The following is a 56,935-nucleotide window of genomic DNA, read 5'->3' as shown; positions in this document are numbered from 1 at the left end:
TCAGTGACTCTGTCCATGATCTCCCTTTATGGACACAGTGACATTTGTGCCCAACGAAAGCATGGGGTGCGATGCGACCAGAATCTAGACGGTCAAGATCGGACGCTTACCGTTCGCGTACGTGGCTGCCAGACTCAGCGGCCCTCCCTTGTACTGGACAAAGAAAGAGTAGTTCCTGCTCTCGCTGAAATTGCCGGCCACATTCCCAAATGCGAATTCCGCCCCCGAGGAGAACCCGCCAAGGGTCGGGCTCACATACTTCACTGCATTGTTGAACTGGAAGAAGTTGGCAATTTCATCCAGATTGCCTTGATGAAGCGTGAGAATGTTGCCGAGGAGGAAGGGCGTTTGATAGTTGGACAGAATGTCATACATGAAGCTGGGCTGGTGACCGAGCGTCAACGTGCCATAGCTGTCCGATTGCAGTCCAACATAGGACTTTCTGTTGAATAAGGTCCCTGGAACAAGTGCCCGGCCATTGTTTAGCAGGTACTCGTTCTGAAGGTCGAAGATGGTACGTAGCCCGCCGCCGAGGTCCTCAACTCCCTTCAAGCCGAAAATGTCGGGTGCGTGCGTGTTTCCCTCCTGGAATAGCGCATGTCCTCCGACGTTGCTGATGTACTGCACTGCAGTGTCCGCAATTCCATATAAGGTAACGCTGGATTGCGCGTTGGCTGCACTGATCACAGAAAGTGCGGCGATCGCACCGAGCATCGTACGTCCAAAAATTGCCATGCCTTGTCTCCGAACCGGTTGTTACTTATCTGAAGAAGTTATTTGAATAAAGGGGAGCGTATGAAATCTGTACTACTGATGAAATGAGATGCTAAAGAGTCAAGTATTTGTTCCGACTGCGCGCCTGCCTCTGATCGCCCTAACTTGCCGGTGTTGCATTCAACAATAATGAATGACATAATCTATGTTGAACACTATAGGGGCCGCCCCCTAAGCGTGTCAACATGACGGCCGTCCGTGGAAACCCGGGGCGGCGATTTTTATCACTTCCATACGGTTGAGAAATGACCAATGTGATTGCGAGGCGCGGCATTCAGTCTGTCGAGATTGCGTTCCGAATCCTTTCGGCGTTGCAGACGAGTGAGCGAGCACTCCCTCTGAAGGAGATTGCTGCGCTGTCCGAACTGTCGCCAAGCGCGACGAGCAACTACATGATCAGTCTGGTGCGGACCGGGCTTGCGTCGCCAGACGAAAAACCAGGGTGCTACAAGCTCGGGCCGGCCTCGCTCGCTTTGGGTATGAGCGCGATCAACCAACTGGACGGATTCGATATCGTTCGTCGGGAGGTGATCGCCTTGCGGGAAGCAACACTGAGCGGCGCGGCTGTCACGGCATGGACCGAAGATGGACCGGTTAGTCTCTTCAAGCAGGAGGGGCAGACGCGCAGTATTCTCGAGCTGAGAACAGGCCTGATTCCGCTCGTCACAACGGCTGCGGGAAAGCTGTTCATTGCCTGCCTTCAGCCCGCACGCACCGACGATCTCATCAGCCGCGAACTGTCTGCGGATCAGAAATGGAGTCCGGCTTCCTTGCGGGAAGAAGCGATTGCTGAATTGCGCAACTGTGGCTTCACAACGGTTCATCGCGGGGATATGGGTTACGTGTCTGTCGCGGCCCCTATCTGGGACAGGGACGGAGATCTCCGATTTGCCATCAGTCTGATCGGATCGCCTGCAACACTGAACACGGAAATTGAAGGTAAAGAGATCAAGGCGCTACTCGATAGCGCGGTTCGAGCTACGGCTGCACTGGGCGGCAGGGTCCCCAGAAAAATCGGGTAGAAGCCGGGCGCGCAATACCAGTGCGCGCCATCTGTCCCGGCGGGCGATTGCAACGGACACGCTAGCGCGAGGGCCACGGCTTGTGCCGCGGCCTCCTCATTGCATTTATCCTTCCGTCAGTCTGTCCCGGCGGCGGCAGCCGCCAACACGATAGAACTGAACTCCCCCGGCGCTTCAAGCTTCGGCATGTGGCCGATCCCATCGAGCACGTGAAGTGTCGAACCGAGAGCAACCTCGTGAATCGGCCGGGCATGGTCGTCAATTGGAGCGAGGCGGTCCAGGTTTCCGACAATGACGGAGATCGGTGCCTGAATCGAAGGAACGACGGATGGCGTATACGCAGAGAAGAGCATGCCTACGGCATGTTCCCAGCCAGTAGGAGTCACTGCGTCTCTCAGCCGGGATACGACCGCGCGAACCAGGGGGCCGGCGCTCGGAGCGATCAGCGCATTGACCACGGCGGCGCGTGCCTCGGGCGATTGTGCTGCCGCGCTTCGCATCAGAACTTCTCGTGCCGCGTCGCGTTCCGCACCGGATAGATGTCCTCGTGCAATGTTGGGCGCGCTCAATATGAGAGCGTGCGTAGCCGACGGGTACCGTGCAGCAAACGTTGCGGCGATGACGCTACCCCATGAACTGCCTACGACGGTTGCACGCGATATGCCGAGCGCAGACAGCAAGGCCATGAGTACATCGGCGTAATCCGTGGCGGCCGGCGTGCTGATCGCAAAAGGGCTGCTTTGTCCATAGCCGGGAGCGTCCCAGGCAATCACTCGATGGTTCCTGCTCAGTGCGGCGAGTTGCGCGCGGTATCCCGCCGAACTCGAACCAATACCATGCAGCAGCACGATCGCGCGCGCGCGCTCGTCACCGGCCGTGCGATACGTGATGACCCGTTTTTCGCCGAGCGTGGGGAGATTCACTCGTGCCTCTTCGAGGGCGGGCAACGAGGATTCAAGTAGATGGCTATCTGTGTCAGTCATGATTGAAGTCTGGCCGATATATCAGTCGCTTTAACTTAGGCAAATGCCAATTCACGCTTCTCTCAATGCAGCGGAGATCTCATGCGCGGCGGCTCTGAGGGCTTCTGCACAAGGTCCATCGGCCGCAGCATCGAAATGCTCGGCTGGCCCGATCGCCGTCAGTGCCAGCACGGCCATTCCACTTGGGGAAAGAATGGGCACGCTGATAGCGTTGGCGAGCATGCGGTCGTCATAAAACGGGGCGGGGCGTCTCGTCGCGACATACGAGACCCTGACGGACTCAAGTACGGGTGCAAGCGATTCCGCCGTGGGGAGGACTTCGCCAGACGCTTGTCGTGCGTTGTCGCGGAGTTCCGCCGTCACAAATCGATCGACTGCTTCGGGCGGAAGGAACGCCGCCAGCGCCAAACCCGAAGCGGAGGACGTCACCGGCAGCACGAGTCCCAGTGGCAGATCGGCGGCCACAGGTGTTGTTGCGGCTTGCCACGCGATCACGGTGGGACCGTGATTTCCCCACGCCACCAGCGCAAGTGTCTTGTCCAATGTACGCGCGAGTCGCAACATGGCGCGGCTGGCCAGTCGGACAGCATGCGGCTGCGATTTCATCGCGCCCTCCGTTCCGACAGGCGCGAGGCCCAGGTCGTGCGGGTCGGCGACCAGATACTGGCCGCCACCAAATACCAGCGGCCGTTGCGTGCTCTGGCGAATGGACTCCACCGACCCGACATAGATCACATGGTCTCCGCCTGGATAGCGGGAGACCACCTTGCACTCCAACCATGCGCTGCAATCGCGTAGTAGCGGCAGCCCGTCGACCCCAAGGTCATAGTCGATGCCGGAGAATTTGTCCGGCGACCGCGTCGCAAAGTGATTGGCGAGATCGTATTGGTGCTCGGCCAGGATGTTGATGGTGAATCGCCCGGCATCCCTGAACGCGGTATGGCTTCCTGCAGAGGTCGCCTGGCTCCATAGGACGAGAGGCGGATCCAGCGAGACCGAGGAAAACGAATTGGCGGTGAGGCCATGCATTTTCCCCTCGCCATCGAGCGTGGTGACCACGGTGACGCCGGTAACGAAAGAGCCGAGCACGTCTCTCAACTGACGCTTTTCGAACGTCCTGATAGCAGGACGCTCCTCGTCTATCGAAGTACTTCCGGTCATGACAGAACCTTTTGCGACTCGCTGAACGCCGGCATGATGGACTCGTGAAACAGGCCGATAGATGTCTTCGCTTCGGAAACGGACATGTCCCCGAACATGAACGTTCCAATGAGGTAGTTGAAAGCACCATCGTGCGCCTGCTGCAGCAGCTTTTCACGCACGGTTTCCGGCCGGCCCACTACAGCGAGGCCCGATTCCACGAGCGGCTCGATCGTCGGCGGAAGCTTTTGATTGACTGGTTCCGTCCCGTGCTTCTTCCAGAGCTTGAAAAAGTTCGGATGGAAGATCGACCATGCCCGCGAGGCAATTTTCATCGCCTCCTGGTCCGTTTCCGCTACAACGATGTAGCGATTCACGCCGATTAGCGGCTCAGGGGCCGACGAATGCCGTTTGGCGAATTCTTCGCGATATCGATCGGCGATGGCTCTGACTCGCTGGACCGGGCCGCCGCACACGATGTTCATCTTCTCCTGGGCCGGCCATACCGTCGACTCCGGCGACGCCAGCGCGTACCAGGTCGGAGGGGGTGTCTGCAGCGGTTTGAGTTCGATCGGCATGTCGTTGAATTGCCAGAACGTCCCTTTATAGTCGAGCGTATCCGAACTCAAATACCGCTTGATGATTTCATACGCCTCGACGTACCTGGCCTGCGCTGTGGCCGGGTCGATACCGAGTGCCTCGATTTCGTGGGGCGAGGCGCCGCGACCCACGCCATACTCCAGGCGGCCCCCGCTCAGATTGTCGAGCATGCAGATTTCTTCAGCAAGACGGACCGGGTGGTGGATCGGGAGAATGTAGACGAGCGGCGACAGACGCAGTCTCCTCGTGCGCTGCGCAGCAGCGGCAAGAAACACGCTTTGCGATGGGCAGGCGCTCAGCGTGGTCGCGTGGTGTTCCGACATGTGATAGGCATGGAAACCGAGCTTGTCGTAAAGCTCGATAATGTGCATTCTGTCTTCGTACTGCTTATGAATAGGCAGTCCATTGCGATCGTTTTGGTCGAATATACCGAATTTCATGGCTTTTCCAGTAAGTGCGAAATGGGGATCTTCTGACTTAACAGGTCGAAGATTTGCTGAATACCTGAAAGATGTTCTCTTCCGGATCCTTGTAGGTGGTAACGACGCCGTGTGTGCCCATGTCGCGCTGCGCGAGTTGCTGGCCGCCCGCAGACAGGATTTTCTGCCGAACCTCGTCCTGGGCCTCTCCGGCGACCTGGAAAACGGGGACGGCCCCGACGGCGCCTTCCGCTGCTTCCTCCGCCGAACTCAGTGCAAATGCGCTGCGCTGCAGACGGAATTGAGTCCACTTGCTCTCGTCGCGAAACTGGACAGGCATCCCCAGCGCCGATACGTAGAAATCTTCTAGCCGGCCAATATCCTTCGCGACTAAATAGACGGTTTGCATGTCAACTTCTGCCATCGCAGCACTCCGGTAAATTGTTATAGCGAGATTGATGTGACCCGATGCGAACTCGTCGCCGGGCAGCGTCACGCTGTGTGTTGTTCTTTCAGTCCAAGTTCGTCGCTCATGATTTGCCGAATCACGTACTTCTGGATTTTTCCCGTCACGGTGGTCGGAAACGAGTCGACAAAGCGGATGTATTTGGGAACCTTGTAATGCGCTATCCGGCCCTTGCAAAAATCGCGGACTGCAGCGTCGTCGAGAACCGTCTCCGGCCTGACGACGATCCATGCGCATAGTTCTTCGCCGAAGTGCTTATCCGGTATGCCGACCACCTGCACATCGAGAACGCCCGGGCAGGTGTACAGAAACTCTTCGATTTCGCGTGGGTAAAGATTCTCACCACCGCGGATGACCATATCCTTGATGCGCCCGACGATGTTGACGTAGCTGTCCGAATCCATCGTGGCGAGATCGCCCGAGTGCATCCAGCCTTCGGCGTCGATTGCCTCGCGCGTGCGCTCAGGCTGGTTCCAGTAACCCAGCATGACCGAGTAGCCGCGGGTGCAGAGTTCGCCGGTCTGACCGCGCTCCACAGTCTGGCCGCTCAGCGGGTCGACAATCTTTATTTCGAGGTGGGGTAGCACCTGTCCGACCGTGGATACCCGCTTCTCGACCGGGGTATCCGTCATGCTTTGGCAGCTCACGGGACTCGTTTCCGTCATGCCGTAAGCGATCGTGATTTCAGGCAGATGCATTTCGCCGACAACCCGCTTCATGATCTCAATAGGGCAAGGCGAACCGGCCATGATGCCGGTGCGCAGGCTGCTCATATCGAACTGCGCAAAGCGCGGGTGATTGAGCGCAGCGATGAACATGGTCGGCACGCCATACAGCGCCGTGCATTTTTCCGCGTGTACGGTCTCCAGAACGGCTTCGGCGTCGAAGCGCTCGGCGGGGTAGACGATCGTCGAACCGTGAGTCAAGCAAGCCAGATTGCCCATGACCATGCCGAAGCAGTGGTACATCGGGACCGGGACGCATACTCGATCCACCTGGGTGAGCTTCATGCACTCGCCCACGAAGAAGCCGTTGTTCAGGATGTTGCGATGACTCAGCGTAGCGGCCTTGGGAAGCCCCGTCGTGCCGCTGGTGAACTGGATGTTGACGGCGTCGTCCGGGCGCACGGTACGGCGTGCATCCTGAAGCAATGCGCTGTCTGCAACGCCTGAGCGGAGCAGGTCGGAGAAGCGTTGCGCACCGGCTTCATCCGGGCAGTCCGCCTCGTCTATCCACCAGATCGTCTCAAGGCTCGGCAGCCGGGTTTTTCCGAGCTCCCGCAACATGTTCAGATACTCGCTCGAGCGGTATCGGACCATCGTCACAATGGCCTTGCACCCCACGAGGTTGAGCGCATGCTCCAGTTCCGAGGTCCGATAGGCCGGGTTGATGTTGACGAGTATCAACCCGGCCTTCGCCGTGGCCAACTGCAGCAGCAGCCATGCGATGTTCGTGTGGGACCAGATTCCGATCCGGTCGCCCGGCTTGAGCCCTGACTCGAGCAGCGCGGCCGCAAGCCGGTCCGACTTTTCGCGAAGTTCGCCGTAGCTTAGCTGGACCCCTTCATGCCGGCTGACTACCGCAACGTGCTCACCGAGCTTGCTGGCGATCTCGTCGAATGAATCGCCAATGGTTTTGTCGATCAGCTCTGGGAAACGTGTTCCGCGCCGATATGAAAGTGTGTTCATCGGTATCTTCCGCGCAAGTGGCTTGTCTGAAGGCTTATTTGCCGAGGAAAACGACCGGAGCCGGTTCTTCGCCACGAGCGAAGGCTTCTGCACGTGCAGTTCGCCCTTTCCGGGCGTCTTCTGTCGTGTGGAGTCCCATGGTGAGGTCGAGGATCAGCGAGTCGGCACCGGGCACACCGCCGCCCGACCATGCCTTGAGGAGGGCGCGAATGGCGCCATACGAGCGTGTAGGGCCGTTGGCAAGCTTGATGGCGAGATCTTCGGCGACATTCTCGACCTGATCCTCGCCGACCACGAAGGCGGCAACGCCGAGTTGACCCGCGGTCGTGCCGGACATGGGTTCGCTCAGCATCGCGTAGCGCGCTGCATACGCACGACCCGCTCTTTCCGCCAGGCGCTGCACACCGCCCGCGACCGGCGCCGAGCCAACGGACGCTTCAATGCACCGGAAGGTGGCGTTCTCCGCTGCGACCATGAAGTCGCAAGCGAGAGCCAGTTCGAATGCGCCACCGAATGCCGCGCCACGCACGGCGGCAATCGTCGGAATCTGGAGGGATTCGATCGACCGATAGGTATGGTGAATCTGCGATATGAACGTCCGCCAATCGTCGAAATCTTTGTCGATGAAATCGAGGACGTCGCCGCCTTTGCTGAAATCGGAGCCCTGTGCGCGGATCAGAAGCGACCGGATGTCAGCCTTGCTGGCTTCCCGGACGGCTTTCTCAAGGCAGTCGGCGAAATCAGCTGCGATGAGATTCGAGGGAGGATTGGCTAATACGATATGGCCTACGTTCTGACGACGTTCGAAATAGATGCTTTTCATTGAAAGGAATCCTTAATAAATGATGACGATCCTGAAAATCTCTTGTCTCCTGCCAGGCGCTGTGCTGCATACATTCAACAATAGTGAACGCGTGCAGCATTGTTGTATATTAGGATGCCGACGGTGGCGTGTCAACCCATTCGCCGATGACGGCATGCAGTTCTACCGCGCGCAACGGTGCTTTGCGATTCAGGACACGTGCGCGCGATCGTTGTGGAGGTAGCATTCCCAACGGGTCATGCAGTCTTCGACGCTGTCCGAAGTGGCGCTGGCCAGGAAAATTCGGCGTAAGCGACATGGGAGAATGTAATGAAGGCGATTGGCTATAAAGCAAAGGGCGGTGTTGAGGTTTTGACCGACTTTGAACTTCCGATGCCGGAACCTGGCCCGCGCGATTTGCGGATCGCGGTGAGGGCAGTGTCGGTGAATCCTGTCGATGTGAAGCGCCGCCGCTGGGAAGATCCTTCGGAGAGCCCGCTTCCCAGAGTGTTGGGCTACGACGCGGCAGGCGTGGTCGTTGCGGTTGGAAGCGAGGTCACTCTCTTCAGCCCGGGCGACGAGGTTTTCTATGCGGGGGCGATGGACCGCCCCGGGACAAACGCGGAGTTTCATCTCGTCGACGAGCGGATCGTCGGGCCCAAGCCCACCTCATTGTCGTTCGCCGAGGCGGCGGCCTTGCCGCTCACATCGATAACTGCATGGGAAATGCTCTTCGACCGCATGAAGGTGCCGCGCGGCTTGCGCACACCCTGCGGCACGCTGCTCGTTCTGAACGGAGCAGGGGGCGTCGGCTCCATGTTGATCCAGCTGGCGAACTGCCTCACGGGCCTCACCGTCATCGCCACTGCGTCCCGGCCCGAAAGTATCGAATGGGTACGCAAGCTCGGCGCGAAGCACGTCGCCGACCACAGCAAGCCTATCGACGAAGCGCTGCACGCAATCGGCTTCAGTGGCGTGGACTATATCGGGGCGATCACCTCGATGCCCGGCAGCGCCCCCAGTCTCGCCCGTGCGCTGAACCCCCAAGGCCATATCACGCTGATCGACAACTTCGACGACAGCATTGCGCCGTTCAAGCCGAAGAGCATCACTGTTTCGTGGGAGATGATGTTTACCCGGTCGCTGTTCCAGACAGCGGACATGGATGCCCAGCACCGCCTGCTGAAAGAAGTGTCGACTATGGTTGATGCCGGCGTGCTGCGAACGACACTCACGCACGTGGAGGGACCCTTGACGGCAGAAAATCTTCGCCGCGCCCACGAACGGATCGAAACAGGAAGGGCTATCGGGAAGACGGTGCTGGAAGGCTTCCAATGACGACTGTCGCCTCCGTGTAGCGTGGTCGGCGCCGCTTCTTGATGCCGGACTTAACCGGCACGGTTTCGCGGACTGTGAATGAGCCTTGACTTTATATTTTCCAATCGTATAGTAATGCGATGAGGCATGCCCGGACCGACTCGACTTACGAGGCGGCGCTTCCCGGGCCGACCACGCGAGATTCGCAAAAATGCTTTGTTACAAGAACCGCTACTGCGGTCTTTGAATCCGGTTTGGCTGCTGACACAAAGGATGGCTGAACGATGTGGAAAGCAATGGTGGATGAACTTGCTCAGCAAGATGAACGTGAGCCGGACTCGTTGCGGGGTGCGCGGTCCGTGATCCGTCGAAAGAACGGGAGGCATTCGCAAGCTGCAACGGGCGATCTCCGGAACATCATTCTTGAAGCCGCCGTTGCGCTTTTTTATCGCGAGCCGATCGAGTCGTTGAATCTCGATCGGCTCGCCGATCAGACGGGGTTCAGTAAAAGCCGTATCTATCGAATTTTCGGGTCGCGCAAGGCGTTTCTAGAGGCATATGCTGACTTGCTTTGTGATCGTGAGCGTGCGCGATGGCGGGAAGCCGGACATCGATCGGGCGAGGAGCCTGTCCAACACTTGCTCGAACTCTTTATCGACGTCGCCGTCGAACTGGCTTCCTATGATTATCAGCCCGGGCAACCTCAATTGCCGGCGGGGCAGTTCGCCGACGAGGATCATCCTCTCAGGCTATCGCGTACCAGGCTTGGCCGGGAGTTTCGAGCACTATTGATACGACTGGCTATTGCCGCAAATGCAGTGGATGCCGAAGCGTTGGCGGATACGTTGATGATGCTTTGGGAGAATGCAACAGGCAACTTCAAATCAGGCAGTGATTCCCGGCGAGTCGCTCAGCGTCTGCCGAGCCTGGTCGACCACATAATCAAGAGCTACGTGATGCTGTAGGCAAGTTCATTTCAACAATAAACACGGAGTAGCCAATGCGTTCATCCGCGAGCAAGATGACTTTCGCTGCTGTAGCGTTACTGCTGGGTCAGGTCGTTCCGGCGCTTGCACAAACCGCTGCCAGCGCAGCCGTTGTCGATCAGGCCGCCTCAGGCGCCAAACCCGCTGACAAGGCTGCGCAGAAGAAGCAGCTCAAAGCTCAACGCAAGGCGGAACGCAAGGAGGCGCATGCGAAAAATGCGGCCGAACTGAAGAAGCTCGAGGCACAGGGCTACCGTCCCGGAATGAACGATCCTAACTACCCGCAGAGCTTGCAGGACGCACAGAAAAAAGCCGCTGCCAGTGGCGCAAGCCAGTAAAGACGAATGGCAGGTGCGCGCTGCGGCAACTGAACTGATTTCGATATGCGAAATGCGGGATGCCCTCCACTAATTCGCAATCGATCGAAAATTCAGAACAAGTGGCGAATACCGATGGCGGTACCCAAGGTCGTTCCCGCCGGCCCGAAGAGCGCCCCATTGGTTGATACACCGGTGTTCATCTTCCCATGGTTGTCGACGACTCCAAACTGGCTGTAGAGCAACGTTCTAGCCGAGAGGCTGTATGTCAGGCCAATGGCTGCCAAAATCGAATGGTTGTTCGTGTCGTTACCGTCGCTCGTGTACCAGACACCGGCGTCAACGTTTGTCGCGGGCGTGAACTGGTAGCTTAATCCGCCGCCGTAGACGCGGCTGTCGAACGAACCCGAGACCTTGTAGTTGACGTACACGGCCTTGACGGTCAAATTGTCGAAATGGTAACTGGCGCCAATCGTGCGTCCGGAGAATGGAACGGTGCTCGGCACGGGTGTCGTTGCGGCCGTGCCGCCCGCGTTGCCGCTATACATCGCAGCCGAAACCAGCAACTGGCCGTACGTGTAGTTCAGGCTGGCCGAATACTGGCGCCCCGCCTGGAAATTGCCGGCGACGCCGCCGAGCGCGAGTAACGCGTTACCCTGGAAACCGGCAATCGTGGGACTCGCATACGAAATCGCATTCGAGTTGAAGGCACCCGTGACGAAGACATTGTCGGTGTAAAGCGGTACACCGCTTCCGAAGTATGACGCGCCGCGCGGGTCTGTCGAGATGAGCGAGAGGACGAACGGTGATAATTGAACGCCCGCCTTGACGGTGCCGAAGTTACCCGCGATGCCGACCCAAGCCTGACGACCGAAAAAATTCCCGTTCGAATCGTTGAGGCCGCCGTTGGTCGTGTCGATGCCGCTTTCAAGCGCGAAGATCGCTGTCATCCCGCCGCCGAGATCCTCGGAGCCTTTCAATCCGAACAGCGATGGCGTCAGGCCGCCGGTGAGCAGAGAGAATTGGTGACCGGCGCCTTGTCCGGTGGTGGGATTGAGCGTTCTGCTCGTATAAAGTACGCCTGCGTCGACAATGCCATATAAGGTCACGCTGCTTTGAGCGTGGGCGGACAATCCGAAGCTGCCGAGCAGAACGCAGGCCGGGACAGTCAAAAGGTTACGGCGATTTTCAGTCATCACTAAGGCATCCTAATTTCAGTTGAATTGATGAATGTCGATAGATTGTCGAATCGCAGGACGACAACTTTCATCAAAGTGTGACGCAGTCGTTATTCGACCGAGTACTTGCTGCTTTGGAGCTTTATGTTCGGCCGACGCTGATCCGGTTTGGCACAAAACCGGGCAGTTAAAGGTCCCGGCGATGGCCAACGCCATCGCGCACTGGAACGGCTCGTTGAGGAAAACGTACTTTGAGGTTACGTCCGGCTTCTTTCTAACTCTGACACCGCTGTAGCATCGGCATCATGTTCCAATATCCAGCGAACTTCTTTCATCCAGGTGCCCATCGTTGCATCGCGTTCCCGTGGGTCGGGGAACTCGGTGCGGTAGAACTGTCCGGCTTGTCGGGCGACCGTCTGAACACGAGCGGTGTGGTCGCGCCGCAGGCGTTCATAGCTGGCGAGGCGTTCGGCAAGGGTATCCTTCGAGGCGCCCTTGAGCAGAACGCCAAGCGTGTAGGCATCTTCGATAGCTTGACCGGCGCCTTGACCGAGATGAGGGACCATGGGATGGGCGGCATCTCCGATCAAAGTCGTGTGCCCGCTCGTCCAGCGCTGCAGCGCCGGACGATCGTAGATGCCCCATATATATGTTTCACTGAGCGCGGCGATTGTTTGTCCAACACGCTCGTCCCAACCTCGATATTCGGCTGCAAGCGCCGAAAGGTCGCCCAAAGCGGACCATGATTCGGCAGAGTCCCGATCGGTTGGCACAAAGGCCACCATGTTGATCATCGTTCCCGCGGACACGGGATAGCATAGGACGCTGCGACCGGCACCCATCCAGAGGTACAGGCCTTGTGCATCCTTGGCCCACGGTAGCTTTTCAACGGGCACCATACCCCGGTAGGCCATGACACCCTCGCTCGTGGCTGGGGCATTCAGACCGAGCTTTTGACGTACCACAGAGCGGATACCGTCGGCTCCGATAACCAGGTCGCTCGTCACACTCGCGCCATTTTCGAAGGTGAGGGCGATACGGTCTTTTTCAGCGACAAGATCAGCGCAACGCTGACCCAGCCTGAAACTGGACGAGGGCAGGGCGTTGACCAGGATGTCGAGGAATTCCGCCCGATGGACGTTGTATCCCTGTCCCGCGTCTGAAAGCGGGGCGCCGCCGCGTGGCGCTCCGGTTTCGATCGGATTTCCGGCTGCGGTCATCAGCCTGACGCCCATGGTCGGTGACCCGATTTTCCGCAAAGCGTGACCCAAGCCAAGCTTCTCAAGAAGTCGCGTCGCATTCGGGTGAAGCGTCACGCCCGCGCCGATTTCCCGGAACTGCTCAGCTTGTTCATAGACACAGATTTCGTGCCCGGAATCTCGTAAGGCCGCGGCCGTCACCAGGCCGCCGATTCCACCACCTATGATTGCAATTTTTAGCTTGTCTGCCATGTCATATCCAATCTTTCGTTGCCGGCGACACCTCGCAGGCTGGTGCCGTCCGGGAATGAAGTGTGTTGTCGGGTCACAAAGCGGAGGGCGGCGGCGCGAACAACCCGATGGGGCCTTCCTGAAAATTGATAACAACGCTCTTTAGTTGCGTGTAATGCGACAGCGCTTCGTGAGTATTTTCTCGTCCGAAGCCGCTTTGTTTGTTACCCCCCAGCGCCATACCTGGTCGGGTGTTGTAGTAGCGATTGACCCACACCGTGCCCGTATCGAGCGAACGGGCGATGTGGTGGGCTTTAGTGAGGTTGCGCGTCCATACGCCTCCGGCGAGGCCATAGATGCTATCGTTGGCCGCCGCGATCATGTCCGCTTCATCATCCCAATCGATCACCGAAGTGACCGGTCCAAAGATTTCTTCGCGGAAGATAGTCATGTCTCGTTGTACGCCGGTGAACAGAGTCGGCTGGATAAACAGACCGTCGGCGAGATCCGGAACGACTGCTCGACTTCCACCAAAGGCAACCTGCGCGCCTTCGCGTTTGCCACTCTCGATGTAGTTCATTACGCGGTCAAACTGAACCTGCGACGATACGGCGCCGATCTGCGTGGCCGGGTCCAACGGATTGCCGTAACGAATGTGCCCAAGAAGTTGGGTCACTTTTTCCAGGAATAGATCACGGACATGGCGATGCACGAAGACACGGCTGCCAGCGAGACAGACTTCGCCTTTGTTGATGACCGTTGACATCACGACGGACTCTGCGGCAGCGTCCAGATCGGCATCTTCGCAGATGATATTCGCGGATTTGCCTCCCAGTTCCATGGTCTGTGGAATGATCGAGCGGCTCGCGTAGGAGATTATTTTTTGGGCAGTCGCGCGGGACCCCGTGAATGAGACCTTGCGGACGTCTGGATGAGTGACCAGTCGTTCACCTACGTCGCTTCCATAACCGGTTACCACGTTGACAACGCCTTTCGGCAAAATGTCCGCCAGCTCCCCGGCAAGGGCCAACACGGACAGGCAGACCGTCTCGGCGGGCTTAAGTACGACGGTGCAACCCGCCGCTAATGCAGGCCCCAGTTTGATCGCTGCCATCAGGAGTGGAACATTCCACGGAATGATTTGCGCCACGACACCAATCGGTTCGCGATGGGTCAGCGCCATGGTATTGGGAAAGTCGAGAACCTCACCCTTGAGATGGGTGTGGCCGGCATAATATTCGAATTGCTCGATGGCGTTCTGGACATCAAGAAAGCCTTCGACGAATGTCTTTCCGTTGTTTAGCGACTCCATCACAGCGAATTCCGCGTGCCGTTTTCGGAGTCGAGCCGCTATTTCGAGTAATATCCGTTGCCGCTCCAGTGCGTCGGTACGCGCCCAGCCTGGAAAAGCATCGCGCGCGGCACGGACCGCCCGATCGACGTCGTAAGCGTTACCCGCTTGAATTTTACCGACGATCCCCCGTGTCGCAGGATTCATCAGTTCGATCACAACGCCGCTTTCGCCGTCAACCCACTCGTTGGCAATCAGATGGCCGTAGATGCGGTTGCAGTCGATTTGTGCAGCAATTTGCTTGATTTGCTCAAAAGACGGTGGGGTGAACAATTTCTTATCCTCCAGTAAATATTAGGCCTATCGCGAACCGGAAATTCCCGAAGACGCGCGGTAGCCGAAACCAGGTTGAACTCGTGCAGAATCGAAGCTCGATAGCGAATTTCGATTTGATCTGATTAGGCATACTAAAGGTGTGAAACAAATGGCGTGCCTATGCTGTCACCCTGCCTCAGTGATTGAACTGAATGACTGGCTTGATCGTTTCCCCGCGTGCAGCGTCAGAAAACGCCTTGTCGATTTCTTCCGGTTCGTAGAAGCGAACCAACTTGTCAAACGGAAAGTTTCCCTCGCGATAGAACTCGATCAGCTGGGGAATGAAGCTTTTGGGGGTGGCGTCCCCCTGGATAATGCCCTGCAGGCTCTGTCCTGCACTCAGGCGAGAGGCGTCGAGAACTGCGCCTGCTGCGGGACTGAAAGCCACGAAGCCAAATTTCCCCAGGAACGCCAGTGCCGCCAGGCCAGCTTCCAGGCTCTCCTTTCGGCCGCTTGTATCGAGAACAAAATCTACGCCACGAGGCAAAATCTCCCGGATCATGGCGGACGCATCGGACCTGCTCACGTTGATCGTGTGATGAGCTCCCAGTTTTTGGGCGAGGCTCAACCTTTCGTCGTTGACGTCGATCGCTATGATCGTTTCAGCGCGCGCGATCCTGCTTGCCATGATTGCTGCGAGCCCAACGGCTCCAACACCGAAAATCGCAATGGACGCCTTGGGAGGTACCTTGAGCGCATTGAGCACGGCGGCCGCGCCGGTCTGGAAGCCGCATCCCAGGGGCGCGAGCATGGCGAGAGGCAAGTCGCTCGCGACCTTCACCACGTTGCGTTCGTTAGCCAGACTGAAGGTCGCGAGAGAGGATTGACCAAAGAAGCGACCGCGAACCGGTGTTCCATTCGTGTCCGCCAGACCCGACGTTCCGTCGGCGCGAACGCCTGCAAAGTTCAACAGCATCAGTTCATCGCAGTAGGCGGGGTGGCCGTTGCCGCAGGAAGCGCAGTGACCGCATGAATTGAACGAGAGCACGACATGATCGCCAGGCTTCACGGACGTCACCGCGCTCCCGATGCGTTCAACCACGCCGGCACCCTCATGGCCGAGTACAGCCGGTAATTCGATGGGCATGTGCTGATCGCGGAAATGCGCGTCGGTTTGGCAGATTCCGCAAGCGACAATCTTCACGAGAACTTCGTCGGGACGTGGATCGTCAAGAATCAGATCTTCAAGGGCGAAAGATCCATGCGTTTCTCTCAGGACAGCAGCGGACGTCAAGGTAACCATATCGATATCCAGTCAGGTTGGGGCGAGCACAATGCAAATACAAAGCGCTTCCGAAAATGCACAACGGTCCAGTTGCTCCGGCCGGCGAGTAGCCCTGCTTGTTCCGGCCATCAAGCAGGGCGACGTTCCAGGACCTTACCCAGCCGAGCATGGGTGGCATGCCTCGTCGCCCGCATCGCAGTGCGGCACGGGGTTTCACTGCACGCCAGATCAGCCGGTCCTTGTCCCTTAGTCACGATATAGCGTACAGATGTACGGTTTAATGAATCAGTGGGATAAACACCTAGAAGGCAACCGTGGTTCGTCTATGCGATATGATGCACGGTCGTACGGTATAGCCAGCGTCATAGGCAAGGATGCGGCGCGCAACTTGAGATGGAGGAAGGCTGAATGAAAGAGTCGATTCACTCGGTTAAAAAAGAGGCGAGTGATGCGCCGTCGACGCGGGAGCCCGCCCCATTGGGACGTCCCGCTAGTGAGTCCCCGGGCAGAGGAAGACTGCGAAAGGAGCAGCAGCGCTCGATTGATACCAGAAAGGCGATCATGGATGCCGCGCTTGCCGAGTTCGCGGAAAAGGGTTTCGCCGCAGCAAGCATCAGGGAGATCGCTGCGAGAGTGGAGCTTCCTCACACGACGGTAACGCATCACTACAAGACGAAGGATTTGCTTTGGCAGGCCGTCGCCGACGATCTCTTTTCGACTATTCGTAATCTCTGGGAAAGCGAAAAAAACGTATCGAAATCGGAAAAAGTATTTGACCGGTTAATGAGCGAGTATGTGAGTTTTCTAGAATTTACCCTCGAGCACCCGCTTTTTCATCAATTTCTTGCGCGAGAAAAATGGCCAGGAAATCCGCGTTTGCCGTGGCTTGCCAGGAATATATTGGCGCCGCTTCTGGAGCACTTGCTGCCAGAGATTCGCGCCGCGCAAAGCGAAGGGTCTCTTCCGGCAGGAAACCCGATCTTGTTCCACTATGTGTTTCTGGCGCTTATGTCGGTTCCGTCGATATTCGGAGCGGAGATGGAGTTTACCGCCGGGATGAAGAGTAGTAACCCATTGCTTGTTTCGGAATATATTGCGCTCGTTAAGTCGATATTTTCCGCGAAGAATTCTTCCGAAGGTCAATGATTAAAAGTTAGGCCCTGTTTCGCCAGTGACGTTGTGCGGTCTATTTTTCGCGTAATGAGTCGACCCTGAATTGCTTTATGCGCGCGGATACTTTCATAGATTACTATCGTGCTGGAAAAAGCAACGATCCATTGCAATCGTGGAGCTATGCGCCTAAGCATTTCGGACGTAGCCTTCACGTCGAGTCGTCTTTTCAGTTCAGGAGCTCGTCGTGGATCGTTACACGTTTCTTGCACTGTTGGGTCGTATTCTGATCGGTGCACCGTTCCCGATGTGGCGACCGCCTGACCGGCTGGATCGTCTCACCTGGATTGTCGTTCGCTGCAACACTGCGCGCATTGTCGGGCGCACATAATTTCCCACCGTGTTATCACCGTAGATATAGGAAGGAAATCGAAATGTCGAAAGTTCTGGTTCTATATTATTCCTCGTATGGCCATGTCGAAGCGCTGGCGGATGCCATCGCCGAAGGCGCGCGCTCGGCAGGCGCCACGGTCGACGTCAAGCGGGTGCCGGAGACCGCGCCGGCGGAAGTGGCCAAGGCCGCCTACTTCAAGCTCGACCAGCAAGCGCCGGTTGCGACCGTCGCCGAACTCGCCAACTACGATGCTATTGTCGTCGGCACGCCGACCCGGTTCGGGCGCGTCTCGTCGCAGATGGCGGCATTCCTGGATCAAGCCGGCGGTTTGTGGATGAGCGGCGCTTTGAATGGCAAGGTCGGTGGCGCCTTCACGTCGACGGCGAGCCAGCACGGCGGCCAGGAAACAACGCTGTTCTCGGTCATTACCAATCTGCTGCACTTCGGCATGGTTATCGTCGGCCTGCCGTACAGCCACCAGGGGCAGATGACGCTGGACGAAATTGTCGGCGGTGCGCCCTATGGCGCCACGACGATCGCCGGTGGACAAGGCCAGCGCCAGCCGAGTGCTATCGAGCTCGCCGGTGCTCGCCACCAGGGTGAACTGATCGCCCGGACGGCCAACAAGCTGTTTGGCTGAACGTCAGGCATATTCGCACCCGCGAGGCGCGAACGAGACGGCCAGGCGGATTCCCGCCTGGCCAACACCGATCCGGATATCGAATCGACCCGCATACAGGCCGTCGTTCGACATTGGCCGAGAACCGGTGCCATTAACAACCCGTCAATTCGAAAGAGCCGACCATGCAACGTCCGACGACTGAGGCTGCGTTAGGGGATTTCGTCGTTACCCATCCGCTTGACCCGGAAGACGGGGTGATCACCGCCGCCACGCGAGCAATGGCGAGTCCCATGAAAGGCAAGTTGAGGGGAATCGGAGCACGCGAGCCTTTCGATACCATGATGGAGCGCGTTTTGCCGCGCGATGACGTGACCTTCGAAGCCGACACGGTTGGCGGTATTCCAGGGCTCTGGGTTCATCCTGCACATGGTCGGTCTGACGAGGCGATCCTCCATCTGCACGCCGGATGGTTCAGCCTGGGAACGGCCAAAGCATTCCGTCACCTTGTCGCGCACATCGCCGCGCGGGCGGGAGCGAGCGCATTTATCCCGGACTATCGGCTCGCGCCCGAGCATCCTTTTCCCGCGGCCACCGACGATGTGCTGGCGTGTTACCGCGGGCTTGAGGAACGGGGAATTCGCCGGATTGCCATCACGGGAGACTCTGCCGGAGGCAATCTTGCACTGGGTCTCGCCGCACGCATCGCCGGCGACGCTGTCTCCGCAGACGCGGCCTCCACAGAGGCGGCCTCCGCTAAGGCGGCTTTTGTTGGCGTGGCCGCACTATCGCCGGTTACCGATCTGACGCTCTCGGGCGAGACGTATGTGACGCGTGCGGATGCCGATCCGTATTTCACCCTTCCGCAGGTGGAGGAACTGGTGCGTTCCTATTTGGGTAGTGCCGACCCGAAGCTTCCGCTGGCTTCCCCGCTTCACGCGCAGCTTGCCGGGTTACCTCCCGTGCGCATTCACGTCGGAGACGACGAAGTACTGCTCGATGATTCGCGCAGCTATGTCGAGCGTGCCATTGCCGCCGGAACGGATGCCCGGCTTGATGTCTGGATGGGGATGCCGCATGGCTTCGCCGGCAGCATTGGAAGTTTGAAAGCGTCGGCACAAGCGCTGGATGCCATCGGCAACTTTCTCACGGAGAAGCTGCTGGCAGGGGCCAACCCGCTTACTGCACGCTGAATCCTCAGCGCAAGTTGCAGAGCACAACGCGGGCGAGCGCTCTAGCGCTGCCGGTTCAGACCTTCGAATCCTGCCACGAGCGCATCGAGTAAGTGACGCACGGCCGGCACCATGCCTCGGCGCGTGGGGAAGATCGCATGAACAAGGCCCGGCGTGGTAGCCAGACCTGGCAGCAGGTGCTGCAGGCGGCCGGCCTGAATGTCGGTCTCAACCAGTTCCTTGGGCAGCATTGCCACGCCGACGCCGGATATCGCCGCAACCCGAAGGCTCGCCAGGTCGTCGGTCGCGAGACGCGGCTGATGCACCCATGATGTCACGCGCCCCTCGGCGTCGACCAGATTCCAGACAAATCGCTCGTTGCTGCTGGCCATGGAGAGGGTAGGCCATTCCTTTACCGATTCGATCGAGCTGGGCACCGGATGGCGCGCCGCCAATGCGGGGCTGGCAACCAGAATGTGGATCGACAAGCCCAGCTGGCGGACGGCGAGATCGGTGTTTTCCAACGGCGGTAGCCTGACCCGGATGGCAAAGTCCAGGCCTTCCTCGACGACATCGACGCGGCGGTTGGTTGCATCCAGCAGGACCTGGACATCAGGGTTGTCTTCTACGTATCGTGCGACGATCGTGGAGATGCCGGATTCCAGTAGGGCCACGGGGCAGGCGATGCGGACCGTGCCCTGCGGCTTGGAGCGCGTGCGGTCCACGATCTCTTTCGCGGCCTTTGCTTCCGCCACCAGCGCAAGGCAATGCTGGTGGAACTGCCGCCCGGTTTCCGTCAAGGAAAGGCTCCGGCTGGTGCGGTTGAGGAGGCGAACGCCAAGTTCTTCTTCCAGTGCGCGAACGCGCCGGCTGAGTTTCGACGTCTGTAGGCCAAGGCTGCGCGCGGCCGCCGTGTAGCTTCCACGCTCGACCACCTCCGCGAAGAGCCGAAGATCATTGAGGTCGGTGATTGCGTTCATGGGCAGACTTCAACTCCTTCTAATCGTTCTATTCAGCGCAATGATGCGTTTCAGCGTAGGACCTATGCACGTGTTCATTGCAAATATAGCATTCTTCCCATCACCTGCGTCACCTGTATCAGCGCTGAATCCGGTCGGTCGCACAGGTGGCAAGCGTCGCATTGGCGGTGGCGGGAAACGGAGGCGAACATGCTCACACACAGGCGTTGGGAATCATTGGACAGGGCGGAACGAGATTGGCTGCGCGCGAAATACCATTTCGCGGTGAGCGCCGACGGCAATTCCGAGCATGCCGCTTTGGGTCCCCTGATTGTCTGGAACGACGACGAGATCGCGGTTGGCAGCGGTTTCCCCATGCACGGGCATCGTGACATCGAAATCATCACGTATGTGCGCCAGGGCATGCTCGGGCATCGAGACACCCTGGGATCCGAGGGAACGATCCACGCAGGCGATGTCCAGGTCATGAGCGCCGGCACGGGCATACGCCACGCCGAGTTCAACAAGGGCGAGGTGCCGCTCAAGGTGTACCAGATCTGGCTGCTGCCTCGTCGAGCCGGTGGTGAACCCGCGTGGGATACCAAGCCGTTTCCACGAGGCGACCGGTCAGGGCGCTTCGTAGTCCTTGCTAGCGGCTTCGCCGGCGATGAAGGTGCGCTTCCTATTCGCGCCAATGCACGTGTGTTCGGCGCAATGCTCAAGGCAGGCGAAAGCGTTCGACACGCGTTGAGTCCGGCGCGTCGTGCCTATCTCGTCGTGGCCTCGGGACGCATCGAAGTGAATGGCGAGCCCGTTGGGCCGCTAGACGGCGTGGCGATTACGACAGTCGCCACGGCGCAGATTTCCGCTCTTGAAGATTCCGAGCTGGTGATGGTGGACGCCGGCTAATTCCCTTTCTCTTAATCCACCTGCGCAATTTCATCTTAGGAGTTAGTCATGGAACGTTTTAAATTTCTTCCGTTGTTGGGTCGTATTCTGATCGGGGCCCCGTTTGTCATGAGCGGGCTGGGCAAACTCGCGGCGTACAGCGCGACGGTTGGCTATATTGCGGCCATGGGGCTGCCCGTGCCGCCACTCGCGTTCATTCTTGCCGTGCTGACCGAACTGGGCGGTGGCCTGCTATTGCTGTCGGGCTACAGGACTCGCGCCGTATCGCTGGGGATGGCGGTCTTCTGTGTGGTCACTGCGCTGTTCTTTCACCACAACTTCGCCGATCAAAACCAGATGATTCACTTCCTCAAGAACGTGATGATGGCCGGCGGCCTTCTGCAGATCACCTGGTTCGGTGCCGGCGCATTCAGCCTGGACGCGCGCTCCGGTCGGACAGCTTTGCGTGTTTCGCCTGTGAACGCGAGCTGAAAAGGCTGATCCGCTGAGACGTCCGGCTGACCGGCCGGATCGTCTCGCCTTGATCGGCGCTCGCTGCAACGCCAGCGGGCAGCCACCATACCGCTTACTTCCCCAACTGTGCGATGAAGGCGCGGGCGGCCGGCCCCGGCGGCGCGTCCTTGCGGTAGACAATCTTCATCGGCATCACGACATCGCGCGGCAGGCCTTCAATGCGAATTGTCACCAGGGCGCCACTGTCGAGATCGTCCTTGACCATGTGCAGAGGCATATGCCCCCAGCCCAGGCCGGCCTTCAGAAAGGCATATTTGGCGCCTAGATCCGCGAGCCTCCACGTCGAGGCGGACAACACACCGAATTCGCGTCCCTCGGACAATGCGGTTCGGTCGCTCAGTACGAGTTGCACTTGCTTCTTGATTGCGGCAGCGGAAATGCGGCCGCGCACATTCGCGAACGGATGAGCGGGGCTGACGACCGTAACCAGTTCGAGCTCGCGCAAGGATTCGACCTGTAGTTCGTCCGTTACGATTGGCAGCGTGCCAATCACACCAATGTTGCAAATCCCGTCGAGCACCAGCTTCATCACGCCGCCCAGCGCCTCGACATAGAGCCGCAGCGGCGTGTGCGGATAGTCCTTCTGGGACTGCGCTGCCGCGCCCGTCAGACTGTCCATTGGGTACATCACGTCCATTGCAACGGAGAGCTCGGGCTCCAGCCCCTCTCGCATCGCGCGCGCCCGCGCCTTGAAGCTATCAATGGTGTCGGCCACGGAACGGGCGTCGAGCAGCAAACTCTTGCCGGCGTCGGTGAGCTGCGGGTAACGGGCCGTGCGATCGAACAGCTTCACCTCGAGCTGTGCCTCCAGATTCGCAAGGGTCTGGCTAACCACTGATTGCGCGCGCCGGAGCTTGCGTCCGGCTGCTGAGAAGCTGCCTTCATCGACCGCCGCGATAAAGGTCCGAAGCTGATCCAATGTAACGCCGTCAAGCATATCCATCGCTCCAAACGATAAGTGCAATCTAAAAATATAGGCTTTTAAGATGGAGCGCAAGCTCTTACCTTAGGGGTATCGCGTTTTTCCGCGTTTTCCTTAAGGCAGAGCCATGAACATCGACACAGCCGTATTCGCCCCGATTCCAGAGACAACGCTGGCGCCGCGCCGGATCGCTTTTCGCACCCGCGGCAGTGCGCACGGCGGCATTACTCGCCTCGCCAGTCCCTCCGATATCGGCGAGTTGATCAAGCCTTTTGTATTCCTCGATCACGCCGTGGTCGTGCCGACCGGCAAGCCGATGTTCGGGATGCACCCGCACTCGGGCCTCGCAACGCTCACAACCGTGCTGAGCGGCGGAATCTCCTATGCGGACACGACCGGCAAGAGCGGTGAACTTCTAGCCGGCGGCCTCGAATGGATGAAAGCCGGCAAGGGTGTCTGGCACGACGGCAACGTATTGCCGGGCGAAGCCGTACGCCTCTTTCAACTCTGGGTCGCGCTACCGCCCTCGCAGGAGAATTCGCCGGCGGAAAGTCAGTACATCTCGCCGGGCCAGGTTCAGCGGGATGGGCCGGTCCGCGTCATCATCGGACGCCACGGAACGGCGACGAGCGATATCCGCGCGCCTGAAGGCATCAACTACTTCCATGTTGAACTGAACGCTGGGGATACGTGGCACTACGTGCCGCCTGCCGGACACAACGTCGCGTGGCTGGCGATCGACAAGGGGCGGCTGAACGCATCCGAGCCGATCGAGGCAGGGGAACTCGCTGTGTTCGAGGAATCCGACGGGGCGCCCATTGAGTTGCATGCCGAGCACGCGACGTCTTTCGTCATCGGCTCCGCTATCAAGCACCCCTATCCACTGGTGCTCGGCCACTACTCGGTGCATACGAACGCAGACGCGCTTGCGCAGGGCGAGGCCGAGATTCGCCGCATCGGTCGCGATCTGGCCACGCAGCGTCGCACCCGGTAAGAGAGGACACCGATCGAAGGCGTGCGTGTCGTAGCAGTGGATCCCCGCGATGATAGGTATGTCGCGGTATTCCCGGCGCGCACGATTTTCTTTCGAGATCGGTGCGCCGCTTCGCACGATTTCGATACGTCGTCGTGCGAAATCTAAAGCACGCCCGGACGAGCCGCGACACCATGGTCGCACTCAACCCGAGGCCGCCGGCACATGTGCCGGCGCACCTCGTCACCGGGAGAACGAGATGCTGAAGGGATACACGGTACCGCGGACGCCGCTCGGCAAGTCGTCGCTGAATCCGCCGCCGCCGTGGCATTACTCGGGCGACGTGATCGGCGTCGAGTTCTGGGCCTCGCCGGACGCAACCGCAGCGACCCTGCCGCAGGGCCTCACGCCGGATCCGGACACCAACGGTCATGCGGTCGTGCTCTTCATCGACTGGCAGTTCACCGGGGAGCAAGACGAGTATCTCGATCCCGCGCGCTACCAGTACCGCGAGTTCCTGCTGCTTGTGGACGCCCGATACGGCGACCGGCGCGTCGCATGGTGCCCATACATCTTCGTCGACAACGACGCGGCGCTCGCGCGCGGCTGGATTCAGGGTTTCCCGAAGCGCCTCGCGAGCGTCTATCAGACGCGCAGCTACCTCGCGCCGAGCAAGGCGGCCGCGCCGGTTGCGGCCGGCGGCCGCTTCGGCGCGAGCATGTCGGCGAGCGGTCAGCGGCTCGTCGAGGCGCGCGTCACGTTGCGTGAGCCCGTCGCCGATCCGTCGACGCTGCTGTCGCGACCGACCGTGAACCTGCGGTATTTCCCGCGCCTGTCAGCCGGCCAGCACGACCAGCCGGCGATCAACGAACTGGTGCTCTCGATGACCGACGACCTCAAGGTGGTCGACGCGTGGGCGGGCGAAGGCGCCGTGACGTTTCCCGACGCGGCGGGCGAGGAACTGTCGGCGCTCGCGCCGGTGCGCAATGGCGCGGGCTTCCGCATGGGCCTCTCGTACACGGTCACGGACCTGCAACTGCTCGAGGACCTGACGCACTGAACCGTATTGCTTCATTGCCTGCCATCAGGGGAGACGGCGATGTCGAGTGGTTTGCGCCATGGGCGCCATGCATGGACGGTCCTGATGTCGTGCGCGACGCTGACTGGCTGTAGCGACGCGCCGTCGGTCGGCGTGCTGGGCGCGTATTTTCCGGACTGGCTGTTTTGCATCGCGGGCGGCGTGCTGCTGGTGGTATGCGTGCATGTGCTGCTGTCGAAGAGCGGCCGGGGCGCCTGGCTCACGCCGCCCGCAATCGCCTACCCGGCGCTGACGGTACTGTTGTCGATCGCGCTGTGGGTAGTTGGCTTCAATCTTTAATCCGCTTAATCCCTTTTTGATCCCTTTTTAATCCCCTTAACCCTTAGCTGACCGTGTGACCATGACTGCTGCCCAAAGCACGGACGCAGGAAAGCAGCGTCCGCGAACCTGGCCCGCCATGCTGCTGATCGTGCTGGCCGTGCTCGCGGTCATTGCCGTGATCTGGCGCGTGGATACCGTGCCACGCACCGACGACGCGTATGCGTATGCCGACACGATTGGCGTCTCGCCTGAAGTCAGCGGCAAGATCGTGACGCTCGCGGTGCGCAACAACCAGGCGGTGAAGCAGGGCGATCTGCTGTTCGAGATCGACCCGCGGCCGTACCGGTTCGCGTTGCAGCGCGCGCAGGCGGCGCTCGCGCAACTCGATGCGCAGATTCCGTTGACGCAGCGTACCGTCAATGCACAAGGATTCAGCGCCGATGCTGCAAAGTCGGCGGTTGTGCGCGCGCAGGCCGCCGCGAAGCAGGCAGCGGACACGCTAGCGAGAATGGAGCCGCTGATCGCCAAGGGCTATGTCTCTGCTGACGAACTGGAGCGCGCGCGCACCGCGCAACGCGCCGCACTGGCCGAGCTCACAGCCGCGCAATCGCAGGCGAGCGGGGCGCAGGCGGCGGTCAGCAGCGTCGCCGCGCTCGTCGCGCAGCGCGCAGTGCTGACGGCTGAAATCGCGACGGCGCAGCTCAACCTGGAATATGCGACCGTGCGCGCGCCGTTCGATGGCCGCGTCGTCGAGTTGCGCACGTCCGTCGGCCAATTCGTGTCCGCGCAAAAGCCCGTCTTCACGCTGATCGATACGCGGCACTGGTACGTGATCGCCAATTTCCGCGAGAACGAGCTCGGCAACATCCGGCCCGGCACCCGGGCGACCGTGTACCTGATGAGCAGGTCCAACATCCGGTTCAGCGGCTCGGTCGACTCGATCGGCTTCGGCGTCGATCCGCAGGATGGCAGTGGCACCGCGAACGGTCTGCCGAGCATTCAGCGCAGCATCAACTGGGTGCACGTCGCGCAGCGCTTTCCGGTGAAGATCCGGGTCGATCATCCCGATCCGCAGCTGTTCCGGATCGGCACGTCCGCCGTCGCCGTGCTGCAGCCCGAACGCCCCGATAGTCGGGACAATCGCGCGACGCCCAATGGGGCACCGTCATGAGCGGCCTCGACGGCGTCGGGCGCCGTCTCGCCTGGCCGCGGCCGCTCGCGCAGTTCACCACCTTTCTGCGCTACGAACTCGCCGCGTTTCCGGGGCGCGGCAACGTGACGATGCGCTGCGTGCTCGGCAGCGCAATCGTAATCGTCGCGTCGATGACCTTGCAGGTACCCGAGCTGGCGTTGTCGCTGATCGCGGTGTTCTTCATCACGCAGTCGAACATCGTGCTGACCCGCGTGATCGCCTTGAATATCGTGATCGGCACGACCTGCGCGATCGCCTGCATGATCGGCGTCTACAAGCTGACGTTTGACTATCCGTTGCTGCGCATCATCGTCGCGAGCACGATCTTTTTTTGCAGCACCTATCTGATGCGGGCCGTGACAAAGTTCGGGCTCGTTTTCTTTCTCGTCTCACTCATCGTGATCTACGCACAGACCTTCGGCGATCTGACCGATAACGCCGAACGGCTGGTGCGTAACTGTTTGTGGGTGTGGTCGGCGGTCAACTATTCCGTTGCCTTGTCGCTGATCATCAACACGCTGTTTCTGCCGGCCGAGCCGGAGCGGCAGTTGCGCGCCGCGATGCAACGACAGCTCGCGACGGCCCATGCGCGGCTCGCTGCCGTGATCGACGCGGATGCGCCGGCCGTGCGGATCGGCTCGCTCGATCTCGAACGCGGCGCACTGGCGTTGCAGAAGCTGTTGCGCTTCTCGACCATGCGTCACCGCTACAGCCGCGAAGAGGCGTCGGCGAGGCTGGCCTGCGTAACCGCGGTATCGCGCATCCTCGAGGCGGCGGCGGTGCTGCCCGACCATGCTGTCGCGCACGCCGCCGGGCAGATCGACGTCATTCGCGCGATGCAGGACGAACTCGTCTCGCTCGGGCACGCAATCGGCGACAACGCGCAATGGCTTCGCTGGAGCGTACCCGGGAACGCGCCGGTATCGACGTCGATACCGGCGCTCGACGCGATGCAGCGCGCGCTCAACGCGTTCTCCGATGCAATGCGGGGCGCTGTCGCGCCGTCGCCGGATGGTGCCGCCGCCGGCGGTGCAGCGGAGAAAGCGGCGGAAGCAACGAAACCGGCGGCGCGTTCTGTGCTGCTCGAACCGGATGTCTTCGCGAATCCGCGCTACGCGCGCTTCTCGCTGCGTACGGTGTTGTCGGTACTGATCTGCTACGTGTTCTACAACGCGGTGAACTGGCCGGGCATCCACACGATCATGCTGACGTGTCTCGTGGTGGCGCTGCCGAGTCTGGGCGCGTCGAGCCGCCAGGGTGTGCTGCGGATCGGCGGCGCACTGGTCGGTAGCGCGCTGGCGCTGTTCATGGTTGCGTTCGTGATTCCGCAACTGGAGAGCGTGACGGGGCTGCTGCTGATGAGCCTGCCCGTGATCGCGCTCGGCGCCTGGGTGGCGGCGGGTTCAGAGCGGATCAGCTATGCAGGAATCCAGATCATGTTTACGTTTGCGCTGGCTTTGCTCGAATCGTTCTCGCCGCCGTCGGATCTCACCGAGATCCGCGACCGGATCGTCGGCATCCTGCTGGGCGTGGGCGTGGCAACCTTCATCCAGATGTCGATGTGGCCGGAAGGCGAAGCGGATGCGCTGCGCACGCAACTGACGTCGATATTGCGCAAGATTGCGGCGCTGGCGCGTATTGAGGCGAAGGCGGTGCAGAGCGGCCCACATGCGACGGATTCGGCGGTGGTGGTCGAAACGTGGGCCATGCTCGCGGACTGTCAGATGGTGCTGGCGCGCGTCGCGCTCGAACCCGACTGGCGCGAGGGCGAGACGGCGCGGATTACGCTGCTGTCGCAGACGGTGCTCGCGCAGAGCCGTGCGATGCTCGTCGCGATCGAAGCGTTTCACCACGAAGCGATGATCGGCGCGTCGGCAGGCGCACCGATGGAGGGGGCAGCGAAGTTTCAGTCGGATGTCGCGGATACGCTGGAGCGATACGCGTTACAGCTCGCGGCCGAGCCACCGGCCGCGACGACTCCGGCGCCGCTCGACCCAGGTGGACTGCGCACCGCGCCGGCAGGGCCAGCGGGCAGGGCAGGCGCGGAAACGCTGGAACGGCTTGCGCTACGGATTGACGCGGCACTCGCCGGGTTGCCGCGCTGGTGGGGCGGCGAGCGTGGGTCCGGCGAATTCGCGAGTGCGGGGTGATCTGCGATGACGCACTTCGCTTGCATCCTGCGCCGCGCGCAGCGCTTACCGCGCTTACTGAGCCTGTGGCGCCAGACGCGCATGCCGGCGGTACGACTGGCCACGCGATCAGCCATACGACTATTGGCCACACGACCAACCACACGACTGCTCGGCCGCTGGCTCGCGTCGCTCGCGCTGCCGTTGCTCGCCTCGTGCGCGATGATTCATCACGATAGTCCGCCCGCCGCGATGATTGCGCCGCAGCAGATCCGTCTCGCCGACGACATCCATCTGGCCAACGAAGGCTGGCCGTCGGCACGCTGGTGGGCGCAGTATCACGATCCACAGCTCGATACGCTCGTCGACCTGGCGCTCGCCCATGCGCCGACGCTCGCCATTGCACGCGAGCACGTCTCGCAGGCCCATGCGCAGGTCGAGCTGATCCAGGCGGGGTCCGGTCTGCAGATGTCCGCGCTTGGCGCTGTCGATCGCGAGCATGTCTCGGGTCACGGTTTTCTGAGCGCGTATGCGTCGCACGACCCGGCGATCGGCGCGTATGGGCCGTGGTATTGGACCGGGCTGGTGGGCGTCGATGCGCACTACGACATCGACGTCTGGGGCAAGCAGCGCGACCTCGTGCGCGCGGCGATCGGCGAGCAGAACGCGCGGCGCGCGGAGGCGGCGCAGGCCGAGCTCGAAGTCTCGGCAGGCGTCGCGCAGCTCTACTACAGCATGCAGATCACCTACGCGAGCCTCGAGCTGTTGCGGCAGCTTCGCGATGTGCGCGCCTTCGAGCTCGACACGCGCTCGGCGCGGCACGAACGCGGCCTCGAAGCGTTGACCCAAACCGCCGATGCGCGCTCGCGGTTACTCGCGATCGACCAGCAGATCGCGTCGAGCGAGGAGCAGGTTGTCCACGCGCGCGAGGCGCTGCGCGCGCTGGCGGGCGCCGGCCCCGACGATCTGCCGGCGATCGCGCCGGTGCCGCTGCCGTCGCCGTCGGGTTCGCTGCCGTCGACGCTGTCGTATGAGCTGCTCGCGCGGCGCCCGGATCTGCAGGCGATGCGCTGGTTGGTACAGGCATCGTTCGACAAGATCGATGCGGCGAAAGCGGCGTTCTACCCGAGCTTCGACATCACCGCGTTCTTCGGTTTCAACGCGCTGCGCATGCGCGACCTGTTCTTGCATGCGAGCCAGCAGATCAACCTCATTCCCGGCCTCACGCTGCCGATCTTCGACGGCGGCCGCCTGAACGCGAACCTGCACGGCGCGCGCACGGCCAGCAATACGCTGATCGAGCAGTACGACCAGGCGGTGCTCGACGCGGTGCGCGACGTCGCGCAGAACGGCAGCGAGATTGACGACCTCGATCATCGCGCGCATCTGCAGCGTGACCGGATCGACGCGTTACGTTTTGCGAGCGACAGTGCCGAGGCGAGTTATCAAACCGGCCTGGGCGACAGGACAAGCGCGATGCAGGCGAAGGCGCCGGTCATCGTTGGGCGCCTCGAACTTGTGCAGCTTACCGGCGACGAGATCGAGGCGGGCATCGTGCTGACCAGGGCGCTCGGCGGCGGCTATCGCAGCGACGACTTGCCGGGGGACCCGGCCGGCACGAAGGTGCATTAGGGCCCGTTTTTAGCGTGAACAGGCCCTAAACGGCGAGCGCGCCGGCCTCGTTGCTGTTGCCGGTTGCCCCGGCGAGCGTGATGACCCTCGTTCGGGGGATGGGTCGCCGCGCCTGCCGACCTTAACGCGATCGATGACCCGCCTGCCATGGAGCCGAGTCATGAAGAATCATGATGCTTCGGGAATTCGCACGTCGCTTCGGGTAACGCCGCTATTTCACCGGGCACCGTTGATCCGTCGAGGCGGGTTGTGACGGAGGATATCGATCTGATCGAACTCACCGCCGCAATCGTGGCGAGTTTCGTGTCGTGCAATCCGTTGCCGGCAGCCGATCTGCCGGCGTTCATCTGGAACACCTACGCCGCGCTGGCCGCATTGCGCACGACGTCGGCACCGGTCGCGCAGCCCCGGGCGGCGGTGCCGATCGAGGAATCGGTGCGTGACGATTACCTCGTCTGTCTCGAAGACGGACGCAAGCTGAAGTCGCTCAAGCGCTACCTTCAGCGCCACTTCGCGATGACCCCCGACGAATATCGCGCGAAGTGGGGCCTGCCCGCTGACTACCCGATGGTCGCGCCGGCCTATTCCGCGCTGCGCTCGTCGATCGCGAAGCGCCATCCCGCGGGCGCAATCAAGCCGCGTCGCGGCGCCTGAGAACGCACGAACGAGGGATGCCGCTGCCGTCGCGCTCACCCGACGAGGGGATGTTGCGCCGTCGCGAGACTGCGCAAGATGGGGACCGTCGACTTACGCCGGGCGGAGGCGCATATGTTCACGCGGACACTGAATGCAGCGTACGGCAACGAGGCAGCAGATTTCGCCGCCGACGGCGGGACCGCGCTCGAGGAAGCCGATCCGGTCGCCGACGCGTCCCACCGGCTCCACCCGGACAGCATCTGCGACGCGCTCGTCGCGCGCCTCGTTGCGCGGGCTGCCGAGCGCACGCCGCCGACCGCGCGGCGCACAGCGTCGCTGCCGACGTGGCGTCTGCGGCGTGCGCTCGACTTCATCGAAGCGAATCTCGCCCAGCCGATCGGACTTGCCGATGTCGCTGCCAGCACCGGCCTAACCCGAATGCATTTCGCCGCGCAGTTCCGCTCAACGACCGGCTATTCGCCACACGCCTATCTGCGGCAGCGCAGAATCGCGCATGCCCAGATGTTGCTGCGCTCGTCGGCGCTCAGCGTGCTTGACGTCGCGCTCAGTTGTGGCTTCGGGTCGCATGCGCATTTCACGACCGTCTTCGGGCGCATGGTCGGCGAGCCGCCCAACAGCTGGCGGACGCGCATGCGCGGCGACGGGCCAATCATGGAGTCGGCCGAGGTTATCGCCGCGCGCCGGAGCGACACGGGAGCGTGATCATGCAGGCCGATCTGGCGGATGACGGATGTTGGTGCGCCGCGTTGCGGCTGCTCGACGGTGGCTCCTCGTGCGAGTGGGCTGCGAGCCGGCTAGCGCCGCGCCTTGAAGCGGCAAAGGTGCCCGCTGCGAAAATCGACGCGTGCCGCGAATGCGTGGTGCGCGTGCTCGATCGTGTTTCTGCGAAGATCGTGGTCGTGTACTGGTGCGATGCAACGTCCTGCCGCTACGGCGATCAGTTGTGGCGGGTGGGCGTCTCGAGGCGGCGCGGTCGATGCGCGTTGTCTGGTGCGCCGATCAAGGCCGGCGACGCGGTCTATCGTCCGCGACAGGGGCGGCCGAGGCCCGTTAACGCGGCTGCAATGATGCTGGCGGCCGAGGTCGAGCGCGTGTCGCCCGGCTGATCGCCGGCCGCATTACAAACCCCGGTATTGATCGCTTTCGTTTCGGTTGCAGTCTGGGCAATACCGGGCAACAACCCATCCTTTACCAAAAAAGAACCGAATCATCACGCTTTTCCGGACGCTCATCTCTAGTCTGGACGGTACTGTGTTCGTCAAGCGGTTGCGACGATCGGGTGTCCGGCGGAGCGTGGAATGAACGAGGCATTTGTCTGCGAAACTGATCAGGAAGCGGGGCATCTTCATCCCCGCGTGGCGCCGTCGCGGGCGCAGTCCGAAGGCGTTGTCGAAGCCGTTGTCGAAGCCGTTGTGATGCGGGCGCTTCACGTCGTGCCGCCCGGGTCGGTGTCCGTCGACGAAGTTCAGGCATTGGCGCGCGTCGGGCGGGGGCGGCCTGCGGTGAGTGTGGCGCGCATCTATCCGGATCTTGCGCGCGCATGGCAGATGCTGGTCCGGCTCAAGGCCGCCGAAGCGCTGCTGAGCGCGCAGCGGATTGAAGGGCAGATCGGCCGGTTGCCGGGCACGGTCGCGGTTGCGGTGCGTTGCGAGATCGCCGCCGTGCGGGCCGCGGCGCTCATGCTGCAGGACGACGCGGGAGCCGCATTGGCCGCTGCGCTTTCCGCGCTGCGGCTTGGCGCCGCAATGCCAACCGCGCACGTCGCGCTGACAGTGTGCCGCTGCGTTTACTGGCGCCTCGGCGATCTCGAGAGTTTCTACGCGGTGGAACGCCGCGCGCCGGACGAGCAGCCGGGCCGGCTGCGCGCGATCACCACGATGTTCGACCTTGCGCTCGATGCCGCGATCGAATTCGGTCAGATGCATTTCAATGCCGCGCGCTTGCTGGCCGACGACGCGCTCGATGTCGCGCGCCGTTTCGGCGCCGGTCCGGCGGCAATCGACGCGCTGCCCGCCTGCGTGATGGCGCAGGTGCTGTACGAGGAGGGGCGAGTCGACGAGAGCGAGGCGCTGGTCGCGGCACGGCTGCCGGCAATCCGGCAGGGCGGTGCGATCGAAGGCGCGGTGCGCGGTTACGGACTGCTCGCTCGCATCGCCGCGAACCGGCGGCAGCCGGCACAAGCGCTCCTGCTGCTGGCCGAGGCGGACGCGCTTGGGATGAAGCGCAACTGGCCGCGGCTGCGCGCCGCCAGCCTCGCGCAGCAGGTCGAGATGCACGTGGCCGCGGATCGCATCGACCAGGCGGCGCTCTGCGCCCAACGGCTCACCGTGCTGGCCGGGCAATGCGGCGCGGCGAGCAGCAGCGCGCGCTTCGAGATCGCGCGCTACCACGTGCTCGCGCAGGCGCGGCTTGCGCTCGCGCAGGCGCATTCCCAGGCATCCGCTCAGGCGTTCCCTCAGACACCCATTCACGTATCCGCCGCTGTCGATCTCGCGGCGCTGCGGCAGCTCCATTGCGATACCGTTCTGAGATGCGATCGATACGGTGCGGTGACGATCGCGCTATTGCTGGTCGAAGCGTTGCTGGTCGCCGGGCTGCGCGATCAGGCGGTCGAGACGCTCGTCGCGCTGCTGAAGCAGGCGGCTTCGGCGGGATTGCATCAGACGCTCGTTGAGTGCAGCGAGCGCGTAGCGAAGCTGATCGACGGGATCGTGCGAGGTTCGATCGAACCGGCCGGCGACGTCCGCGAGCTGCTTCCCTACGCAGGCGCATTGATGTCGCGACGCCGGCGCGGCACCGCCCATGCGCCGGCCGGGTGCGATTCGCCGCGGGACATCGCGCGATCCGTGGCCGCCATGGGCCTCAGCGAGCGTGAACGCGCGATCATCGGGCTGATGGGGCGTGGGCTGACCAACAAGCAGATCGCGATCCGACTGTGCATCGCGCCCGAGACCGTGAAGTCGCACGCAAAGCATCTGTACACGAAGCTGTCGGTGAGGAACCGGATCGAAGCGGTGACGCTGGCGAGCCGTCTGGGTCTCGTCCGGCTATCCGGGGGCGCGCGCGCCGCTGACTAGCCCGCTTCGAACGTCTCGCGCAGACGATGGCCCGACGGCAGCGTCGCGGCGAGTGCGTCCTTCATCGTCTTGCTGAGTGCTGCGTGGCGGTTGGCCGATTGTGTGTCACCGGCCAACTCACAGGCGCGGGCAGCCGTGCGATGGATGCGCCAGTCCGCTAGCGGCGTCTGGTAACCCCGCGTTGCCTCGAGCGCATGCTGCACGCAGCGCAATGCATGGCTTGCGTCGTGCTGTTCGCACGCGACCCGCGCGCGCAACTCCCACGCGAAGCCCTGCCACGTGCGCTCCTCGATACGGGTCGCCAGTTTGACAAGACGGTCGGCATGGGCAATCGCAGCGTCGAGGTCGCCGTCCGCCAGTGCGGCGCCCGCGAGCCCCCATTCGAGCGGCAGACGCCAGTACCAGTCGAAGATCACCGGCAGCGCGTCCATCCGCTGCATTACCTGCGTAAGCGCGTCGCGTGCGGCGCGCGTATCGCCGAGGCCGAGCTGTGCGAGCCCGGTCAGCAGCAGGCAGAGCCGGAATTCGGCCGGCAGGATCGATTTGCCGCTGCCCGGTTCGGGCGACTTGCCGGGCAGCACCTGCGCGCAGGATTGCAGCATCGCGTCGAAATCCATTGCGTGAAACTGCACCCAGCAGCGATAGAGCGTGAGCGTGTCCGCACCGTACGGGTTGCCGTTGTGCGCGAACATCGTGATCGCCTTGTCGAACTCGCGTTGCGCGCGGCCAAAATCGCCGAGATAGAGCTGCGTCCACGGCACACCCAGATGCACCATCCAGGTCGCGCGCGCCATATTGAACTCGGGGCGGTTTTCGTCGTTCTCGACGAGGAAACGGTAGCTCTTGAGGATAGTGTCCTGGGCTTCCTGGTAGCGCGACGACACGAGCAGGACCATGGAGTATTCGCACAGCGACCAGGCGGTCGTGTAGGGATCCTCACCGGCGCGCAGGGGGACAAGCGCCTCTTCGCACTGCGCGATGTCTTCGGCACACCAGCCGCGCACCCACATCCGCCATACATAGCCGCTGATGCGGGTGCGGGCCTGCTGCTGCGGGTTAGTCTGCCGAACGCTCAGCGCGAGCGCTTCGTCGATGATCTGGTTGCAGCGCGCCTGGTCGCGCCAGCTATACGCATACGCGAGGCTCATCAGCGCCCGGCTCTGGATGTCGATCAGGCCGTGCTGCGCGGCGCGCTCCGCAAGCTGTTCGCAGGTTTCCCGCGCGCGGGAATCGTGGGCGGCCGCGAAGATCGAAGCGCGGCCTTCGAGGAATTCCGTTTCCGCCGCGGCGCGCGCTTCACTGGGCAGATTGGCCGCGAACATCAACGCGCGGTCGAGGACCGCGAGCGCGTCGTTGTACGCGAGACGTTTCTTCGCCGTCTGGATCGCAATGCGCAGATAGCCGAGTGCACGTTCCCAACGTTTCGCGGCGGCGAAGTGCTGGGCGAGTTCGGCGGCGACCCCGCCGCGCTCGTCCGGTGCGAACAGCGCCTCGAGCGCCTCGGCGACGCGCAGATGGGAGCGGGTGGTGCGCAGCAGACCTTGCCGCTCGTAGAAAGTCTGCCGGTACATCGTGTGGCGGAATGCGTAGGTGCACGCGGTGAGACTGTCATCAAGCGCAGACGACGGCTCGCGCCGGATGAAACTTTCCTGACGGCAGAGCGCCTCGCAGATCTCCTCAAAATGCTCCTGGCCCAGGCCGGCGGCCGGCGCCGCAGTGGCCGCGCTAAACGCGAGGCCGGCGACGCTCGCGCCTTCGAGCGCGCGTTGCTGGTCGTCGGAGAGCCGCTGGATGCGATGCTCGATCACCTGGTTCAGCGTGAGCGGCACTTCCAGCCGCACTTCCGAGGGCGACAGATGCAGCTTCCAGCCTTCGGGCGTCGATTGCGCGATGCCTTGCTCGACAAGGTGATCCAGCGTCGCAACCATGAACAGAGGGTTGCCGCCGGAGCGCTCACGCACCAGTTGAGCGAAGCCGTTCGCGCTGCCCGGCCGATCCTCGCGCGGGCTGCCCGTCAGATATTCGGCGATGGCGCCTTCGCTCAATGGTTCCAGCACGATGTCGTGACAGAGTTTCTGCAGCCCCAGATCGCGGTTCAGCCGGCACAACGGATGTTGCGCGAGTTCGGCATCTTCCGGACGGTACGTCGCGATCACCATCAGACGTGCGCCGCTGCGATGGCGGGCCAGCGCTGACAACATGTCGACCGTCGAATAGTCGGACCAATGCAGGTCTTCGAACACCAGCGCGATCGGCCGCTCGAGCGACAACGCTTCGAGGAATTCGCAGATCTCGCGCAACATGCGTCCGCTCGCCGCGCCGATCACTTGATGCTGCAGTTCGGCGCGGTACTGCTGCGGCACCGATCCGAGCATCTGGAGTGCCCAGGTCGGCGCGATCGACACGAGCGTGCGGGTGAGCATCGGGCCGGCTTCGCTGCGGGTCAGTTGTGTCAGCGCGTCGAGCACCGGGTAGTACGGCTCGATGCCGCCGTAGCCTTCGACGCAGCGTCCGAGCGACGTCAACACCGTGGCATCGCCATCGAGCGAATCCAGGAACCGGTTGACGAGCGTCGTCTTGCCGATGCCCGGTTCGCCCGCCACGAACACGATGCGCGATGCGCCATTGCGTGCCTCGTCGAACAGCGTCTTCAAACGGTTCAGTTGCTGCTTGCGGCCGACGAATCCGCCATGGCCGCGTTCGTCCGCCTTGCGCACGCCGGTGCCGGAACTGGCGGAGAGCGGCGCGATGAAGCGATAGCCGCGGCCGCGATGGGTTTCGATAAAGCTTGGACGTGCGGGATCGTCGCCGAGCGCCGTGCGGATGGTCAGCATGTGGGCCTTCAGCACTTCAGGCTGGACATGCACGTTCTGCCACAGTGCATCGAGGAATTCGTCGTGCGTGATGAGCCGGCCAGCGTGATCGATCAGGTATTGCAGCATGTCGTAGGCGCGCGGCGCCAACGTAAGCCTGCGGCTCGTGCCGTCGGGCGCACATTGCCAGACGCATCGATTCGCTCGATCCAGCCGAAAGGGTGGGAAATCGATCACGTAGGTTCTCCGACGGAGCAGCAACCTGATTTGGTTGTCGCGATTTTATACTGCGCGTGTCGGTCACGCGGACTGGAGCATTCCATGACCCAATCAGGACCAGAGGTTTACCCTTCTGGATTAGAAGCATGAGGAGCAAGGTCGGTATGAAGGCTCAGTCGAGCAGGCTTTCCTCAGTCAGTTTCGAAGGCTTTCGTCTGGATATGGCGAACGAATGCCTTTGGCGGCTGGATTCCGACTCGACACCCGAGCGGATCGACCTCACGCGCAAGACTTTCGGCGTTTTGCGGTTTCTGATCGAGAATCGCGGTGCGCTGATTACCCATGACGCGCTGCTCGAAGCCGTGTGGCCCGATGTGCACGTGCAGCCCGAAGTCGTGAAGAGCCACATACAGATGATCCGGGCACAGCTCGGCGATAGCGCGCAGCACCCTCGCTACATCGAAACGCTGCGCGGCCGCGGCTATCGTTTCGTCGCGCCCGTCATCGCCCCGACCACTGCGCCCGTGCCGGCCGCAAGCGAGGAGAGCTTCGACCGCTTTGCCGGGCGCACGGGCGAACTGCAGCAACTGAGTGCCGCCATGGACCGGGCCCGATCCGGAAGCAGCCAGGTCGTGGTGATTACCGGTGAGCCGGGCATCGGCAAGACAGCGTTGCTCAAGCAGTTCGTTGCCACCCAACGGTTCGAACCTGACGATGCGTGGGTCGCCGAAGGGCATTGTGTCGAGGGCTATGGCGGCACGGAGCCGTTTTATCCGGTTCTGCAGGCGCTCGGACAACTTTGCCAGGGGCCTGGCGGCAGCGAAGTCGTGAAAGCGCTGGTGACGCTGGCGCCCACGTGGGCATGGCAGCTCCCGGCGCAGGTGGCGAGTCATGTGCGCGAGTCTCTGCATCGGCAGCTTCCTGGCGCGTCGCGTGAACGCATGCTGCGGGAGATCCGGGGCTTGCTGGGCTTTCTGACGCAGACGCAACCGCTGCTTCTGATATTCGAAGATCTTCATTGGGCCGACTACTCAACCATCGATTTTCTGGCGGCGATGGCGCGCCAACCAGGCGCGCTGCGCCTGATGGTCGTTGCCACTTACCGGCCGGACGAGGCGGCGCTTGCTGAACACCCCATCGAGCAACTGCACCACGAGCTTTCGCTGAGGGGCCTATGCCGGGAGCTGGCGCTTGGCCCATTGCCTCGCGACGCGGTGGTTGCGTGGCTGACCGACCGCGATCATGCCGACCCTGCCGAAGAAGAACTGTCTTATCTCATCGCGCAACGTTGTGGCGGCAATCCGCTGTTTATGCGGGCAACCCTTGCCGATCTCGTGGAGCGCAACCTGCTCCGCAAGACGGCGACGGGCTGGCGGCCACTCGCGCCTCTCGCGACGATCGGCGCGGCAGCGCCACGCACGATAACCCGGACGCTCGAGGGTAGAATCCGGCGCCTCCCCGCCGACGAACGGAATCTGCTTGAAGCCGCTAGCGTTGCAGGACTCAGCTTTTCATCGGCGAGCGTGGCCGAGGCCGCGGGTCTGCCAACGGAGCAGTTCGACGATCTTTGTGAGGCGCTGGCACGCAATCAACGCTTTATTCGGCGTTGCGGAGTGAAACGCTTACCCGACGGGGGAGTGGCGGCGATGTTCTGTTTCGACCACGCCCTCATTCGCCACGCGTTCTATGGACGTCAAGGGTTGACTCGCCGCGCCCGATTGCATCGGCAAATCGCGGAACGGCTCGAGGCGATCTATGCTCGCGATCAGCGAGCGGAGGTGGCCTACGAGCTTGGGCAACATTTCGCTGACGCGAGAGACTGGCTCAAGGCGATCGACTATCTACGCCTCGCGCTGCAAACCGCGAAGGTTCGCTTTGCGTATCGCGAGGCGCAGTCGATTCTCGATTTTGCCGCTTCGCTCACCGCAAAGTTGCCGGCTGATTTGCGTCCGCTTAAAAGCTTTGAGTTTGCCGAAGCGCGCGCGTCGCTTTACGCTGCGGCGCATGATCCGCGCGCCGAGGCCGCCTGGATCGAACTGGAGGAACAGGCCCGCACGATTGGCCGGCTCGATGCGCAATTGCGCGCCATGCTCGGCCTCGCCTACGTTTTTAGCTGGAGCGACAGGCAGCGTTGCATCGAGGTGCTGAACGTTGCGCTTACGCTCAGCGCATCCCATCCCGACCTGCGCGCCAGTGCGCTGGTGCGCGTGAGCGCCTACGTACGCCGTATCTGGACCGACGGCTGGTCGCATGCCGATCTGACCGAGTGCGAGGCGGCGATGCGTGCGCTGCGCGAGACGGGGGATCCCTTGCTGATCGCCCGGGCGAATATGGAATACAGCATGCTGTGCATCATTTCCACCCGGTATCGCGAAGCACTCGGGACTGTGCGAACGAATTACAAGATCCTCTTTGAGCATGCGGTGGAACACCCGGGCTTCGACCTCGCGAGGGCGACGTGGATGGTCCGGCTGGGGACGTCGTGGGCTCAACTCTTCCTTGGCGAGTTAGGCCGGTCGATGGAATCGTTCGACCACGGTATGGCTTCGTTCCGCGAGAACGGCGACTATTTTGCGGCCCGCACACTCGAGGTCTATCGGGGTTGGCTGCTTGTGCACACGATGGACTACGAGTCAGTCATCGAAATGGTCGAACGCTTCGTCCCGGGTTTCAACCGGTGCGCGCCGGCGGTCGAAGCCGATTCCGGTGCACTGCTGCCCGTGCAACACCGTGCGTGCATCGTGCTCGCGGGCCTCGCGTATATAGGATTGGAGGACGGCGCACGCGCCTCGGCGCTGTTTGCCGAAGCGCAACGACAGTTGGACGCCACGCCCATCATGTTCGACTGGTACTGGCGACTGGCAATCGAATGGGGTAGCGCCGAGGCCGCGCTGATGGCGGGCGACCATCGCACCGCCCGATCGCGAGGGGAGGCGTTTCTCAAGCTCGCCCTCGCCACCGAAGACCGGACCTGGCAGGCACTCGCCTGGGAAGTCGTTGCGCGAGAGGCGCTCGCGAGTGGCGATCCGGTTATTGCACTCGAGCACATTAACTCCGCGTTCGCCGCCACGGCAGGATTCGAAACCCCGCTGGCGGACTGGCGGCTTCACCGTACGGCGGCCGCGATTCACGAGGCCCGTGGCGACATCGAACAGGCGGACGTGCAACAGCGCCATTTCATTTCGACGCTCGAGCGGTTGTCGAATTCCTTGCGGAGTGGCGATCGGATCGGCCGGCGTCTGCTTGCTCTTTCAACACCCTGACACAGGCTTCAAACATGTGACATCAGGAATGAGGCATCAGGAATGAGGCATGGGGGAGCCGTCATCGCGCCGATCACCCCTCAGGGTGATATCGGGTAGTAAGGCGTCGATGCAAGATAAGTGATTCGTCCCACCGATGGAATCAGCACGACCCGCGGCGACGCACACACCGGGTCTGCGCTTCACACTGGCAGCGGATCATTTTATGCATGGAGCACCTTCAGGAGATGTCGACATGAGCAAAAAAGTGGCCGAAATCATCGTAGATACGCTCGCCTCGGCGGGCGTCAAGCATTGCTACGGGATCGTGGGCGACACGCTGAATCTCATCGCTCACCACATCAACGAGAGCGATATCGAGTGGGTCCATGTGCGCCATGAGGAGGCGGGGGCATTCGCCGCCGAAGCCGAAGCCATGTTGACCGGCAACCTCACGGCCGTGGCGGGAAGCTGTGGCCCTGGCAGCCTTCACTTCATTAACGGCCTGGTGGATGCCAACCGCAATCGGGCTCCGGTTATCCTGATCGCAACTCAGGTAGCGAGCGAGGAACTCGGCTTTAACTTTCCGCAGGAAGTCGACTTCAAGGCGATCTACGGATCGTGCAGCGTGTTCTGCGACATGATCATTACGCCGGAGCAGGCGCGACGCAAAACCGTGATTGCCTGTCAGACCGCCATTGCAAAGCGTGGCGTCGCCGTGCTGATCGTGCCGGTTGACATCGCCCATGCCAATGCGAGCGATGACGTCCCGTATTCGGTCCACACGAATGTGCCTGAGGTCCGGCCGAGCGATGCGGACCTCGACCGTGTCGCTGACATCCTCAATTCGGGCGGCGACAAGATCGCGATCTACGGGGGTTCCGGATGCCGTGGTGCACACGCCGAAATCCTGGCGGTGGCCGAGCGGCTGAAGGCGCCCATTGCACACACGTCCCGCGCAAAAGACGCGCTGGAGCATGACAACCCGTATAACGTTGGCATGACCGGCATTATCGGCGGCGAAGCAGGCTATCTGGCGGTATCAGAATGCGAGACCTTGCTGTTGCTGGGCGCCGACTTCGCGTGGCGGCAGTTCTATCCGGAGAAGGCCAGGATCGTTCAGATCGACCTCGCACCCGATCATCTCGGCCGCCGGCATCCGGTCACGCTAGGGCTGGTTGGCGATATCAAATCGACAATGGAGGCCTTGTTGCCGCGCCTCAAACCGCGCACGTCAACCGAGTTCCGCGACAAGCTCGTCGAACGGCACGCCAGCGCACTGGAAACCCACCGGTCCAAGGCCGTCGCGTCGAACCGCGGAACGATTCCGCCCATCTATCTGACCGAGCTGATCAACCGGCACGCAGCGAGCGATGCACTCTTCTGTGCCGACGACGGGACGCCTACTGTCTGGCTTTACCGGCATATCGACACGAACGGAAAACGCCGGGTGTTTTCGAGTCTGCTCCACGGCACGATGGCGGCGGCCCTGCCCATGTCAATGGGGCTGCAGAAGTGCCAGCCTGGACGCCAGGTGATTTCCATGTCCGGCGACGGCGGTCTCGCCATGCTGTTCGGTGAGCTCATGACGCTCGTGCAGGAGAAGCTGGCGGTCAAGGTGGTCGTGTTCGACAACGGCAAGCTTGGATTTATCGACATCGAGCAGAAGTCCGAAGGCATGCTCCCGCTCTATACGGGCCTGCAAAACCCGGACTTCGGCAAGGTCGCCGAGGCGATCGGATTGTGGGGGCGCACGGTGACAAAAGCCGACGAGCTCGAAGAGGCCGTCATGACATGGTTGAAGGAGCCCGGCCCCGCGCTTCTGAACGTCAAGGTCGACACGATGACGCTCGTCATGCCGCCGAAGATCGAGTGGGGCTCGGCCTACGGCATGGTCCTGTATTCAGCGAAAGCCATGCTGCAGGGGCAGTCCGCCGACGTGTTCGCCATGATCCGCGAAAATTTGTAGGCCTTGCCGGCAGCCGGGAAACTCGCGGTCAGCTCTCCCTCAGCAGGGACCGCGTTTCCTCCGAGGGTGCGGCGGTGAGTACGCTTTCAAAGCTGTCCATCAAACTGGACACGGCGTATTGCGGGGACCAGAGCGCGCCCGATTCGCCACTGTCCCGGCTCGCTTCCCACGCTGCCAGTGAGGCATTGCCGTAGATGCTGATGAGCGACAGCCGGTGATCGACGATTGCCGGCGGAATATCGGCAAGCAGGTTCCGGAGCTGGGCGTTGCAACGCTGATAACCCAGATTCCACTTGTTTTCCAGCGCCTCCCGCAAGAACGCGCGGTTGTTCAACTGCAAGTTGGCGATCATGCGGATGTAGGTCGCCTGACCCGTGCGATCCGCCAGTTCAAGCATCGGAAAAAGCAGCGCACCCAATACCGCCCGCACGTTTATTCCTTCCTCCGCCTCCAGTCTGTCGAGCCGCGCCTGACGGTCTTCGTCGATCAGGCGCGCGCCGTCGACGACCAGCTCACGCGCCAGTTCCAGTTTGTTGCCAAAGTAGTAGCGCAGCGAGGCGCTGTTTCTCTGCCCCGCGGCCGAGATGATGTCCTGCACGGAAACCCCGTCCAGTCCGCGCAGCGCGAACAGGCGTTGGGCTTCTTCTTTTAAGCGAATTCGCGTCTCCGCTCCATCCGAGCGAAGGGTTTTCCCTGACGTCGCCATTACTTTACCGTGTCGAGTTAATTAACTACACTGGAGTAACTAACCCAGTTGGAGAAACTTAGCATGAAAGTCGTAATCGTAGGAGGAGGCATTGGTGGCCTCACAACCGCTCTGGCGCTGCTGCGCCACGGCATCGAGCCGATTGTACTGGAGCGCGCCCCGCAATTGACCGAGGTGGGGGCGGGCGTCCAGATCGCGGCGAACGGCACGATCGTGCTGCGGGAATTGGGGCTTGAGCCCGCGCTGGCGGGCATTGCAACCGTGCCGGAGCGCTTTGACTACCTCGAGTTGTCGACCGGGCGTCTCCTGTACGTGGCGCCACTGGGCAAAGAGGCCGAGGCCCGTTATGGCGCGTTGCTCTACAACGTCCACCGCGCCGACCTGATCGACCTGCTCGCGAAGGCCGTGCCGCCCAATGTGATCCGGCTGGGGGCAGAGGTCGCGTCGGTGTCCCAGGACGACGAGGGCGCCTGCGTCACGTTGCAAAACGGCGAAGTGATTCGCGGCGACGCCGTGATCGGCGCGGATGGCATTCACTCTGCCGTTCGGACGGCGCTCCGGGGACCCGAGGAGAAGCAGTTCGCCAACATCCTGATGTGGCGTTCGCTCATCCCGGCCGACCGGCTCAAGGGCCTGAGGTTGCCGGTGGCCGGGAACAACTGGTTCGGCATAGGCAGGAATATCGTTTCGTACTGGGTGCGTAAGGACCTCTACAGCATTCTGGCGTCGGTGCCGGCAACCGAAGTGAGCCGCGAATCGTGGACCCAGTCGGGCGACGTCGCGCAACTGCGGCGCTCGTTCGAGGGTTCCGAGCCGACTGTCCAGAAGATGCTCGACGCCGTGGACTCGACGTTCATTACGGGGATGTACCACCGGGATCCGATCGAACACTGGAGTACGGGACGGATCGCCCTGCTCGGCGACGCCGCGCATGCGATGGTGCCCTACCTGGCGCAAGGCGCCTGTCAGGCGATCGAAGACGCATGGGTTCTTGCCACCTGTCTCGAGAAGCATGGCCGGGCCGGCGTTCAGGACGCGCTGCTGGAATACGAACGGCGCCGTCAGCCGCGTACGACGCGGATTCAGGCGGGCGCGCGATTTGTCGTCGATTGGGCGCACGAGCCCGACGAGGCACGTGTACGCCAGCGTAACGGACGCCTGAAGGGGCTCTCGCGTATCGATCCGCTGGCCGAGGCTTCGTGGTCGTTCGCGTGGGGGCACGACGTTCTCGAAGCCGCCAAACTGCCGCCTGGCGAGGTGGTCGGTTTGAGCGCGGCGCGTGAAGGAAAGCGGATGGCGCGCCCCGAGAGCCAGCGCGCTTTCGATCTCTGGAAGGGGGTGTTCAAACCGGATGACATTGCGCGTGGCGACCGGGGACAGCGTGCAGCCTACGAACGATTCCTTCTGGAGCAGTTCCCGGCGCCCGCCAGCACCGAAGTGACGGACGTCGATCTGCACGGGGTGAGCGCGTTGCGGGTGGTCGCAGCGGGAGCAGGGCAACAGGCCACCGTGTTGCACTTCCACGGCGGCGGCTACGTGCTGGGCTCGGCGAAGAGCTCGGTTGAATACGCAAGCCGTCTCTCTCGCGCGCTGAACGGTCCGTGCTACACGGTCGACTATCGCCTCGCGCCCGAGCATCCGTATCCGGCGGCTTTCGATGACGCATTCAGCGCTTATCGCGGCGTGCTCGCAGCGGGTGTCGATCCCTCGACGGTGTTCCTGAGCGGCGAATCGTCCGGTGGCGGCCTCGCCCTGGCGCTGGCTGCTGCGTTGCGCCGCGCGGGGCTACCGTTGCCGGGCGGCGTCATTGCAATCTGCCCGCTCACGGACCTCACGCTTGGCGGCCCCTCCATCATGGCGAATTCGGGAGACGACCCGGCCGCGAATCGCGAGACGCTGTCCAATCTTGTCGCGTCCTACTTCCAGGGTCACGAGCCGACCGATCCGATGGTCTCACCGTTGTTCGCGGACCTTGCAGACCTTCCGCCGGTATTCCTTTCGGCCGTCGAGGGAGAGGTGCTGGAGAGCGACACGACTCGCTTTGCGGAGCGGGCAAGGGCGGCCGGCGCGAACGTGACGCTGAAGATGGTGGGCGATTCGGTTCATGTCTTCACGCTCTTCCCGTTTCTGCCGGAAACCGCCGGGACGCTTGAAGAAATCGGCCAGTGGAGCCGCCAGCTTCTTCAGACGTAGACAGACGCATCCGCCTCGCGCACTGTGCCGGTTCGGATCTTCCACACCCTGCTCACGCATCGCCGGCGTGGGCAGATCCTGCCTGCTTTATTCGTTATGGCGCGACTCGCCCGTGATGCAGGCAATCGGTTTCCAGGCGCTTCGCCCTATCACTGCATTTCGTCTCATGCTCGGAGTAGACATGACGGCAACATCAACGCGTCAGCCGGTCGGCACGCCGCGCCATTTATCCGCGCCGCAGACATCGCTGTACACGAATCTCGAAGTCTCCTCGAACCGCCATCCGGAAAAGGCTGCAATCCATTACTACGGCAGTTCCGTAAGCTACCGGCAGTTGCGACATCAAGTCGACGCGATGGCTGGCTTCCTGCAGCAGCACTGCGGCATCGCCCGCGGTGACCGCGTGGTCCTGTACATGCAGAACAGTCCGCAGTTCGTCATCGCCTTTTATGCGGTGCTGCGCGCCGATGCGGTAGTCGTGCCCGTCAATCCGATGAACCGTACTTCGGAACTGCAGCACATACTCGAAGATAGCGGGGCTAGAGTCGCCTTCGTCGGCGAAGAACGCATGGAGCACGTACGGCCGTTGCTGGGCCGCCAGGTAGATTATGTGGTCCCTGCACGCTATCCCGACTATCTGCGCGAGCGCACCGATCTGCCGCTGCCCGAGGTCCTGACGTCGTCCGGGCCGCACCATGCGGAATCTGTCGGCGACCACACCCTCATTGCCTGGAACGACGCGCTTTCTCGCGAGTGCATTCCGCGCGACCACGAATCCGGGCCCGAGGATCTCGCGGTCATTCCGTATACGTCCGGCACGACCGGTCGCCCCAAAGGGTGCATCCATACCCATCGCAGCGTGATGCATTCAACGGTCTCGTGCGCTGAATGGCCGAACCTCGCGAATGAAAGCGTGATGCTGTGCTCCGTGCCGTTGTTTCACGTCACCGGCATGCAGAACTGCATGAACATGCCAATCTTCATCGGCGCCACGATGGCAATCATGACCCGCTGGGATGCGAAATGTGCCGCGCACGTGATTGAACGCCACCGCGTCAGCACATGGATCACGGTTCCCACGATGCTCATCGACCTGCTGAACCAGGCGGGCGTCGACAGGTTCGACCTGAGTTCCATTGCGTACCTGAGCGGTGGCGGTGCCGCGATGCCGCAGGCTGTCGCGCAGCAGATAGAGGCGCGTTGGGGCATCCCGTACGTGGAAGGGTACGGTCTCACCGAGACGATGGCGGCGACGCACATCAATCCGCCGAAGCACAGCAAGCAACAGTGCATGGGGGTGCCCGTCTTCAACACGGATTCACTCGTTGTCGATCCCGAGACGCTCGAGCCTCTCGGTGAAGGCGAAACAGGCGAGATTCTCGTCAGCGGCCCGCAAGTATTCGACGGGTATTGGAAGTCGCCCGAAGCCACGCGAGAGGCGTTCGTTGTGATCGATGGCAAGCGCTACTTGCGCACCGGCGACCTCGGCTATGTAGATCGGGACGGATATTTCTTCATCGTCGACCGGCTCAAACGCATGATCAACGCCTCCGGCTACAAAGTCTGGCCGGCCGAGGTCGAGGCCATGCTGTTCGAACATCCTTCTGTACAGGAAGCGTGTGTCATTGCGACTCAAGACCCGCGTCGAGGCGAGTCGGTAAAGGCGGTCATCGTGCTTCGGAAAGGCGAGCACGCAACGGAAGAAGAAATTGTGTCGTGGGCCCGCGAACGCATGGCGTCCTATAAGACCCCGCGTGTCATTCAGTTTGCCGCCAGCTTGCCCCGCACCGCGAGCGGAAAAATCCAGTGGCGACTGCTGCAGGAAGAGGAAACGGGGAGTCGAAGCGTTCGACCCGAGGGTCGCCGGCTGGATTGATCCGTTGCCGGTGTGATGTGTTTTGACCACGCTGATAGGACGCCTCCAGGGTTATCCCCCAGACCTCGTCAACGCGGCGGAATAAGGCGTGGCGCAGTGGCTGATGCGTTCGCAGCGCGCAAAGTAAGTTTTCTGGCAGTTGTGGTGAAAGTTTCCGGGCAACGTGTGGCTGTGGACACAACGCCTTGATCGGAGCCGGTGCCGCCAGAGAATGAGGTTTTCGCCGAGCCGGCAGGCGAATCAGGTTATGCCGGCTCATTGAGTCACGCAACAGGAAGAACTCAAGCGCTCGTGCCCGGCTGGCAATGAACAAGCTGCCGATGTGGTTCATATTGTTCGTAGTACGACATAATCATAAAATCGGAATTTATATATGACGAAGGTAAGGAGATTGGCTGGAAAAGAGGGGCATCGACGCAAGGCCGGCCTGTTGGCAGTCGTCATGTCTACTGCGGCGCTGTACTCCGTCTCAGCTGCCGCGCAGTCGTCGGTCACGCTCTTCGGTGTCGTCGATGAAGGCATTCGCTACACGACTCATGCGAATGCGAAAGGCGATTCTCGTGTGCAGCTCGCCAATGGTGCAAACGAGAGCCTTTGGGGATTCAAGGGAGCGGAAGACATTGGTGGCGGAACGAAGGTCGTATTCCAGCTGGAGAATCGCTTTTTCCCGAACACCGGGGCGACCGACCCCGCTTATCCGTTCTTCAATACGGCTTTTGTCGGCCTGCAGTCGAGCAGCTACGGAAAGTTGACCATGGGCCGTCAGATCAACCCGCTTACCGACGCTGTTGTGGGCGCCTTCGTGACCAATGCATGGCTGCCGACCTTCTACCAGTTTCGGCCGGAAGTCATGATGGCCCAGGGCGTGTGGACCAGCAACATGGTGAAGTACGCGGCGCGATGGCAAACCCTCACCGCCGAGGTGTCGTATGCGTTTGGTGGCAATGCAGGTTCATTTGGTTCGGGAAGTCAGATTGGGGCATCGATACTCTATTTGCCCGGCGCGCCATTGCGTCTGGCTGCCGCGTACCTGGACTCGCGCGATGCCGTCAACACTTCCGCGCACTTCAAATCCTGGACTGCTGGCGGGTCCTATTCGCTCGGCGATACGACAGTCAGTGCCGGATGGGCCGTGAACCGGCAGGACGCGGGGTTTGTCGGCAATTTCCCTAACGGCCCATTCAGCGCGCCGGAATTGTCCGCGCTTAAATTCAATACATTCAGTTCCCGGCAAATGTTTTTTGGTGGGGTGACGCAGTTGGTCGGGAATGCGACTCACCTTTCTGCGAACGTATGGCGCACGATTCAGACTGGGAAGACGCAAGCGGCCGACGGGAACGCGACGCAATTCCAGCTGCTCGCGGACTATAACTGGTCCAAACGCACGGATACCTATCTGGAAGCCGACTATTCGCTGTATCGCGGCGGAATGGTTGGCGCCCAGTTCCAGGGCGTCAACGCCCTGAGCTCGGCGTATGGCACAACCCAGCTAGCCATCATGGCCGGCCTGCGGCATACGTTCTAGTTTGCCTGCGGGACGGCGAGCGGCTCGAGGGAGTGCCGGCGGGAGCGGTCACGGATGGTCCTGAAAGGACGAGAGGATGTCCTTCGAACATATTTCGATTCGACCATACCGGAGAACGATCGCTCCTTTTTCGGCCAGTGCCTTGAGCTCCAGCGACAGCGTCTGGCGCGTGATGCCGAGCATCATGGCCAGGGTGTCCTGCGAGACGCTGACGTGCTGGCGACTCTGCGGCCACGCTGTCACGTCGCCCGACGCGAGCGACAGCAGGCGCCTGGCAACGCGTGCGCGCGTCGAGTGGAGGGTGGCATCTTCGACCATGCGATAGAGCCAATTCATGTGAATGGACTGCAACTCGTTGATGGCCCGAAGGAACGCCTGACTCTGCATCAGTTCGTCAAAGGCGGGTGTCCTGACCACGAAGACGGTCGATCGCTCGATCGCGACGACGTCACGCGCGCGTGGCTGGCGAACGGTCATGGAGGTCTGTCCGAACCAGTTGCCGGCTTCGATGACTGCCAGGATCGCTTCTTTGCCGTCTTCGCGCAGCGTGAAGGCTTTGAGTCTGCCGTTCTTGAGGCCGCAGAAGCCGGTCGGCGTATCGCCGCGGCGGAACAGATATTCGCCAGGCTGCAGCGTCATCAATTCGCTTCGCTGGACAAGCGCCTCCTGCTCGAGCGCAGGCAAGGAGCAGAACCACTGGTTTGTCCGCATTTCTTCGGACGTGTCGGTCATGAATGCCATTTAGGAACGGTCAATGTGCACAAGTGCTGAATACGCGGCAGGAAATCACAGACGAGTGCCGCTGCCGACGCGTGCGTACAGCATCGCCAGGCGGTTGGTCGCCAGCACGTTATCGGGTTCGGGCCGCATATCGAGAAGTTCGATTCATTTTATACGTGCGGAAAATTGCCGTGCAAGGTAGGGCAACGGGGGGGGGGGCGGCGAATTCGAGCTTCACTGCGGCGCGCGGCAGCCATTGCCCGGCGGGCCGGGGCTTGCAGGCTCGGGACTCCCCCAGTTGAATCCGTGACACTCCCCCATTCAGGGGGTATTTCCCGAGTCCTGACACTTGCATGATTATCCCAACGCATTTATCACAGCGGGCCGGGAAGAATTAAACGATCAACACCCGCTTGCCATCCATTTTGGAACTGAAGGAGATACAGATGCAGGACGAAGTCAAGACGCCAGGTGCCACCGCCTACGCCTATCCGTTGCTGATCAAGCAACTGTTGCTCACGCCGTTCGTTCAGGCGCAGGACGAGGAGATCGTCTACCGGGATCAGTTCCGGATGACCTATGCGACGTTGCGCGAGCGTATCGCACGCCTCGCCAATGGTTTGAGCCAACTTGGCGTGGAGCACGGCAGCACCGTCGCGGTGATGGATTGGGACAGCCACCGCTACCTCGAATGCTATTTCGCGGTGCCGATGATGGGCGCTGTCTTGCAGACCGTGAACGTGCGTCTTTCCCCGGCTGAAATCGCCTACACGATCAATCACGCCGGCGCCGAGGTCCTGCTGGTTCACACGGATTTTCTGCCTGTCCTCGAAGCGATCAAGGACAAACTGGAAACCGTGCGTACTTTCATCTGGATCGATGAGCCAGGTAGCGAAGCTTCCGCGCACAGTATTCCCTTCTCGGCTGAATACGAGGCGATGCTCTCGGCGAACAGCACGAGCTACACCTTCCCGGACTTTGACGAGAACACGCGCGCAACGACGTTTTACACCACCGGTACGACCGGTCTTCCCAAGGGCGTCTACTTCACGCATCGGCAACTGGTTCTGCACACCATCACCCTGATGGCGGCACTGGCGAGCCCTGTCTCGGGACAGCGTTTCCATCGTGGCGACGTGTACATGCCGCTCACGCCGATGTTTCACGTCCACGCATGGGGCATGCCGTATATCGCCACGGTTCTGGGTGTGAAGCAGGTCTATCCCGGGCGCTACTTTCCGGACCGGCTCGCGCGACTCGTGCGCGAAGAGGGCGTCACGTTCTCACATTGCGTCGGCACGATCCTGCACATGCTGCTCTCGTGCGAGGAGGGGAAGGCGACGGACATGAGCAAGTGGAAGATCGTCATCGGCGGCGGCGCGTTGCCGCAAGGCCTCGCCCAGGCGGCGCTAGACCGGGGCATCGACGTGTTCGTCGGTTACGGGATGTCGGAAACCTGCCCGGTACTCAGTCTCGCGCAACTTCCGCCCGGGGCCGACAAGCTCGACGCCGACGAGCAGCTTCGGCTGCGCTGCAAGACCGGTCGGCCTGTTCCGCTCGTTGACCTGCGTCTTGTCGACGACAACATGGACGAGCTCGCCCACGACGGTCATGCCACCGGCGAGATCGTCGCGCGCGCACCGTGGCTCACGCAGGGCTATCTGAACAATCCCGAGGCTTCCGAGCAACTGTGGGCCGGTGGATATCTCCATACGCAGGATATTGCCAATATCGATTCGACCGGCAACATCCAGATCACCGACCGTCTCAAGGACGTGATCAAGTCCGGCGGCGAGTGGGTTTCGTCGCTCGAGATAGAAAATCTGATCTCGCGATACGAGGGCGTTTCCGAAGTGGCCGTCATCGGCATCAAGGACGAGAAGTGGGGTGAGCGACCTGTGGCGCTGGTCGTGCTCAAGGAGGGCGCGGCCGTCACCGAGGACGACATCAAGCAGCATGTACTGTCGTTCAGCACATCCGGAAAGATATCGAAATACGCGGTGCCGCAGGTCGTGAAGTTCGTCGATGCGATCGGCAAGACGAGTGTCGGCAAGACCAACAAGAAGTGGCTGCGCGAGCAGTTCGCCTGATCGGCAAGCAAATTTTCAGGAGTGCAAGCGATGAGTATCGAAAATTACAGCGTGGCCACCATCGGCGACTTCGTGGGGCGCGAGTTGGGGGTGTCGAACTGGGTGGTCGTCGATCAGGCGCGTATCAATGCGTTCGCCGAGTGTACGGGCGACTCGCAATGGATCCATGTGGACGAGGAGCGGGCGAAGCGAGAGAGTCCATTCGGCGGCACGATTGCACACGGCTATTTGACCCTGTCGTTGCTGGGGGGCTTCGCGATCGAGATCGGCATCGTTCCCAAGGACGCTTCGGCGGGTCTCAACTACGGTCTGGACAAAGTGCGTTTCATGACGCCCGTCAAGGCAGGTGCGCGTGTGCGTAGTCGTGTCACGCTCGTGTCGGCGGAAAACAAGGGCGGCGGCCGCATCCTCATCAAGACCATGAACGAACTGCAGATCGATGGCGAGGACAAGCCGGCACTGGTTGCCGAAACCCTCGCGATGCTGGTCGCGTGACTCATGCCTTTTGGCGTAGCGGAAGACTTTCCTGAAGGAGCAGCAAAATGGCGGTAACCACTGAAAGCCCACGGCAAAGCGACAAGATCGATGATCTCGCGGCGTCGGCTGCTGAAGAAATGCTGGGCCCCAATCCCTTTGTCGGCCTGCGACCGTGCGATATCGTCGCGACCGCACAGCAAATCGGCGCGCAGGCATGGCGGCAACCCGGCCTGGTCATGGAGCAGGAAGCGGCTTTCGCTCGCGAGCTTTTCGGGCTCTTCTCGGGTCACGCGGAATCTGCGCCGCCAAAAGGCGACAAACGCTTCACCGACGCCGCATGGCAGAACAATTCGCTGTATCGCGTGACGTTGCAAGGCTACCTCGCGTGGCGCAATGCGCTTGCGGGTTTCGTCGAGCGCTCCGGGCTGGATTCCGCCAACAAGGAGCGTGCGCGGTTCGTGATGTCGCTCATCACGGACGCGGCGTCGCCGACGAACACGCTGCTGGGCAATCCCGCTGCGCTCAAGAAGGTCATCGATACGGGCGGCACGAGCCTGCTGGACGGCTGCAACAACCTCGTGATGGATCTGCTCAAGAATCGCGGCATGCCCACGCAGGTCAACAAGTCGGCTTTCGAAGTAGGCAAGAATCTCGGTACATCCCAAGGTGCGGTCGTTTTCCGCAACGAAGTGCTGGAACTGATCCAGTACGCGCCGACGACGCCAAACGTCTACAGCCGCCCGCAACTGATCGTGCCGCCTCAGATCAACAAGTTCTACATCTTCGATCTCTCCGAGGGCAAGAGCATCGTCGATTATCTGGTCAGGAACGAACTCCAGGTTTTTGTCGTCAGTTGGCGCAATCCGACCGCGGCTCAAAGCCATTGGGACCTGGACACGTATGTCAGCGCGCTGGTGGAAGCCATTGCGGCAGTGCGCGAGATCACCGGGTGCGACGACGTCAACCTGCATGGCGCCTGCTCGGGTGCGATGACCATCTCTGCTTTGCTCGGACATCTTGCGAGCCGGGGCGATACCACGGTCAATGCCACCACGCTGATGGTCGCCGTACTCGACAATACCGCCGACTCGCAACTTGGCCTCTTTGCAACGCCTGAGGCCATTGCAGCGGCCAAGCAGCACAGCACCTCTCGCGGCGTACTGGCGGGCGAGGAAATGGGACGCGTCTTCGCCTGGATGAGGCCCAACGATCTGGTGTGGAACTACTGGGTCAACAATTACCTGCTGGGCAACGCACCACCAGCGTTTGACGTCCTTTACTGGAACAACGACACGACGCGGCTCCCGGCGAAGATGCATGGGCAATTGCTCGATATTTTCACGCAAAACCTCTTCAGCAAGCCGGGCGCGCTGAAGGTGCTAGGCACGCCAATCGACCTGTCCCAGGTCACGTGCGACAAGTACGTGGTGGCGGGCATGACGGATCACATTACGCCGTGGAAGGGGGTGTACAACACCGCCACGACGTTTGGCGGCAATACACGTTTTGTTCTGAGTTCGAGCGGTCATATCCAGAGCCTGATCAATCCGCCCGGCAATCCAAAGGCGAAGTACTACCTCAACCCTGAGCTGCCTGCGAAAGCCGATGCATGGCTTGCCGGCGCAAAGACAGAAGCGGACTCGTGGTGGGGCAACTGGAGAGACTGGCTGGTCGCCCGGTCCGGCGAAAAACAGGCAGCGCCTGCGGCCCCTGGCAGTGAACGGCACCCGGCCGGTGTGAAAGCACCCGGGACTTATGTTTCGGAAGCCTAACCGGCATCATTGCCGGATAGCGAATACGATTTTTTTTTGCAACTACTTTAACGGAGTCATCATGACAACACTCAATCCCAGCACTATCTTTTCTGAATATACGAAGCTCATCACGCAGTTCAAGCTGCCGGGCGTCGACATAGCCGCAATCCTCGAATCGCGCCGCAAGGACATTGAAGCGCTCGCCGAGGCGAATATGACTGCGCTCGCGGGTGTACAGCAACTCGGTCAGAAGCAGATGGATGTCGTGCGTTCGACGATGACCGAACTGCAATCCCTCGTCACCCGCTTGCGGTCCCCGGGCAGTGAATCCGCCGCTGCAACCGGCGAAGGGGTTCAAAAGACACTGCAAAAGGCATTCATGGACATGCAGGAACTCGCGGATGCGGCGTACCGGGCTCAAACCGACAGTATCGCTGTCGTCACGAAGCGCTTTGCTGAACACGTCGAGGAACTGAAAGCGCTCGTGCAGCCCAGGAAGTGATCGAACGGGCTGGTGCGAGCCGCCACAACGAGGCGTCTAACAAGGGGAATCAACGGATGACCGACTTACAAACAGGCGCGGAGTGTGTCGACTCCATGCAAATCCAGACGATCGATCTGGACGGCCAGTTGCTGCGTGTCGCGGTCCGGCGTGGCAGCGACGCCTCGCCGCCGTTGCTCTTATTCAATGGAATCGGCGCGAATCTCGAACTGGTCGAGCCATTCGTTGCAGCACTGGATGACGTAACAGTCATCGTCTTCGACGTCCCAGGCGTCGGCGGCTCGCCCGTCCCCTTGATCCCGTATCGGTTCTCGACGCTTGCCGTCCTGGCCGACAAGCTCCTGACGCGGCTCGGTTACACCGGCCCGGTCGATGTGCTCGGCGTATCGTGGGGTGGGGCGCTCGCCCAGCAGTTCGCGCACCTTTACCCCAGGCGCTGCCGCAGGCTGATTCTCGCGGCCACGTCGCCGGGGGTCATCATGGTGCCTGCGCGGCTTTCGGTGCTTTCCAAACTGATCGGGCCGCGACGCTATACCGATCCGGCCTACCTGCGGCAAATCGGGGCGGAGATATACGGCGGCGCGTACCGGCACGACGCCGCCTTGCTCGAGCAACACAGCCGCCATATTCAGGCGCCGCGCGGCCGTGGCTATCTCTACCAGTTACTCGCCGCATCGGGTTGGACCAGCTTGCCGTGGCTGGGCGCGCTTCGGCAAAAGACGCTCGTCATGCATGGAAGCGACGATCCGATCGTGCCGCTCACGAACGCAAAAATTCTCGTGGCACGGATTCGAAATGCGACCCTGCATGTGGTTGATGACGGCCATCTTTTTCTGATCACCCGGGCAGGTGAAGTCGCCCCAGTAGTGAAGCAGTTCCTGCGGCAGGAGGCGGGTTGAGCTTCGTGACTGGGACCGACAGGAATTCCGGGCGCGCGAAGCTTGACCCAGTCGGGGACGGGAAGCTTGTTCGGCTGAAGCGCATGCGCACGACGGCGACCTGTTTGCTCGCGGCGACGATCGTGCTGCTGCTCGCCTGCGTGGTCTGGCAGGCCGCCTATCCATGGTTGGAGTGGCCACGTGCTTTTGCCGAGGCGGGTACTGTCGGTGCAATTGCGGACTGGTATGCCGTCGTCGCGTTGTTCCGCTATCCGTGCGGGATCCCGATCCCGCACACGGCCATCATTCCGAGGAACCAGCACCGCATCGCCGAGAGTCTGGGCAGCTTTGTCGAGGAGAACTTCCTGACACCCGAAGTCATCGTCGCGCGACTGAGTGGTTTCAATGCGGCAGAAGCGCTGGCGGGGTGGCTCGCAGTACGCGAAAACAGCTCGGTAATCGCAGATGTGGTGGCCGGCTCGCTCCCCCGCTTGCTTGACGGCATGGACGAGACGGACGTCGAACATCTCTTCGATCGAGTCGTGATTCCGCGCTTGCGCACGCTCGAGGTATCGCGCGTTGCGAGCCAGGTCCTGGATATTCTCACCGAAGGCGACCGTCATCAGCCGTTGCTGAATCGCGGACTGAGCGCGGTGGAGACGTGGTTGAGCGCCAACGTGGACCTGATCAAGGCGAAGTTCAGCGCGGCGTCGAAATTCACGCCGGCGCCGCTGGACGCGTACATCGTCAACAAGTTTGTCGAAGGCATCGTCGCGCTCATCCATGAGGTCGTGGCGGACCCGGAACACGAGCTTCGGCGTCGGTTCGACGTGGCGGTGCAAGATCTGTCCAGCAACCTGCGGACCTCGGCTGTTTATCGCCGCTTTGGCCGACAGTTGCTGCGCGACTGCATTCGGCATCTTGAAGGTGGGCGCTACTACCGCGTCCTGCTCGATCGCGTCCGCTCGCACGTGCTCGCTGATCTCGGAGACGCCCGCTCCGCGGTGCGCGACGTGATCACCGCCAGCTTCGTATCGATCGGTAAGGGCGTTGCGAACGAGCCTTCCATTCGGCACAAGTTGAACGCATGGTGGCTCGATATTGCCGGGTTGCTCGTGCTGCGCCATCGCCATCAGTTGTCGGCGCTAATCACCGACGTCGTGAAAGGCTGGGACGCAAAGGAAGTGAGCCGCAAGCTCGAGGCCGAGATAGGCCGGGATCTGCAGTACATTCGAATCAACGGCACGTTTGTCGGTGGCGCCGTGGGCGTCCTGATCCATGCATGTGTATTGCTTGTCTTGCGGTAAGTCCGGCACTGTCCGCCTGGCATGGGCGGCCAACGTAAGCCCGCGATTGACGTGACCCGGCCCTAGCTATGTTTGACCAGCCCGAGCGCCTGCGCGCGCGAGACGGCTTGAGCGCGTTTGTCGACTTCCAGCTTGGTAAAGATGCTCTTGACGTGGGACTTGACCGTTTCGGGTGTTATGCCGAGCGTACGCGCAATTTCCTTGTTTGACTGTCCCTGTGCGATCAACTCGACGATGCCGCGCTCTCGCGAGCTAAGGCGCTCGCGTTCGCCCTCTCGCCGGGGTTGGTTGTTGGGCTCGTGCTGTGCTCGCCAACTGTTCAGCAAACGGTCTAGCCAGGTCACTATTTCCTGCGCTTTGGCGGTGGTGGTGCGGACGCTGTCGCGCGCCAGGTTCAACAGCGGGCCGATGTCCGGCCCTTGATCGACAATCGACTGGCAGACCCCGGCAGGTGCCGCGGCCGTCGCAACCTCGTGGAATATCGCGAGCGCCCGATCGCGCTCGCCTGCGTTTAGCCACGCCAGAGCGAGGAGCGTTCGCAGTCGCAGCGCGAGATAGGTTCCGTGGAGGTGGCCGAGACGCTCCAGTGCACCGCTCAATATCGCGACCGCTTCCTGGGTATGCTGCCGCCGTATCGCCAGGCACGCAGCCCCAAGGTCCCGGTAGTTCTCGATCTCCGGCGACACCGCACCGGACGACCCGGCGTTGGCGGTGGCCAACTGACGCAGCTGTCCCACGCACGCGCCGGCTTCGGCAAGCCTGTCTTCTGCCAGGTTCAATCGGGTTCTTTCAGCGAGCGCGGCGGCAACCAGCCGGTTCCATCGACGTTCCTGGCCCAGCGCCTGTGCACTGTCGAGCAAAGCATACGCGTGCGTAAAATTGGCGCGTGCCACCGCGATTCGAATGAGTATGCGATAGCTGATTAGTCTTACTGTGTCATATAAATGCTCGTGCAATCTATTCCCGCACAGGAAGAGTGCCATCGTTGCATGAGCCGTAGTCCAAGCAGGATACGCAACGTGGTAATGGAATC

Annotated in this window: 47 protein-coding genes; 30 read left to right on the top strand and 17 right to left on the bottom strand. The window is 61.6% G+C overall.

Annotated elements, in window-relative coordinates; genetic code table 11:
• Positions 1-84: 84 nt before the first annotated feature.
• Positions 85-735 carry a porin gene (locus tag KHO23_RS31480; protein WP_211616490.1) on the bottom strand — a complete coding sequence of 217 codons (651 nt, stop codon included), beginning with the start codon at positions 733-735 and terminating at the stop codon, positions 85-87.
• A 284-nt stretch (positions 736-1,019) separates the two neighbouring features.
• Between KHO23_RS31480 and KHO23_RS31475 the strand changes: the two genes are divergently transcribed.
• Complete coding sequence (locus KHO23_RS31475; protein ID WP_211616488.1) at positions 1,020-1,796, top strand: IclR family transcriptional regulator; 777 nt, start codon at positions 1,020-1,022, stop codon at positions 1,794-1,796.
• A 116-nt stretch (positions 1,797-1,912) separates the two neighbouring features.
• On the opposite strand, the gene KHO23_RS31470 is transcribed toward KHO23_RS31475, so the two are convergent.
• From KHO23_RS31470 to KHO23_RS31445, 6 genes are all read right to left on the bottom strand, one after another.
• On the bottom strand, positions 1,913-2,779 hold the full coding sequence (locus KHO23_RS31470; protein ID WP_211616486.1) for an alpha/beta fold hydrolase: 867 nt from the start codon (positions 2,777-2,779) through the stop codon (positions 1,913-1,915).
• Between the two features lie 51 nt (positions 2,780-2,830).
• Positions 2,831-3,940: a flavin reductase gene (locus tag KHO23_RS31465; protein ID WP_211616484.1), complete on the bottom strand. Its 1,110-nt coding sequence runs from the start codon at positions 3,938-3,940 to the stop codon at positions 2,831-2,833.
• Positions 3,937-4,959, bottom strand: a complete 1,023-nt coding sequence (locus KHO23_RS31460) for an LLM class flavin-dependent oxidoreductase (RefSeq protein WP_211616482.1) — start codon at positions 4,957-4,959, stop codon at positions 3,937-3,939. Before KHO23_RS31460 ends, KHO23_RS31465 begins: the two co-directional genes overlap by 4 nt.
• Positions 4,960-4,996: 37 nt before the next feature.
• Positions 4,997-5,362 carry a VOC family protein gene (locus KHO23_RS31455; RefSeq protein ID WP_211616480.1) on the bottom strand — a complete coding sequence of 122 codons (366 nt, stop codon included), beginning with the start codon at positions 5,360-5,362 and terminating at the stop codon, positions 4,997-4,999.
• 68 nt (positions 5,363-5,430) lie between these two features.
• Complete coding sequence (locus tag KHO23_RS31450; RefSeq protein WP_211616478.1) at positions 5,431-7,092, bottom strand: AMP-binding protein; 1,662 nt, start codon at positions 7,090-7,092, stop codon at positions 5,431-5,433.
• A gap of 34 nt (positions 7,093-7,126) precedes the next feature.
• Positions 7,127-7,915 (bottom strand): enoyl-CoA hydratase/isomerase family protein, encoded by a 789-nt coding sequence (locus KHO23_RS31445; RefSeq protein ID WP_211616476.1) that lies wholly within the window; start codon positions 7,913-7,915, stop codon positions 7,127-7,129.
• Positions 7,916-8,224: 309 nt separating this feature from the next.
• On the opposite strand from KHO23_RS31445, the gene KHO23_RS31440 reads away from it, so the two are divergent.
• The 3 genes from KHO23_RS31440 (at position 8,225) to KHO23_RS31430 (ending at position 10,535) form a co-directional block, all read left to right on the top strand.
• Positions 8,225-9,232 carry a zinc-binding alcohol dehydrogenase family protein gene (locus KHO23_RS31440; RefSeq protein ID WP_211616474.1) on the top strand — a complete coding sequence of 336 codons (1,008 nt, stop codon included), beginning with the start codon at positions 8,225-8,227 and terminating at the stop codon, positions 9,230-9,232.
• Between the two features lie 263 nt (positions 9,233-9,495).
• Positions 9,496-10,176, top strand: a complete 681-nt coding sequence (locus KHO23_RS31435) for a TetR/AcrR family transcriptional regulator (RefSeq protein WP_211616472.1) — start codon at positions 9,496-9,498, stop codon at positions 10,174-10,176.
• A 35-nt stretch (positions 10,177-10,211) separates the two neighbouring features.
• A complete protein-coding gene (locus KHO23_RS31430) occupies positions 10,212-10,535 on the top strand; it encodes a DUF4148 domain-containing protein (protein ID WP_211616470.1) in 324 nt (107 codons plus the stop codon).
• A 92-nt stretch (positions 10,536-10,627) separates the two neighbouring features.
• Here KHO23_RS31430 and KHO23_RS31425 read toward each other — a convergent pair whose 3' ends face one another.
• The 4 genes from KHO23_RS31425 to KHO23_RS31410 all read right to left on the bottom strand — a co-directional run bounded on the left by KHO23_RS31425 (position 10,628) and on the right by KHO23_RS31410 (position 16,031).
• Positions 10,628-11,710, bottom strand: coding sequence for a porin (locus tag KHO23_RS31425; protein ID WP_211616468.1), 1,083 nt, complete (start codon positions 11,708-11,710; stop codon positions 10,628-10,630).
• Positions 11,711-11,949: 239 nt separating this feature from the next.
• The gene (locus tag KHO23_RS31420) at positions 11,950-13,143 is read right to left on the bottom strand and encodes an FAD-dependent monooxygenase (RefSeq protein WP_211616466.1); all 1,194 of its coding nucleotides are present in this window, start codon (positions 13,141-13,143) and stop codon (positions 11,950-11,952) included.
• A 73-nt stretch (positions 13,144-13,216) separates the two neighbouring features.
• On the bottom strand, positions 13,217-14,746 hold the full coding sequence (locus KHO23_RS31415; RefSeq protein ID WP_211616464.1) for an aldehyde dehydrogenase family protein: 1,530 nt from the start codon (positions 14,744-14,746) through the stop codon (positions 13,217-13,219).
• A gap of 178 nt (positions 14,747-14,924) precedes the next feature.
• Positions 14,925-16,031, bottom strand: coding sequence for an NAD(P)-dependent alcohol dehydrogenase (locus KHO23_RS31410; protein WP_211616462.1), 1,107 nt, complete (start codon positions 16,029-16,031; stop codon positions 14,925-14,927).
• 390 nt (positions 16,032-16,421) lie between these two features.
• On the opposite strand from KHO23_RS31410, the gene KHO23_RS31405 reads away from it, so the two are divergent.
• From KHO23_RS31405 to KHO23_RS31395, 3 genes are all read left to right on the top strand, one after another.
• Positions 16,422-17,159, top strand: coding sequence for a TetR/AcrR family transcriptional regulator (locus tag KHO23_RS31405; RefSeq protein ID WP_211616460.1), 738 nt, complete (start codon positions 16,422-16,424; stop codon positions 17,157-17,159).
• Between the two features lie 398 nt (positions 17,160-17,557).
• Positions 17,558-18,157, top strand: a complete 600-nt coding sequence (wrbA, locus tag KHO23_RS31400; protein ID WP_211616458.1) for an NAD(P)H:quinone oxidoreductase — start codon at positions 17,558-17,560, stop codon at positions 18,155-18,157.
• A 236-nt stretch (positions 18,158-18,393) separates the two neighbouring features.
• Positions 18,394-19,329, top strand: coding sequence for an alpha/beta hydrolase (locus KHO23_RS31395; protein WP_236067067.1), 936 nt, complete (start codon positions 18,394-18,396; stop codon positions 19,327-19,329).
• A 41-nt stretch (positions 19,330-19,370) separates the two neighbouring features.
• Here KHO23_RS31395 and KHO23_RS31390 read toward each other — a convergent pair whose 3' ends face one another.
• Positions 19,371-20,288 carry a LysR substrate-binding domain-containing protein gene (locus KHO23_RS31390; RefSeq protein WP_211616450.1) on the bottom strand — a complete coding sequence of 306 codons (918 nt, stop codon included), beginning with the start codon at positions 20,286-20,288 and terminating at the stop codon, positions 19,371-19,373.
• A gap of 189 nt (positions 20,289-20,477) precedes the next feature.
• Here KHO23_RS31390 and KHO23_RS31385 point away from each other — a divergent pair, with 189 nt between their 5' ends.
• Together KHO23_RS31385 and KHO23_RS31380 are read left to right on the top strand one after the other, a co-directional pair.
• Positions 20,478-21,176 carry a pirin family protein gene (locus KHO23_RS31385; protein ID WP_211616448.1) on the top strand — a complete coding sequence of 233 codons (699 nt, stop codon included), beginning with the start codon at positions 20,478-20,480 and terminating at the stop codon, positions 21,174-21,176.
• A 48-nt stretch (positions 21,177-21,224) separates the two neighbouring features.
• Positions 21,225-21,647, top strand: coding sequence for a DoxX family protein (locus tag KHO23_RS31380; RefSeq protein WP_211616446.1), 423 nt, complete (start codon positions 21,225-21,227; stop codon positions 21,645-21,647).
• A gap of 94 nt (positions 21,648-21,741) precedes the next feature.
• On the opposite strand, the gene KHO23_RS31375 is transcribed toward KHO23_RS31380, so the two are convergent.
• Entirely contained in the window at positions 21,742-22,626 is an 885-nt protein-coding gene (locus tag KHO23_RS31375) for a LysR family transcriptional regulator (RefSeq protein ID WP_211616499.1), read from the bottom strand.
• Positions 22,627-22,738: 112 nt separating this feature from the next.
• Here KHO23_RS31375 and KHO23_RS31370 point away from each other — a divergent pair, with 112 nt between their 5' ends.
• The 10 genes from KHO23_RS31370 (at position 22,739) to KHO23_RS31325 (ending at position 33,631) form a co-directional block, all read left to right on the top strand.
• Positions 22,739-23,605 carry a pirin family protein gene (locus tag KHO23_RS31370; protein ID WP_211616444.1) on the top strand — a complete coding sequence of 289 codons (867 nt, stop codon included), beginning with the start codon at positions 22,739-22,741 and terminating at the stop codon, positions 23,603-23,605.
• Between the two features lie 238 nt (positions 23,606-23,843).
• Positions 23,844-24,644: an acetoacetate decarboxylase family protein gene (locus KHO23_RS31365; RefSeq protein WP_211616442.1), complete on the top strand. Its 801-nt coding sequence runs from the start codon at positions 23,844-23,846 to the stop codon at positions 24,642-24,644.
• A gap of 39 nt (positions 24,645-24,683) precedes the next feature.
• Entirely contained in the window at positions 24,684-24,962 is a 279-nt protein-coding gene (locus KHO23_RS31360) for a YtcA family lipoprotein (protein WP_236067066.1), read from the top strand.
• Between the two features lie 61 nt (positions 24,963-25,023).
• A complete protein-coding gene (mdtN, locus tag KHO23_RS31355; protein ID WP_211616440.1) occupies positions 25,024-26,115 on the top strand; it encodes a multidrug transporter subunit MdtN in 1,092 nt (363 codons plus the stop codon).
• Positions 26,112-28,286, top strand: a complete 2,175-nt coding sequence (locus KHO23_RS31350) for an FUSC family protein (RefSeq protein WP_211616438.1) — start codon at positions 26,112-26,114, stop codon at positions 28,284-28,286. Before mdtN ends, KHO23_RS31350 begins: the two co-directional genes overlap by 4 nt.
• Before the next feature lie 6 nt (positions 28,287-28,292).
• A complete protein-coding gene (locus KHO23_RS31345) occupies positions 28,293-29,897 on the top strand; it encodes an MdtP family multidrug efflux transporter outer membrane subunit (RefSeq protein WP_236067065.1) in 1,605 nt (534 codons plus the stop codon).
• Between the two features lie 249 nt (positions 29,898-30,146).
• On the top strand, positions 30,147-30,551 hold the full coding sequence (locus tag KHO23_RS31340) for a MucR family transcriptional regulator (RefSeq protein ID WP_211616436.1): 405 nt from the start codon (positions 30,147-30,149) through the stop codon (positions 30,549-30,551).
• Between the two features lie 114 nt (positions 30,552-30,665).
• The gene (locus KHO23_RS31335) at positions 30,666-31,256 is read left to right on the top strand and encodes a helix-turn-helix domain-containing protein (RefSeq protein ID WP_236067064.1); all 591 of its coding nucleotides are present in this window, start codon (positions 30,666-30,668) and stop codon (positions 31,254-31,256) included.
• A 2-nt stretch (positions 31,257-31,258) separates the two neighbouring features.
• Entirely contained in the window at positions 31,259-31,660 is a 402-nt protein-coding gene (locus KHO23_RS31330; RefSeq protein WP_211616432.1) for a DUF3331 domain-containing protein, read from the top strand.
• Positions 31,661-31,852: 192 nt separating this feature from the next.
• On the top strand, positions 31,853-33,631 hold the full coding sequence (locus tag KHO23_RS31325; protein ID WP_211616430.1) for a LuxR C-terminal-related transcriptional regulator: 1,779 nt from the start codon (positions 31,853-31,855) through the stop codon (positions 33,629-33,631).
• On the opposite strand, the gene KHO23_RS31320 is transcribed toward KHO23_RS31325, so the two are convergent.
• A complete protein-coding gene (locus KHO23_RS31320; RefSeq protein ID WP_211616428.1) occupies positions 33,628-36,681 on the bottom strand; it encodes an ATP-binding protein in 3,054 nt (1,017 codons plus the stop codon). The genes KHO23_RS31325 and KHO23_RS31320 overlap by 4 nt on opposite strands.
• A 128-nt stretch (positions 36,682-36,809) precedes the next feature.
• On the opposite strand from KHO23_RS31320, the gene KHO23_RS31315 reads away from it, so the two are divergent.
• Both KHO23_RS31315 and KHO23_RS31310 read left to right on the top strand, forming a co-directional pair.
• The gene (locus KHO23_RS31315) at positions 36,810-39,926 is read left to right on the top strand and encodes an AAA family ATPase (RefSeq protein WP_211616426.1); all 3,117 of its coding nucleotides are present in this window, start codon (positions 36,810-36,812) and stop codon (positions 39,924-39,926) included.
• Positions 39,927-40,161: 235 nt separating this feature from the next.
• Positions 40,162-41,874: a thiamine pyrophosphate-dependent enzyme gene (locus tag KHO23_RS31310; RefSeq protein WP_211616424.1), complete on the top strand. Its 1,713-nt coding sequence runs from the start codon at positions 40,162-40,164 to the stop codon at positions 41,872-41,874.
• A 28-nt stretch (positions 41,875-41,902) separates the two neighbouring features.
• On the opposite strand, the gene KHO23_RS31305 is transcribed toward KHO23_RS31310, so the two are convergent.
• Complete coding sequence (locus KHO23_RS31305; protein ID WP_211616422.1) at positions 41,903-42,580, bottom strand: TetR/AcrR family transcriptional regulator; 678 nt, start codon at positions 42,578-42,580, stop codon at positions 41,903-41,905.
• Between the two features lie 63 nt (positions 42,581-42,643).
• On the opposite strand from KHO23_RS31305, the gene KHO23_RS31300 reads away from it, so the two are divergent.
• The 3 genes from KHO23_RS31300 to KHO23_RS31290 all read left to right on the top strand — a co-directional run bounded on the left by KHO23_RS31300 (position 42,644) and on the right by KHO23_RS31290 (position 48,174).
• Positions 42,644-44,773 (top strand): alpha/beta hydrolase fold domain-containing protein, encoded by a 2,130-nt coding sequence (locus KHO23_RS31300; RefSeq protein WP_211616420.1) that lies wholly within the window; start codon positions 42,644-42,646, stop codon positions 44,771-44,773.
• Positions 44,774-44,888: 115 nt separating this feature from the next.
• Positions 44,889-46,649 (top strand): long-chain-fatty-acid--CoA ligase, encoded by a 1,761-nt coding sequence (locus KHO23_RS31295; protein WP_328822015.1) that lies wholly within the window; start codon positions 44,889-44,891, stop codon positions 46,647-46,649.
• Between the two features lie 442 nt (positions 46,650-47,091).
• Positions 47,092-48,174 (top strand): porin, encoded by a 1,083-nt coding sequence (locus tag KHO23_RS31290; RefSeq protein WP_236067063.1) that lies wholly within the window; start codon positions 47,092-47,094, stop codon positions 48,172-48,174.
• Positions 48,175-48,222: 48 nt separating this feature from the next.
• On the opposite strand, the gene KHO23_RS31285 is transcribed toward KHO23_RS31290, so the two are convergent.
• A complete protein-coding gene (locus KHO23_RS31285; protein ID WP_236067062.1) occupies positions 48,223-48,858 on the bottom strand; it encodes a Crp/Fnr family transcriptional regulator in 636 nt (211 codons plus the stop codon).
• 482 nt (positions 48,859-49,340) lie between these two features.
• On the opposite strand from KHO23_RS31285, the gene KHO23_RS31280 reads away from it, so the two are divergent.
• The 6 genes from KHO23_RS31280 to KHO23_RS31255 all read left to right on the top strand — a co-directional run bounded on the left by KHO23_RS31280 (position 49,341) and on the right by KHO23_RS31255 (position 55,902).
• On the top strand, positions 49,341-50,984 hold the full coding sequence (locus KHO23_RS31280) for a fatty acid--CoA ligase (protein ID WP_211616416.1): 1,644 nt from the start codon (positions 49,341-49,343) through the stop codon (positions 50,982-50,984).
• A 30-nt stretch (positions 50,985-51,014) separates the two neighbouring features.
• Entirely contained in the window at positions 51,015-51,479 is a 465-nt protein-coding gene (locus KHO23_RS31275) for a MaoC family dehydratase (protein WP_211616414.1), read from the top strand.
• 47 nt (positions 51,480-51,526) lie between these two features.
• The gene (locus KHO23_RS31270) at positions 51,527-53,233 is read left to right on the top strand and encodes an alpha/beta fold hydrolase (RefSeq protein WP_211616412.1); all 1,707 of its coding nucleotides are present in this window, start codon (positions 51,527-51,529) and stop codon (positions 53,231-53,233) included.
• A 61-nt stretch (positions 53,234-53,294) separates the two neighbouring features.
• Entirely contained in the window at positions 53,295-53,717 is a 423-nt protein-coding gene (locus KHO23_RS31265; protein WP_211616410.1) for a phasin family protein, read from the top strand.
• Positions 53,718-53,773: 56 nt separating this feature from the next.
• Positions 53,774-54,616, top strand: a complete 843-nt coding sequence (phaZ, locus tag KHO23_RS31260; protein ID WP_211616408.1) for a poly(3-hydroxyalkanoate) depolymerase — start codon at positions 53,774-53,776, stop codon at positions 54,614-54,616.
• Between the two features lie 83 nt (positions 54,617-54,699).
• Positions 54,700-55,902 carry a DUF445 domain-containing protein gene (locus KHO23_RS31255; RefSeq protein WP_211616406.1) on the top strand — a complete coding sequence of 401 codons (1,203 nt, stop codon included), beginning with the start codon at positions 54,700-54,702 and terminating at the stop codon, positions 55,900-55,902.
• A 62-nt stretch (positions 55,903-55,964) separates the two neighbouring features.
• Here the strand turns inward: KHO23_RS31255 and KHO23_RS31250 are convergent.
• The coding region (locus tag KHO23_RS31250; protein WP_236067061.1) for a helix-turn-helix transcriptional regulator at positions 55,965-56,935 on the bottom strand (971 nt) is incomplete at its 5' end.

This window comes from Paraburkholderia haematera (assembly GCF_905220975.1).
Lineage (GTDB): Bacteria > Pseudomonadota > Gammaproteobacteria > Burkholderiales > Burkholderiaceae > Paraburkholderia > Paraburkholderia haematera.
The sequence above is the reverse complement of the archived record's forward strand: the minus strand, read 5'-3'. Positions and strand labels throughout refer to the sequence as shown.

Excerpts from the sequence above, each read along its gene's own strand:
- KHO23_RS31375 (WP_211616499.1), bottom strand. The coding sequence starts at position 22,626 with ATGCTTGACGGCGTTACATTGGATCAGCTTCGGACCTTTATCGCGGCG.
- KHO23_RS31300 (WP_211616420.1), top strand. The coding sequence starts at position 42,644 with ATGAAAGTCGTAATCGTAGGAGGAGGCATTGGTGGCCTCACAACCGCT.
- KHO23_RS31390 (WP_211616450.1), bottom strand. The coding sequence starts at position 20,288 with ATGAACGCAATCACCGACCTCAATGATCTTCGGCTCTTCGCGGAGGTG.
- KHO23_RS31420 (WP_211616466.1), bottom strand. The coding sequence starts at position 13,143 with ATGGCAGACAAGCTAAAAATTGCAATCATAGGTGGTGGAATCGGCGGC.
- KHO23_RS31370 (WP_211616444.1), top strand. The coding sequence starts at position 22,739 with ATGAACATCGACACAGCCGTATTCGCCCCGATTCCAGAGACAACGCTG.
- KHO23_RS31275 (WP_211616414.1), top strand. The coding sequence starts at position 51,015 with ATGAGTATCGAAAATTACAGCGTGGCCACCATCGGCGACTTCGTGGGG.
- phaZ (WP_211616408.1), top strand. The coding sequence starts at position 53,774 with ATGACCGACTTACAAACAGGCGCGGAGTGTGTCGACTCCATGCAAATC.
- KHO23_RS31315 (WP_211616426.1), top strand. The coding sequence starts at position 36,810 with ATGAGGAGCAAGGTCGGTATGAAGGCTCAGTCGAGCAGGCTTTCCTCA.
- KHO23_RS31450 (WP_211616478.1), bottom strand. The coding sequence starts at position 7,092 with ATGAACACACTTTCATATCGGCGCGGAACACGTTTCCCAGAGCTGATC.
- KHO23_RS31385 (WP_211616448.1), top strand. The coding sequence starts at position 20,478 with ATGCTCACACACAGGCGTTGGGAATCATTGGACAGGGCGGAACGAGAT.
- KHO23_RS31295 (WP_328822015.1), top strand. The coding sequence starts at position 44,889 with ATGCAGGCAATCGGTTTCCAGGCGCTTCGCCCTATCACTGCATTTCGT.
- KHO23_RS31425 (WP_211616468.1), bottom strand. The coding sequence starts at position 11,710 with ATGACTGAAAATCGCCGTAACCTTTTGACTGTCCCGGCCTGCGTTCTG.
- KHO23_RS31470 (WP_211616486.1), bottom strand. The coding sequence starts at position 2,779 with ATGACTGACACAGATAGCCATCTACTTGAATCCTCGTTGCCCGCCCTC.
- KHO23_RS31330 (WP_211616432.1), top strand. The coding sequence starts at position 31,259 with ATGCAGGCCGATCTGGCGGATGACGGATGTTGGTGCGCCGCGTTGCGG.
- KHO23_RS31480 (WP_211616490.1), bottom strand. The coding sequence starts at position 735 with ATGGCAATTTTTGGACGTACGATGCTCGGTGCGATCGCCGCACTTTCT.
- KHO23_RS31475 (WP_211616488.1), top strand. The coding sequence starts at position 1,020 with ATGACCAATGTGATTGCGAGGCGCGGCATTCAGTCTGTCGAGATTGCG.
- KHO23_RS31360 (WP_236067066.1), top strand. The coding sequence starts at position 24,684 with ATGTCGAGTGGTTTGCGCCATGGGCGCCATGCATGGACGGTCCTGATG.
- KHO23_RS31460 (WP_211616482.1), bottom strand. The coding sequence starts at position 4,959 with ATGAAATTCGGTATATTCGACCAAAACGATCGCAATGGACTGCCTATT.
- KHO23_RS31445 (WP_211616476.1), bottom strand. The coding sequence starts at position 7,915 with ATGAAAAGCATCTATTTCGAACGTCGTCAGAACGTAGGCCATATCGTA.
- KHO23_RS31380 (WP_211616446.1), top strand. The coding sequence starts at position 21,225 with ATGGAACGTTTTAAATTTCTTCCGTTGTTGGGTCGTATTCTGATCGGG.
- KHO23_RS31325 (WP_211616430.1), top strand. The coding sequence starts at position 31,853 with ATGAACGAGGCATTTGTCTGCGAAACTGATCAGGAAGCGGGGCATCTT.
- KHO23_RS31435 (WP_211616472.1), top strand. The coding sequence starts at position 9,496 with ATGTGGAAAGCAATGGTGGATGAACTTGCTCAGCAAGATGAACGTGAG.
- KHO23_RS31405 (WP_211616460.1), top strand. The coding sequence starts at position 16,422 with ATGAAAGAGTCGATTCACTCGGTTAAAAAAGAGGCGAGTGATGCGCCG.
- KHO23_RS31305 (WP_211616422.1), bottom strand. The coding sequence starts at position 42,580 with ATGGCGACGTCAGGGAAAACCCTTCGCTCGGATGGAGCGGAGACGCGA.
- KHO23_RS31290 (WP_236067063.1), top strand. The coding sequence starts at position 47,092 with ATGTCTACTGCGGCGCTGTACTCCGTCTCAGCTGCCGCGCAGTCGTCG.
- KHO23_RS31310 (WP_211616424.1), top strand. The coding sequence starts at position 40,162 with ATGAGCAAAAAAGTGGCCGAAATCATCGTAGATACGCTCGCCTCGGCG.
- KHO23_RS31280 (WP_211616416.1), top strand. The coding sequence starts at position 49,341 with ATGCAGGACGAAGTCAAGACGCCAGGTGCCACCGCCTACGCCTATCCG.
- KHO23_RS31345 (WP_236067065.1), top strand. The coding sequence starts at position 28,293 with ATGACGCACTTCGCTTGCATCCTGCGCCGCGCGCAGCGCTTACCGCGC.
- KHO23_RS31465 (WP_211616484.1), bottom strand. The coding sequence starts at position 3,940 with ATGACCGGAAGTACTTCGATAGACGAGGAGCGTCCTGCTATCAGGACG.
- KHO23_RS31335 (WP_236067064.1), top strand. The coding sequence starts at position 30,666 with ATGTTCACGCGGACACTGAATGCAGCGTACGGCAACGAGGCAGCAGAT.
- KHO23_RS31440 (WP_211616474.1), top strand. The coding sequence starts at position 8,225 with ATGAAGGCGATTGGCTATAAAGCAAAGGGCGGTGTTGAGGTTTTGACC.
- mdtN (WP_211616440.1), top strand. The coding sequence starts at position 25,024 with ATGACTGCTGCCCAAAGCACGGACGCAGGAAAGCAGCGTCCGCGAACC.
- KHO23_RS31430 (WP_211616470.1), top strand. The coding sequence starts at position 10,212 with ATGCGTTCATCCGCGAGCAAGATGACTTTCGCTGCTGTAGCGTTACTG.
- wrbA (WP_211616458.1), top strand. The coding sequence starts at position 17,558 with ATGTCGAAAGTTCTGGTTCTATATTATTCCTCGTATGGCCATGTCGAA.
- KHO23_RS31350 (WP_211616438.1), top strand. The coding sequence starts at position 26,112 with ATGAGCGGCCTCGACGGCGTCGGGCGCCGTCTCGCCTGGCCGCGGCCG.
- KHO23_RS31270 (WP_211616412.1), top strand. The coding sequence starts at position 51,527 with ATGGCGGTAACCACTGAAAGCCCACGGCAAAGCGACAAGATCGATGAT.
- KHO23_RS31265 (WP_211616410.1), top strand. The coding sequence starts at position 53,295 with ATGACAACACTCAATCCCAGCACTATCTTTTCTGAATATACGAAGCTC.
- KHO23_RS31410 (WP_211616462.1), bottom strand. The coding sequence starts at position 16,031 with ATGGTTACCTTGACGTCCGCTGCTGTCCTGAGAGAAACGCATGGATCT.
- KHO23_RS31255 (WP_211616406.1), top strand. The coding sequence starts at position 54,700 with ATGCGCACGACGGCGACCTGTTTGCTCGCGGCGACGATCGTGCTGCTG.
- KHO23_RS31365 (WP_211616442.1), top strand. The coding sequence starts at position 23,844 with ATGCTGAAGGGATACACGGTACCGCGGACGCCGCTCGGCAAGTCGTCG.
- KHO23_RS31455 (WP_211616480.1), bottom strand. The coding sequence starts at position 5,362 with ATGGCAGAAGTTGACATGCAAACCGTCTATTTAGTCGCGAAGGATATT.